The sequence below is a fragment of the Blastomonas ursincola genome (genome assembly GCF_013607875.1).
In the GTDB taxonomy this organism is placed as follows: Bacteria; Pseudomonadota; Alphaproteobacteria; order Sphingomonadales; family Sphingomonadaceae; genus Blastomonas; species Blastomonas ursincola.
Genome location: NZ_VDES01000003.1, coordinates 456,045 through 511,793 on the forward strand (window position 1 = coordinate 456,045; position 55,749 = coordinate 511,793).

At 63.9% G+C, this 55,749-nt stretch carries 56 protein-coding genes (1 of these 56 cut by a window edge); 32 read left to right on the plus strand and 24 right to left on the minus strand.

Going from position 1 to position 55,749, the window contains the following annotated elements; translation table 11 throughout:
* The first annotated feature begins 41 nt into the window (after positions 1-41).
* From bufB to FG486_RS16080, 11 genes are all read left to right on the plus strand, one after another.
* Positions 42-890: an MNIO family bufferin maturase gene (gene bufB, locus FG486_RS16030; RefSeq protein WP_181268262.1), complete on the plus strand. Its 849-nt coding sequence runs from the start codon at positions 42-44 to the stop codon at positions 888-890.
* Between the two features lie 5 nt (positions 891-895).
* Positions 896-1,633, plus strand: coding sequence for an HvfC/BufC family peptide modification chaperone (locus FG486_RS16035; protein ID WP_181268263.1), 738 nt, complete (start codon positions 896-898; stop codon positions 1,631-1,633).
* A 73-nt stretch (positions 1,634-1,706) separates the two neighbouring features.
* Complete coding sequence (locus FG486_RS16040) at positions 1,707-2,183, plus strand: DoxX family protein (RefSeq protein WP_066280827.1); 477 nt, start codon at positions 1,707-1,709, stop codon at positions 2,181-2,183.
* A 127-nt stretch (positions 2,184-2,310) separates the two neighbouring features.
* Entirely contained in the window at positions 2,311-4,182 is a 1,872-nt protein-coding gene (gene sppA / locus FG486_RS16045) for a signal peptide peptidase SppA (RefSeq protein WP_181268264.1), read from the plus strand.
* Between the two features lie 62 nt (positions 4,183-4,244).
* Positions 4,245-4,460 (plus strand): hypothetical protein, encoded by a 216-nt coding sequence (locus tag FG486_RS16050; RefSeq protein WP_060976946.1) that lies wholly within the window; start codon positions 4,245-4,247, stop codon positions 4,458-4,460.
* 62 nt (positions 4,461-4,522) lie between these two features.
* Entirely contained in the window at positions 4,523-4,915 is a 393-nt protein-coding gene (gene crcB, locus FG486_RS16055) for a fluoride efflux transporter CrcB (protein ID WP_181268265.1), read from the plus strand.
* On the plus strand, positions 4,912-6,219 hold the full coding sequence (locus FG486_RS16060) for an RluA family pseudouridine synthase (protein WP_181268266.1): 1,308 nt from the start codon (positions 4,912-4,914) through the stop codon (positions 6,217-6,219). Before crcB ends, FG486_RS16060 begins: the two co-directional genes overlap by 4 nt.
* Complete coding sequence (locus tag FG486_RS16065; RefSeq protein WP_181268267.1) at positions 6,216-6,884, plus strand: HAD-IA family hydrolase; 669 nt, start codon at positions 6,216-6,218, stop codon at positions 6,882-6,884. The genes FG486_RS16060 and FG486_RS16065 overlap by 4 nt, the downstream gene beginning before the upstream one ends.
* Positions 6,881-7,102: a hypothetical protein gene (locus tag FG486_RS16070; RefSeq protein ID WP_066280804.1), complete on the plus strand. Its 222-nt coding sequence runs from the start codon at positions 6,881-6,883 to the stop codon at positions 7,100-7,102. Before FG486_RS16065 ends, FG486_RS16070 begins: the two co-directional genes overlap by 4 nt.
* Positions 7,103-7,112: 10 nt before the next feature.
* The gene (locus FG486_RS16075; RefSeq protein WP_181268268.1) at positions 7,113-7,808 is read left to right on the plus strand and encodes an ATP12 family chaperone protein; all 696 of its coding nucleotides are present in this window, start codon (positions 7,113-7,115) and stop codon (positions 7,806-7,808) included.
* Positions 7,809-7,946: 138 nt separating this feature from the next.
* Complete coding sequence (locus tag FG486_RS16080; RefSeq protein ID WP_181268269.1) at positions 7,947-8,666, plus strand: hypothetical protein; 720 nt, start codon at positions 7,947-7,949, stop codon at positions 8,664-8,666.
* Between the two features lie 83 nt (positions 8,667-8,749).
* On the opposite strand, the gene FG486_RS16085 is transcribed toward FG486_RS16080, so the two are convergent.
* The 8 genes from FG486_RS16085 to FG486_RS16120 all read right to left on the minus strand — a co-directional run bounded on the left by FG486_RS16085 (position 8,750) and on the right by FG486_RS16120 (position 18,769).
* Complete coding sequence (locus FG486_RS16085; RefSeq protein ID WP_181268270.1) at positions 8,750-10,777, minus strand: 3-hydroxyacyl-CoA dehydrogenase NAD-binding domain-containing protein; 2,028 nt, start codon at positions 10,775-10,777, stop codon at positions 8,750-8,752.
* An 18-nt stretch (positions 10,778-10,795) separates the two neighbouring features.
* Complete coding sequence (locus FG486_RS16090) at positions 10,796-12,016, minus strand: serine hydrolase domain-containing protein (protein WP_066276543.1); 1,221 nt, start codon at positions 12,014-12,016, stop codon at positions 10,796-10,798.
* A gap of 33 nt (positions 12,017-12,049) precedes the next feature.
* Entirely contained in the window at positions 12,050-12,841 is a 792-nt protein-coding gene (locus FG486_RS16095) for an SDR family NAD(P)-dependent oxidoreductase (protein ID WP_181268271.1), read from the minus strand.
* A 29-nt stretch (positions 12,842-12,870) separates the two neighbouring features.
* Positions 12,871-13,653: an SDR family NAD(P)-dependent oxidoreductase gene (locus FG486_RS16100; RefSeq protein ID WP_066276534.1), complete on the minus strand. Its 783-nt coding sequence runs from the start codon at positions 13,651-13,653 to the stop codon at positions 12,871-12,873.
* Positions 13,650-14,723 carry a phosphotransferase family protein gene (locus FG486_RS16105; protein ID WP_181268272.1) on the minus strand — a complete coding sequence of 358 codons (1,074 nt, stop codon included), beginning with the start codon at positions 14,721-14,723 and terminating at the stop codon, positions 13,650-13,652. The genes FG486_RS16100 and FG486_RS16105 overlap by 4 nt, the downstream gene beginning before the upstream one ends.
* A 21-nt stretch (positions 14,724-14,744) precedes the next feature.
* Positions 14,745-15,827 carry a Zn-dependent alcohol dehydrogenase gene (locus FG486_RS16110; RefSeq protein WP_181268273.1) on the minus strand — a complete coding sequence of 361 codons (1,083 nt, stop codon included), beginning with the start codon at positions 15,825-15,827 and terminating at the stop codon, positions 14,745-14,747.
* 192 nt (positions 15,828-16,019) lie between these two features.
* Entirely contained in the window at positions 16,020-17,309 is a 1,290-nt protein-coding gene (locus tag FG486_RS16115; protein WP_066276521.1) for an acyl-CoA dehydrogenase family protein, read from the minus strand.
* A gap of 26 nt (positions 17,310-17,335) precedes the next feature.
* Positions 17,336-18,769, minus strand: coding sequence for an MFS transporter (locus FG486_RS16120; protein ID WP_181268274.1), 1,434 nt, complete (start codon positions 18,767-18,769; stop codon positions 17,336-17,338).
* Between the two features lie 312 nt (positions 18,770-19,081).
* Between FG486_RS16120 and FG486_RS16125 the strand changes: the two genes are divergently transcribed.
* The 5 genes from FG486_RS16125 to FG486_RS16145 all read left to right on the plus strand — a co-directional run bounded on the left by FG486_RS16125 (position 19,082) and on the right by FG486_RS16145 (position 24,409).
* Positions 19,082-20,263 carry an acyl-CoA dehydrogenase family protein gene (locus tag FG486_RS16125; RefSeq protein ID WP_181268275.1) on the plus strand — a complete coding sequence of 394 codons (1,182 nt, stop codon included), beginning with the start codon at positions 19,082-19,084 and terminating at the stop codon, positions 20,261-20,263.
* Between the two features lie 142 nt (positions 20,264-20,405).
* The gene (locus tag FG486_RS16130) at positions 20,406-21,542 is read left to right on the plus strand and encodes an acyl-CoA dehydrogenase family protein (RefSeq protein ID WP_066274961.1); all 1,137 of its coding nucleotides are present in this window, start codon (positions 20,406-20,408) and stop codon (positions 21,540-21,542) included.
* A 131-nt stretch (positions 21,543-21,673) separates the two neighbouring features.
* Positions 21,674-22,816: an acyl-CoA dehydrogenase family protein gene (locus tag FG486_RS16135; RefSeq protein WP_181268276.1), complete on the plus strand. Its 1,143-nt coding sequence runs from the start codon at positions 21,674-21,676 to the stop codon at positions 22,814-22,816.
* A gap of 2 nt (positions 22,817-22,818) precedes the next feature.
* Positions 22,819-23,619, plus strand: a complete 801-nt coding sequence (locus FG486_RS16140) for an SDR family oxidoreductase (protein ID WP_066282318.1) — start codon at positions 22,819-22,821, stop codon at positions 23,617-23,619.
* A gap of 94 nt (positions 23,620-23,713) precedes the next feature.
* Complete coding sequence (locus FG486_RS16145) at positions 23,714-24,409, plus strand: DUF4197 domain-containing protein (protein ID WP_241695853.1); 696 nt, start codon at positions 23,714-23,716, stop codon at positions 24,407-24,409.
* A gap of 6 nt (positions 24,410-24,415) precedes the next feature.
* Here the strand turns inward: FG486_RS16145 and gmk are convergent, their stop codons facing one another.
* The 4 genes from gmk to FG486_RS16165 all read right to left on the minus strand — a co-directional run bounded on the left by gmk (position 24,416) and on the right by FG486_RS16165 (position 27,491).
* Positions 24,416-25,072, minus strand: a complete 657-nt coding sequence (gmk, locus tag FG486_RS16150; protein WP_181268277.1) for a guanylate kinase — start codon at positions 25,070-25,072, stop codon at positions 24,416-24,418.
* 61 nt (positions 25,073-25,133) lie between these two features.
* Positions 25,134-25,517, minus strand: coding sequence for a hypothetical protein (locus FG486_RS16155; protein WP_181268278.1), 384 nt, complete (start codon positions 25,515-25,517; stop codon positions 25,134-25,136).
* A gap of 69 nt (positions 25,518-25,586) precedes the next feature.
* Complete coding sequence (fumC, locus tag FG486_RS16160) at positions 25,587-26,984, minus strand: class II fumarate hydratase (RefSeq protein ID WP_181268279.1); 1,398 nt, start codon at positions 26,982-26,984, stop codon at positions 25,587-25,589.
* A gap of 33 nt (positions 26,985-27,017) precedes the next feature.
* Positions 27,018-27,491, minus strand: coding sequence for an SspB family protein (locus tag FG486_RS16165; protein WP_060976966.1), 474 nt, complete (start codon positions 27,489-27,491; stop codon positions 27,018-27,020).
* 119 nt (positions 27,492-27,610) lie between these two features.
* Here FG486_RS16165 and hisB point away from each other — a divergent pair, with 119 nt between their 5' ends.
* The 9 genes from hisB (at position 27,611) to FG486_RS16210 (ending at position 34,786) form a co-directional block, all read left to right on the plus strand.
* Positions 27,611-28,204, plus strand: coding sequence for an imidazoleglycerol-phosphate dehydratase HisB (hisB, locus tag FG486_RS16170; RefSeq protein ID WP_066282326.1), 594 nt, complete (start codon positions 27,611-27,613; stop codon positions 28,202-28,204).
* Positions 28,197-28,817 (plus strand): imidazole glycerol phosphate synthase subunit HisH, encoded by a 621-nt coding sequence (gene hisH / locus FG486_RS16175; RefSeq protein ID WP_181268280.1) that lies wholly within the window; start codon positions 28,197-28,199, stop codon positions 28,815-28,817. Before hisB ends, hisH begins: the two co-directional genes overlap by 8 nt.
* A complete protein-coding gene (gene hisA / locus FG486_RS16180) occupies positions 28,814-29,548 on the plus strand; it encodes a 1-(5-phosphoribosyl)-5-[(5-phosphoribosylamino)methylideneamino]imidazole-4-carboxamide isomerase (protein WP_181268281.1) in 735 nt (244 codons plus the stop codon). Before hisH ends, hisA begins: the two co-directional genes overlap by 4 nt.
* A complete protein-coding gene (hisF, locus tag FG486_RS16185; RefSeq protein WP_137776206.1) occupies positions 29,545-30,312 on the plus strand; it encodes an imidazole glycerol phosphate synthase subunit HisF in 768 nt (255 codons plus the stop codon). Before hisA ends, hisF begins: the two co-directional genes overlap by 4 nt.
* A gap of 151 nt (positions 30,313-30,463) precedes the next feature.
* The gene (locus tag FG486_RS16190; protein WP_181268282.1) at positions 30,464-30,724 is read left to right on the plus strand and encodes a hypothetical protein; all 261 of its coding nucleotides are present in this window, start codon (positions 30,464-30,466) and stop codon (positions 30,722-30,724) included.
* A gap of 43 nt (positions 30,725-30,767) precedes the next feature.
* Entirely contained in the window at positions 30,768-31,091 is a 324-nt protein-coding gene (locus FG486_RS16195) for a phosphoribosyl-ATP diphosphatase (protein ID WP_181268283.1), read from the plus strand.
* Between the two features lie 5 nt (positions 31,092-31,096).
* A complete protein-coding gene (locus FG486_RS16200) occupies positions 31,097-31,477 on the plus strand; it encodes a histidine triad nucleotide-binding protein (protein ID WP_066278417.1) in 381 nt (126 codons plus the stop codon).
* Between the two features lie 67 nt (positions 31,478-31,544).
* Positions 31,545-33,098, plus strand: a complete 1,554-nt coding sequence (locus FG486_RS16205) for a pentapeptide repeat-containing protein (RefSeq protein ID WP_181268284.1) — start codon at positions 31,545-31,547, stop codon at positions 33,096-33,098.
* A 140-nt stretch (positions 33,099-33,238) separates the two neighbouring features.
* Entirely contained in the window at positions 33,239-34,786 is a 1,548-nt protein-coding gene (locus tag FG486_RS16210) for an amino acid permease (protein ID WP_181268285.1), read from the plus strand.
* A 60-nt stretch (positions 34,787-34,846) separates the two neighbouring features.
* On the opposite strand, the gene FG486_RS16215 is transcribed toward FG486_RS16210, so the two are convergent.
* On the minus strand, positions 34,847-36,100 hold the full coding sequence (locus FG486_RS16215) for a multidrug effflux MFS transporter (RefSeq protein ID WP_181268286.1): 1,254 nt from the start codon (positions 36,098-36,100) through the stop codon (positions 34,847-34,849).
* A 91-nt stretch (positions 36,101-36,191) separates the two neighbouring features.
* Between FG486_RS16215 and dinB the strand changes: the two genes are divergently transcribed.
* A complete protein-coding gene (gene dinB / locus FG486_RS16220) occupies positions 36,192-37,292 on the plus strand; it encodes a DNA polymerase IV (protein ID WP_181268287.1) in 1,101 nt (366 codons plus the stop codon).
* Here dinB and FG486_RS16225 read toward each other — a convergent pair whose 3' ends face one another.
* Both FG486_RS16225 and gyrB read right to left on the minus strand, forming a co-directional pair.
* Positions 37,293-37,760 (minus strand): NUDIX domain-containing protein, encoded by a 468-nt coding sequence (locus tag FG486_RS16225; RefSeq protein ID WP_181268288.1) that lies wholly within the window; start codon positions 37,758-37,760, stop codon positions 37,293-37,295. It lies immediately after the preceding gene.
* Between the two features lie 16 nt (positions 37,761-37,776).
* A complete protein-coding gene (gene gyrB / locus FG486_RS16230) occupies positions 37,777-40,290 on the minus strand; it encodes a DNA topoisomerase (ATP-hydrolyzing) subunit B (protein WP_181268289.1) in 2,514 nt (837 codons plus the stop codon).
* Between the two features lie 153 nt (positions 40,291-40,443).
* Here gyrB and FG486_RS16235 point away from each other — a divergent pair, with 153 nt between their 5' ends.
* From FG486_RS16235 to FG486_RS16250, 4 genes are all read left to right on the plus strand, one after another.
* Positions 40,444-40,980 carry a hypothetical protein gene (locus FG486_RS16235; protein ID WP_181268290.1) on the plus strand — a complete coding sequence of 179 codons (537 nt, stop codon included), beginning with the start codon at positions 40,444-40,446 and terminating at the stop codon, positions 40,978-40,980.
* 97 nt (positions 40,981-41,077) lie between these two features.
* Entirely contained in the window at positions 41,078-42,634 is a 1,557-nt protein-coding gene (locus FG486_RS16240; RefSeq protein ID WP_181268291.1) for a class I adenylate-forming enzyme family protein, read from the plus strand.
* An 81-nt stretch (positions 42,635-42,715) separates the two neighbouring features.
* Positions 42,716-44,281, plus strand: coding sequence for a glutamine-hydrolyzing GMP synthase (gene guaA, locus FG486_RS16245; protein ID WP_066284995.1), 1,566 nt, complete (start codon positions 42,716-42,718; stop codon positions 44,279-44,281).
* 318 nt (positions 44,282-44,599) lie between these two features.
* Complete coding sequence (locus FG486_RS16250; RefSeq protein WP_181268292.1) at positions 44,600-45,856, plus strand: tyrosine-type recombinase/integrase; 1,257 nt, start codon at positions 44,600-44,602, stop codon at positions 45,854-45,856.
* Here FG486_RS16250 and FG486_RS16255 read toward each other — a convergent pair.
* A complete protein-coding gene (locus FG486_RS16255; RefSeq protein WP_181268293.1) occupies positions 45,846-46,115 on the minus strand; it encodes a helix-turn-helix transcriptional regulator in 270 nt (89 codons plus the stop codon). The genes FG486_RS16250 and FG486_RS16255 overlap by 11 nt on opposite strands.
* A 686-nt stretch (positions 46,116-46,801) precedes the next feature.
* Between FG486_RS16255 and FG486_RS16260 the strand changes: the two genes are divergently transcribed.
* The gene (locus FG486_RS16260) at positions 46,802-47,206 is read left to right on the plus strand and encodes a nuclear transport factor 2 family protein (protein ID WP_181268294.1); all 405 of its coding nucleotides are present in this window, start codon (positions 46,802-46,804) and stop codon (positions 47,204-47,206) included.
* A 145-nt stretch (positions 47,207-47,351) separates the two neighbouring features.
* Here the strand turns inward: FG486_RS16260 and FG486_RS16265 are convergent, their stop codons facing one another.
* From FG486_RS16265 to FG486_RS16280, 4 genes are all read right to left on the minus strand, one after another.
* Complete coding sequence (locus tag FG486_RS16265; protein WP_181268295.1) at positions 47,352-48,827, minus strand: pyridoxal phosphate-dependent decarboxylase family protein; 1,476 nt, start codon at positions 48,825-48,827, stop codon at positions 47,352-47,354.
* 407 nt (positions 48,828-49,234) lie between these two features.
* On the minus strand, positions 49,235-49,699 hold the full coding sequence (locus FG486_RS16270) for a hypothetical protein (protein WP_181268296.1): 465 nt from the start codon (positions 49,697-49,699) through the stop codon (positions 49,235-49,237).
* Positions 49,696-50,601 (minus strand): haloalkane dehalogenase, encoded by a 906-nt coding sequence (locus FG486_RS16275; RefSeq protein ID WP_181268297.1) that lies wholly within the window; start codon positions 50,599-50,601, stop codon positions 49,696-49,698. Before FG486_RS16275 ends, FG486_RS16270 begins: the two co-directional genes overlap by 4 nt.
* Positions 50,598-51,563 (minus strand): sterol desaturase family protein, encoded by a 966-nt coding sequence (locus FG486_RS16280; protein ID WP_181268298.1) that lies wholly within the window; start codon positions 51,561-51,563, stop codon positions 50,598-50,600. Before FG486_RS16280 ends, FG486_RS16275 begins: the two co-directional genes overlap by 4 nt.
* A 115-nt stretch (positions 51,564-51,678) precedes the next feature.
* Between FG486_RS16280 and FG486_RS16285 the strand changes: the two genes are divergently transcribed.
* On the plus strand, positions 51,679-52,320 hold the full coding sequence (locus FG486_RS16285; protein WP_181268299.1) for a TetR/AcrR family transcriptional regulator: 642 nt from the start codon (positions 51,679-51,681) through the stop codon (positions 52,318-52,320).
* Positions 52,321-52,333: 13 nt separating this feature from the next.
* Here FG486_RS16285 and FG486_RS16290 read toward each other — a convergent pair whose 3' ends face one another.
* The 4 genes from FG486_RS16290 to FG486_RS16305 form a co-directional block, all read right to left on the minus strand.
* A complete protein-coding gene (locus tag FG486_RS16290; protein ID WP_181268300.1) occupies positions 52,334-52,708 on the minus strand; it encodes a hypothetical protein in 375 nt (124 codons plus the stop codon).
* 149 nt (positions 52,709-52,857) lie between these two features.
* Complete coding sequence (locus FG486_RS16295) at positions 52,858-54,078, minus strand: DUF418 domain-containing protein (RefSeq protein ID WP_181268301.1); 1,221 nt, start codon at positions 54,076-54,078, stop codon at positions 52,858-52,860.
* Positions 54,075-54,863, minus strand: a complete 789-nt coding sequence (locus tag FG486_RS16300; RefSeq protein ID WP_181268302.1) for a CPBP family glutamic-type intramembrane protease — start codon at positions 54,861-54,863, stop codon at positions 54,075-54,077. Before FG486_RS16300 ends, FG486_RS16295 begins: the two co-directional genes overlap by 4 nt.
* A gap of 52 nt (positions 54,864-54,915) precedes the next feature.
* Positions 54,916-55,749 carry the 3' portion of a glycosyltransferase gene (locus tag FG486_RS16305; RefSeq protein WP_206678407.1) on the minus strand. Its footprint extends 369 nt past the window's final position, so 834 of the gene's 1,203 nt are visible here — the last part of the coding sequence; its start codon lies beyond the right edge, outside the window — the gene reads right to left on this strand; its stop codon occupies positions 54,916-54,918.

Genomic DNA, 55,749 nt, shown 5'->3' on the forward strand with positions numbered 1-55,749 from the left:
CCCCCCCCCCCGGACCTGCGGATGAGGTAGCCCTTCAGCTCATGCTCCCCCCCCTTGTTGGCATAGGGCTGAAACCGGCCCATTATCGCGACGTTCTGGACCCCCGATCCGATATGCCGCTGCCCGCCTGGGTGGAGGTGCATCCCCAGAACTATTTCGTCGATGGTGGGCCACCTCATCGCTGGCTTTCCGCCGTAGCGGAACGCTTTCCACTCAGCTTCCACAGTGTCGGGCTTTCGATCGGGACCGCCCAGGGCTTGGACGAGGACGAACTCGACCAGCTCACTGCGCTTTGTGCGCGCTACGATCCGGCTTCTATATCCGATCATCTGAGCTGGTCGGGCAATGCCGACGACCGCTATCCCGACCTCCTGCCGATCCCCTATAGCCGCGCCGCGCTCGACCATGTCGCCGCGCAGGTCGCGCGCGTGCAGGACCGGCTGGGCCGAGTGATGCTGATCGAGAACCCCTCGCGTTATCTCGCCTTCGCGCAGGACGAGATGGACGAGGTCGAGTTCATCCATTCGATCTGCCGCCGCACCGGCTGCGGCCTGCTGTTCGACATCAACAATGTCGAGGTCAGCTGCACCAATTTGCAGCTTGACCCCCAGGCCTATGTCGACGCCATCGACCCTGCGCTTGTCGGCGAGATCCATCTCGCCGGCCATGCCACCGAATGGCACGAGGGCAGGCCGCTGCTGATCGACGATCATGGCAGCCCGGTCACCGATCTGACCTGGTCGTTGTTCGAGCGCTTCGTCCGCCGCGCAGGCCCCAGGCCGGTCCTGATCGAATGGGATACCAACGTCCCCGATTACGCGGTGCTGATGGCCGAGGCCGAGCGCGCGGCATTGGTCATGGCGCGGGCCAACGCTGCGGTGGCGGCCTGACGCAGATGGGCGATCTGCTGGACGACCAGGCGCGCTTCATCGCGGTGCTGCAACGGGGGCCTTCGGCATTTCCCGAAGGCCTGTTTGCCGATGCTGCGGACCGCGTGCTGCTGGGCCTCAGGGCGCATGCCAACACGATCAGCCATGCCCGGCTGGTCGCGCTCGAGGAAACCTATCCGCGGACCCGGGAATATCTGGGCGAAGCGGATTTCAACGCCCTGTCGCGCGATTTCATCGAACGAGCCGAGGTGCGCCCGCGCAAGCTTATGCAGCTGGGCGCGGGGCTTGCCGACTTTCTCGCGGACCGGGTTCAAGATATGGCCGCCGTCGATCTCGCGCGGATCGAATGGGCCTGGCTGCAGAGCTATCATTCCGCCGAGGCGCAGGCACTGCAGCTGGCCGACCTGGCCGGCATGGACGAGCAGGGGTTGCTCGACCTTGGCCTTGCGCTCCATCCTTCCATGCGGATTGTCGAGACCCGGACGGCGCTGGGGCCGCTGATGCCCGAGCTGTCCGAAAGTGCCGCGCCCGAAATGCGTCACCTGCTGATCACGCGTCCGGCGCACGAGGTGCTGCTGCACCCGCTCGCCCCGCTATCCGCCAATCTGGTCATGCAGACGCAATTTCCCGCCCCGATGGGTAACCTTCTGGCGCGAGCCATCGAACGCGCTGGAGAGGCAGAGGCACTGCCGGCAATCTTCGCGCTGGTCGGCGCTGGGGCGCTGGTACGATCCCAGGAGTAAGCCGGGCACGGTGTCCAGCGGGGTCGGGGGTGTCTCGATCTCACTCCAGTCCCCACTTGTCGGATAGCCCGTGATGAAAACCCTGATCCAACGCGGCCTCGCGCTGCTCGATAGCCCTGCCGTCAATGGCCTTGCCCTGCTGGTCGTGCGGCTTGCGCTGGCAGCGCAGTTCTGGCGCTCGGCGCGCACCAAGGTGGAGGAGGGGAGCTTCCTCACCATCAACCCGATCACCTATGACCTGTTCCGCGACGAATATCACATGCCTGCGCCCGAGATTACCGGCACGATCGCGACCTATGCCGAACATGCGCTGCCGATCCTGGTGATGCTGGGGCTGGCGACGCGATTCGGGGCGGCGGGGCTGTTCGTGATGACGATGGTGATCCAGCTTTTCGTCTATCCCGAAGCCTTCTGGAACCCGCATGTCATGTGGTTCGGGCTTTCGGCGATCCTGATCGCGCGCGGGGGCGGGCTGTTCGCGCTCGACCGGCTGTTCGATCGCCGCCTTTCGCTCGCAGCGCCGCCGCGCACATCGGGCTTCGCGCATTGACGCCAGGCCGGCGCCAAAGTCGGCAGTCGAACCGCATCACCCGTCTGTCGCGCGAGGCAGTGGCAAATTAACCCGGGCTCGCCTAGATAGGTCGCCTGGGGCATGTCCGCCCGATGCGGAGCAGATAATGGGTTTTGTAAAGGGCGCCTGGAAGGTGCTGGTGGCGATCAAGGACGGTCTGGTCCTGCTCGCGATGCTGTTGTTCTTCGGCCTCATCCTGGCCGCCTTGTCGTGGCGGCCCAATCCGGCAGCGGTCACCGACGGCGCCCTGTTGGTCAAGCTCGACGGTGTCATCGTCGAGGAACCCGAAAATATCGACCCATTCGCCACCGTGCTGGGCGGCCAGGCGCCGCTCAAGCAATATCGGGAGCGCGACCTGATCCGCGCGATCGACACGGCGGCGACCGACGACCGGATCAAGGTGATCGTGCTCGATCTCGCCAGCTTCATGGGCGGCGGCCAGGTTTCGCTCGAACAGGTGGGCGAGGCGATCGGCCGCGCCAAGGCCAAGGGCAAGCCCGTGCTGAGCTTCGCCACCTTCTACAGCGACGCGGCCTATATGCTCGCCTCGCACGGCAGCGAGATCTGGGTCGATCCGATGGGCGGCGCGGCCTTTACCGGCCCCGGCGGCACGCGGCTGTACTACAAGGACGCGCTCGACCGCTTCAAGGTGACCGCGCATGTCTATCGCGTCGGCACGTTCAAGAGCGCGGTCGAACCCTATCTGCGCTCCGACCAGTCGCCTGAGGCCGAGGAAGCACTGCTCGCCGTCTACCGCCCGATCTGGGAAAACTGGCAGGCAGTGGTCAAGAAGGCGCGGCCCCAGGCCGATATTGCCGGACTGATCAACGATCCCGCAGGCGCGGTGACCGCGGCGAGCGGCGACCTGGTCAAGATCGCGACCGACCGCAAGATCGTCGACAAGGTCGGTGATCGCACCATGTTCGGCAAGCGCGTCGCCAAGCTGGCTGGCGCCGACGAGGACGAGGGGCCCGGCGCATTCAAGCATACCAGCCTCAAGGACTGGGTCGCGGCCAATCCGGCCAAGACCGGCGGCGATGAGGTTCAGGTGGTGACCATCGCGGGCACCATCGTCGATGGCGAGGCCGGCCCCGGCACCGCCGGCGGCGATCGCATCGAGAAGCTGCTCCACGACGGCCTCAAGCGCGACAATGTGAAGGCGCTGGTGGTCCGCGTCGACTCGCCCGGGGGATCGGCGTTTGCCTCCGAACAGATCCGCCGCGCGATCGAGGAATATCGCGCGCGCAAGATCCCGGTCATCGTCTCGATGGGCAATGTTGCGGCGAGCGGCGGCTATTGGGTCTCGACCGCAGGCGATGCGATCTTCGCCGAACCTTCGACGATCACCGGATCGATCGGCATCTTCGCGGTACTGCCCAGCTTCGAGCGCGCGCTGGCCGAATATGGCGTAAAGGCCGATGGCGTCGCGACCACACCGCTGTCGGGCCAACCCGATGTGTTTGGCGGCTTCAACAGCACCGTCGACACCTTCATCCAGGGCACGATCGAGCATGACTATCGCCGTTTCCTGGCGCTGGTCGGCAAGGCGCGAGGGATGAGCGTGGAGCAGGTCGACAATATCGCGCAGGGCCGCGTCTGGGATGGCGGCACCGCACGCCAGATCAAGCTGGTCGACCGTTTCGGGTCGATCGAGGACGCTATCGCCGAGGCGGCGAAGCGCGCCAAGCTCGGCAAGGACAGCTATAGCGTGAAATATCTCGAGACCGAGCCCGATCCGTTCGAGCAGTTCGTCTCGGGCATGTTCGCGCCTGCCGAAGAGGAAAAGCAGGCGACCGGCCTCGTCGCCCGGCTTGCCTGGCAGCAGCGCGCGGCTTTGGGCCAGGTGCTCGGCGATCTCAATGTGCTCGGCGGGGCCGAAGGCGTTCAGGCCTGGTGCCTCGAATGCTCGGGCGCATTGCCGCCGCGCCACATCGCCAAGGCCGATGCGGGCTGGTTGGCGACGTTGTTCAGGCGCTGAAGGGAACCGGCCCTGGCGGTTGGCGTATCGGATCGAGAACCCACTCGATCAGGAGCACGCACATGACCGACAAGGCCGAGAACCCGAACGCAGGCAAGGAATTTGGTGAAGGCAATTACAAGGCCGCGCAGAATTATCGCGAAGCCCAGGAAGACTTTGCCGCCGACAAGCAGCAGGTTGAGGAAAAGGCACGCGAAGCCGCTGACGCGCTCGATGGCCCCGAAGCCGCCGAACTCGAACAGGCCGAAGCCGCTGCGCGCGATGGTCACGCCGCCTGACGGTGACCCGAAACACCGAATAACCCTTCCCAATGCGCGTCCAATCCCGCTAAGGCAGCGGAATGGACGCGCATTTGACTTTCAAGGCCACCGGTCTGGTGATGGCGGGCGGCGCAATCGGCGCGGCGCTTCGGTTTCAGGCGACGCAGCTCGCCATCCGGCTGGGGCACACCGCTTATCCCGCCGCCACGCTGTCCGTGAACGTGCTTGGTGGGTTGCTGATGGGCGTGCTCGCGGCGCTCGTGCTCAAGGACCAGATGGCTGAGCCTGTGCGGCTGTTTCTGGGCGTCGGCGTGCTCGGCGGCTTCACCACCTTTTCCGCTTTCTCGCTTGAGCTGTTCCAGATGCTGGAGCGCGGCGCGGCGCTGACGGCGCTGGGCTATGCGCTGGCCTCGGTCCTGCTCTCGCTGGCGGCCGTGGCCGCAGGCTTTGTCGTCACGAGGTCGATCGCATGAAGCCGCCTGCTCGAACCCCCGCGCGTAAGCCCGCCGCCCGGAAACCTTCTGGCCCGCGCCGTCCCGCAACTGGCCGCGCACGGACCGCAGGTGTGGGCGCTTCGATCTCGAAGGAATCTGCCGAAGCCCGGCAGTTCACCGTCGATGCGGACGATGACGGCATCCGGCTCGACCGCTGGTTCCACCGGCATTTGCCCGATGTGAACTTCAACCTCGTATCGCGCTGGGCGCGTACGGGGCAGGTGCGGCTCGACGGCAAGCGCGTCGGCCCCGGCGACCGTATCGTCGCCGGACAGACGATCCGCATCCCGCCTGCCGATGGCGATACCGACCGACCCGCCGCCAAGCCGGCACCGCGCACGCTGAGCGAGGATCAGGTCGCTTTTGCGCAATCGCTCGTCATCCACAAGGATCGCGCGGCACTGGTGATCAATAAGCCGCCGGGCCTCGCCACCCAGGGCGGTACGCGCACCCATGCGCATGTCGATGGCCTGACCGAGGCTTTGATGTACGAAAGCCCGGTGCGGCCCAAGCTGGTCCACCGGCTCGACAAGGACACCTCGGGCGCCTTGCTGCTCGCGCGCACGCCGGGCAGCGCGGCCTATTTCTCGAAGCGTTTTGCCGGGCGCAGCGCCAAGAAGATCTACTGGGCGCTGGTCGTCGGCGTGCCCGATATCTATTCTGGCCTGATCGAACTGCCCATCGCCAAGCAGCCGGGGACCGGCGGCGAGAAGATGCATGTCGACAAGGAGAACGGCCAGCCGTCGCGCACCGCCTATCAGGTGATCGAACGCGCCGGTTCGCGCGCCGCCTGGGTCGCACTGCAGCCGTTCACGGGGCGTACGCACCAGCTGCGCGTCCATCTCGCCGCGATCGGCCATCCGATTGTCGGCGACGGCAAATATGGCGGGCCCGATGCGTTCCTGACCGGCACGATCAGCCGCAAGATGCACCTGCACGCGCGCCGACTGAAGATTGCGCATCCCGATGGTCCGGCGATCGACGTGATTGCTGATCTGCCCGAGCATTTCGCAGACTCGATGGAGCAACTGGGCTTCGACCTGTCGCTGGGCGACGCTGCCTTTGCCGATGACGGCCCGCCGCCCGCGACGCGCGAGGTGAAGAAGCAGCAGGCCAAGGCGCATGCCAAGACACTGCGCAAGGAACGCCGCGGCGAACGACGCAGCCGATCCGCTCCGGCCAAACCAAGCGGTAAGCCCAAGGCGAAATCTGCCGGAACCGCTGGAAAGCCGCGGCCGGCCAAGCCAAGGACAGCCCCGAAGACTGGCCCGCGCAAGCCATGACGACCAGACTCGCGATCTTCGACTGCGACGGCACGCTGGTCGATAGCCAGGCGAATATCTGCAAGGCGATGGAAATGGCCTATGCCGCCGAAGGCTTGGGTCATCCCGACCACCATCTGGTGCGGCGGATCGTCGGGCTTTCGCTCGTCGAGGCGATGCGGGTGATGCTGCCGGAAGCGGACCCGGCCTTTCATGTCGTGCTGGCCGATCATTACAAGAACGCGTTTCACGAGCTGCGCGGCAACGGCACGCTGCAGCACGAGCCGCTTTATGACGGGCTTCCCGAGCTGCTCGACCGGCTCGATGCGGCGGGCTGGCTGCTCGCGGTCGCTACCGGCAAGTCCGATCGTGGGCTCGACCTTTGCCTGACGCACCATGGCATCAAGCAGCGCTTCATATCGCTGCAGACCGCAGACCGGCATCCGTCCAAGCCGCACCCTTCCATGATCTTCGAGGCATTGAGCGACGCCGGAGCCGAACCCCAGGCCGCAGTCATGATCGGCGATACCAGCTACGACATGGCGATGGGCGTTGCGGCCAATGTTCGCCCGATTGGCGTCGACTGGGGCTATCACGAAGCACATGAACTGGAAGCAGCGGGCGCAGCCTCGATCGCCTTCAGCATGGACCAGCTCTACGATCAGATTGTCGGTGGCGGGAAATGACCCCGGAAGACCGGAGCGCGCGCAGTCGTTTTTTCACGATCGGAGCGGTGCGGCTCGCGGGCGCAGTGACGATCGCACTGGCCGTGGCGATCAGCTATGGCCGGATCGACAGCGTTCCGGGCGAACTGGCTTATGTGCTGCTCGCCCTTGGCGTGATCGAATTCCTCGTTCTGCCACAGATGCTGGTCAAGCGCTGGAAAAGCCCGCCTACCGAATGAACGCACTCACATGAAACGCTTCTACAAGACAGTCACCACCCAGCCTGTCGACAATGGCCATGCGCTCCTGCTCGACAACCGCCCGGTGAAAACCCCTCTGCGCGAACCGCTGGTGCTGCCAACCGTTGCCATGGCCGATGCGGTGGCTGGCGAATGGGATGCGCAAGGCGACGAGATCGTCATCGCCTCGATGCCGCTGACCGGCTTTGCCAATGCCGCGATCGATCAGGTCGCCCCGCAGCGGCAGCGCTTTGTCGATGACATCGCCGCTTATGGCGAGACGGACACGCTCTGCTATCGCGCCGATCCGGGCGATCCGCTGGCCGAACGCCAGGATCGCGATTGGGAGCCGATTCTGAAATGGGCGGAAAATCGCTATGATATCAGCATGATCCGCGTCGCCGGGATCATCCATCAGCCGCAATCGACGCACAGCCTGTCCCGGCTCAAAGCACCCGTCATGGCAATGGATCCATTCACCCTGGCCGGATTTTCAACGCTGACCAGCCTGGGTGGTTCGCTCGTCTGTGCGCTGGCACTTCTCGAAAAAGCCTTTGATTCCGAACGAATCTGGCAGGCGATCTGCCTCGAGGAATTGTGGCAGGAAGAACTCTGGGGCGCCGATGGCGAGGCGGTTCAGGCACGTGAGCATCGCCGTGCAGCATTTGACGCTGCCTGGCGGTTTTGCTGTATTGCCCAAGGTTGAGCACGGAACGATCCCCGGGACCGGGCGTTTTTGAAACGTTGCTATCGTTTTTCGTTGCAGACCAGCCTTTCCGTTTCAGCCAGGCGCACGAGCGTCCGACCGGACGGGCGCGCAAACCCCATCAGGAGATGTTCCGAAATGTTGAAATCTGCGATCACCGCCCTGTTTCTTTCCACCTCGATGCTGGCCGCGCCCGCCATGGCACAGAATGGCGCTGCACCTGCCGGTCAGGCCGCAGCACCGGCGCTGACCCCCGAACAGGCTGAGGCGCAGAACAAGGCGATCGCCGATTTCACTGCCGCTCAGCAGGCCCAGGCGGCGGGCAACCATGCCGAGGTGATTGCCAAGCTCGAACCCGCGCTGCCGACCATCCGCGAGATCGTTGCCCGTGATCCGGGCAACGTCCAGAATGCGGGATTCTTGGCAAGCGCTCTGACGATCACCGCGAATTCGCAAGGCGCGCTCGGCAAGATCGACGCGATCCCGCCGCTCTACAAGGAAGCCGCGCCCCAGTGGATGAAGGTTTACGAAGCGGACAAGGCCAATGCGGGCGTGCGCAACACGCTGGTGGCCATTCTGGTCAATCTCGGCAATTTCAGCCTGACGCAGCAGGACAAGGTCGGTGCCAAGCCGCATTTCGAGCAGGCTCTGGCCATCGCCAAGGAAGGCCGCGCGTCTGATCCGGCCAATGCCGATCTCGCCAATGCCGAATTTTCCAGCCTGATCGGTCTCAACCAGGCGACGGGCGAGGCAAGCTTTCTCGAGGCTGCCAAGCCGGTCGGCACCGAGCTTCGCGAAAAGGGCATTGTTAGCGCGGCGAACAAGCCCGCCGTGGATGCCATTCTCGGCGCGGCATAAACAAAGAACGTTATACGCCAAAAGAAAGCCCCGCCGGATCGCTCCGGCGGGGCTTCTCGTATCCGGTCGAAGGAGAAGGGCGCTCAGAACCCTTCGTTCTTCTCCGCCTTTTCCGCGAGCAGCGGCGAGACGGAAAAGCCGTGCTTCTTCAAACCCTCGACGATCTTCGGCGTGCCTTCAAGGCCTGCCCAGAACATCGGGCCGCCGCGGTAAACCGGCCAGCCATAGCCATAGATCCACACGACATCGATATCCGATGCGCGCTGCGCCATGCCCTCTTCGAGGATCATCGCGCCTTCGTTGACCATGGTGTAGAGCGTGCGCTCGATAATTTCCTGATCGCTGATCTCGCGCTTGGGCATGTTCGAGCGTGAACGGAAATCCTCGATGATCTCGGCCACGCGCGCGCTGGGCGTGGGGTTGCGCTTCTCGTCATAGTCATAGAAGCCCGCGCCCTTCTTCTGGCCCCAGCGATCCTCGGCGCACAAGGCGTCGCGGATGCTCTCGATGCGGCTCGGATCGCGGTGCCAGCCGATATCGACGCCCGCAAGGTCGCTCATCTGGAACGGCCCCATCGGCATGCCGAACTCGACATGCACGCGGTCGATCTGCTCGGGCGTTGCGCCTTCCATCAGCAGCTTGTTGGCTTCGACCTGGCGCGGCATCAGCATGCGGTTGCCGATAAAGCCGTGACAGACGCCTGCGACGACCGCGACCTTCTTGATCTTCTTCGACAGGTTCATGACCGTCGCCAGCACGTCATCGGCGGTCTTGGCACCGCGCACGACCTCGAGCAGCTTCATGACATTGGCGGGCGAGAAGAAGTGCATGCCGAGCACGTCCTGCGGACGGCTGGTCGAGGCGGCGATCTCGTCGACATTGAGATAGCTGGTGTTGCTCGCCAGGATCGCGCCGGGCTTGGCAATCGCGTCGAGCTTGCCGAACACCTCCTTCTTGACGTCCATATTCTCGAAGATCGCCTCGATGATCAGGTCGCAATCGGCGAGATCGTCGAGCGAGAGCGAGGGGGTGAGCAGGCCCATCGCCTTTTCCACCTGCTCGGTGGTCAGGCGGCCCTTGGCCGCGCTGGCTTCATAGTTCTTGCGCACCACGCCGACGCCGCGATTGAGCGCCTCTTCGGCCTGTTCGACGATGGTCACCGGAATGCCTGCCGACAGGAAGTTCATGGTGATGCCGCCGCCCATCGTGCCAGCACCGATCACGCCGACCTTGGCGATGGGGCGCAGCGCGATGTCGCTGGCGATGCCGTCAATCTTGCTCGCCTTGCGCTCGGCGAAGAAGATGTGCCGCTGCGCTGCCGATTGCGATCCGAACATCAGCTTCATGAACTCGGTGCGCTCGAACTCCAGACCCTCGGCAAAGGGCAGGCGGGTTGCCGCCTCGACACAGGCGATGTTCGCAGCCGGTGCATCGAAGCCGCGGAACTTGCGCGCGTTTTCCTTCTTGAACGCTTCAATCGCTTCGGGATCGGCCTTGGCCTCGCACTCGCTGATCCGCGGGACGGGGCGTACGCCCTTGATCTTCTCGGCAAAGGCGAGCGCGCCTTCGAGCAGTTTGCCTTCCTCGACGACCTCATCGACCAGACCCCACTGGTTGGCCAGTTTGGCCGGGATCGGATCGCCCTTGGCGGTCATCTCGAGCGCGGCCTTGACGCCGACCACGCGCGGCAGCCGCTGCGTGCCGCCGGCACCGGGCAGCAGGCCGAGCTTCACCTCGGGCACGCCGAGCTTGGCCGAGGGCACGGCGACGCGATAATGCGCGCACAGCGCGGTCTCGAGCCCGCCGCCGAGCGCGGTGCCGTGGATCGCCGCGACCACCGGCTTGTCGAGCGCTTCCATCTTGGCGATGACGGCGGGCAGCATCGGTTCGACTGGGGGCTTGCCGAATTCAGTGATGTCGGCACCGGCGAAGAAGGTCTGGCCGGCGCAGATCAGCACGACCGCCTTGATGCTGTCGTCGCTGGCGGCTTCATCGAATGCCTTGTCGAGGCCGATGCGCACGGCCGCGCCCAGCGCGTTGACCGGCGGGCTGTCCGAGGTGACGACGAGAATGTCGCCATGTTTTGTGGTGGAAATGGGAGAATCGGTCATGGTTCTGGTTCCTTGAGCTTATTCGACCGCGGCGTAGAGCATCGACTTGATCTCGCGCCGGATCGGGTAGGTGCTGGACGGCATCAGCTGCGTCATGAAGATCATGATCACATCCTCTGCCGGGTCGACGAAAAAGGCGGTGGAAAACATGCCGCCCCAGTAGAAATCGCCATTCGAGCCCGCGACGCCGGTCGCGGCATTGTCGATGGTGGTGGCAAAGCCGAGGCCGAAGCCTGCGCCGGCATTTTCCGCCTCGCTGAAAAGCGCCTTGCTGTGCTGCGTCAGATCACCGCCGCCGGGCAGGTGATTGGCGACCATCAGGTCGAGCGTCTTGCGGCCGAGGATGCGCGCGCCTTCCAGACGACCACCATTGAGCAGCATGCGGCAGAAGCGGTGATAGTCGGCAAGTGTCGAAGCCATGCCGCCGCCGCCCGAAAGCTGGCTGGGCTTGCGGCCCCAGGCGGTGGTCGCGCCAGGATCGTAGAGCTTCATCTTTTCGGTCGGGTGGAAGACGTAGCAGTCAGGCACGCGATCGAGCTTGTCTTCAGGGATCTGGAAATGGGTGTCGACCATGCCGAGCGGCTTGGTGATGCGATCCGCGATGACCTGGTCGAGAGGCTTGTCGTCCATCCGCTGGAGGATCGCGCCCAGAATATCGGTCGAGATCGAATAGTTCCACGCGGTGCCGGGGTCGAACTGCAACGGGATCTGCGCCAGGATCTTGATGAATTCCTCGAGATCGGGCCCCGCAAAGGCCTCGAGCTTGCGTGCGCGATAGGCCGCGTCGATCGGCGTGCGCTCTTGAAAACCGTAGGTCAGCCCCGACGTGTGGCGCAGCAGGTCGATCATCCGCATTGGCTGGGTCGTCGGACGGGTGACGAAGGGCTGCGCGCCGCCGCCTGAGACGAACACGCCGAGGTCCTTCCACTCGGGGATGATGCGATGCACCGGATCGGACAGCGCGATCCGGCCTTCCTCGACCAGCTGCATGAACGCGACCGAGGTGATCGGCTTGGTCATGCTGGCGATGCGGAAGATCGCATCCTGTTGCAGCGCCTGCCCCTCGCGCGCATTGCCTTGCAGCGAGAGATGCGCGAGCTCGTGCCCGCGGCCGATCAGCAGGGCGGCGTGCGGCAGGCGACCGGTATCGAGATATTTGGACTGGATATGGGCAGGGATGCGCTCGAGCAGGGCGTGGTTGAAGCCAAGGTCAGCCGGATCGGACACAGAGAGAGTCATCAGGTAACTTTCATTTCTCCAGGGAGGGAAGGTTCAGGTGGCGGTCTGGCCGAAACGCTGGCGCGCATAGGGATGCGAGCTGGTAAGCCCGCCATCGACGACCAGCGCATGGCCGTTGACATAGCTCGAACGGTCCGACGCCAGGAACAGGGCCGCCTCGGCAATCTCGTTCGGCACGCCGCCGCGCTGCATCGGGTTGAGCTGGCCGATCTTGTCCTCGAAGCCCTTCTCGCGCGCCTTGGTATAGATGAACTCGGTCATCCCGGTCTCGATCAGCCCCGGGCAGATCGCGTTGCAGCGCACGTTGCTGCCGGTCAGCTGCTGCGCGCCGATGCGCACCAGGTTGATCACGCCCGCCTTGCTCGCGGTATAGGCAGGGCCGCCCGCGCCCGAACGCAGCCCCGCGACCGAGGCGGTGCAGATGATCGAGCCGCCATTTCCGCTATCGGCCATGACCTTGCCTGCATGCTTGATCGCGAGGAACGGGCCGATCAGGTTGATCTTGAGGATACGCTCCCATTCCTCGACGGTCTGGTCGAAAATGCCCTCGAAACCACCCGAGACGCCGGCATTGGCGAAGAATATATCGAGCCGACCATGCAGCTCGATCGCCTTGGCAACGAGCATCTGCACATCGGCTTCGCTGCTGGCATCGGCCTGAACGGCGGTAATCGCATCAGGGTTCTGCGCGGCGGTCTCGTCCTGCTTGCCGGTAATGTCGGTGGCGATGACCTTCGCGCCGTGCTTGGCGAACAGCAGCGAACTCGCGCGGCCTATGCCGCTGCCCGCGCCGGTAACGATTGCAACCTTGCCCTGCAAATCCATGGAAATCCCTCTCGCTCTGTTTTCGCCGCTTATAGCGCCGCTGCTATGGTTGTGCCGCCATCGATCACGATCGACTGGCCGGTGATATAAGTCGACGCATCCGATGCCAGAAACACAGCTGCGCCTGCAATCTCGTCGGGCTGGCCGATACGTCGCAGCGGAGTGATGCGCCGCACATAGCCCATCACCTTCTCGTCCTCCCACAGCGCGCGCGCCATGTCGGTCTGGATCAGGCCGGGCGCGATGCAATTCACGCGGATCGCGTCGGGTCCCAGCTCATAGGCGAGGTTGCGCGCCAGCTGGAAGTCCGCCGCCTTGCTGATATTGTAGACGCCGATACTGCCCGACCCTTGCATCCCGCCGATCGACGAGATGATGATCACCGATCCCTTGCCCGCCGCCTTCATGTCGGGCAGCGCCATCTGGACCAGCCAGTGGTTGGACAGGATGTTGTTGTCCATGATCTTGCGGAACTGGTCGTCGCTGATGCCCGCCATCGGCCCGTAATAGGGGTTGCTCGCGGCATTGCAGACGAGGATGTCGATCGGCCCCAGCTCGGCCCGGGTGCGGTCGACCAGGTTCTGCAGGTCTTCCTTGCGCGAGATGCTGGCGGCGACGGCGATCGCGGTGCCTGCGCCATGTTGCGCGTTAAGCTCGTCGGCGACGGCATCGCAGGCATCCTGATTGCGGCTCGAAATTGCCACCTTCGCCCCGTGCGCGGCATATTTGCGCGCGATCGCCGCGCCGATGCCGCGCGAGGAGCCAGTGACGATCGCCACGCGTCCGGTCAGATCGAATGTCCCGTCGCTCACTGCGCGCCGGCCTTCTTGGCATATTCCCACGCTGCCTGGGCGAGCGGGATGACGCGCTGCGCCATCTGCGCGGCCTGCGCGCTCGAGGCGGTGCCGTCGATCACGCGCTTCTTGATCCCCTGCAGGATGGCGGCGATGCGGAACTGGTTATAGGCCAGATACCAGTCCATGTCGGGCACCTCGTCCAGCCCGGCCTTCTCGACATAGCGCGCGAGCGCCTCTTCGAGCGTCGGGATGCCCAGCGCCTTCACATCCACACCCAGCAGGCCGTTGCGGCCCTCGGCGGGCTGCACCCAGCTCATCAGGAAATAGCTGAGGTCCGCGATCGGATCGCCCAGCGTCGAGAGCTCCCAGTCGAGCAGCGCGATGACCCTGGGCTCGTCATGCGCGAAGATCATGTTGTCGATGCGGAAATCGCCATGCGCGATGCCGAAGCCGCGCTGCTCGGGCACGGTCTTTTCCAGCCACTCGATCAGCCGGTCCATTTCCGGAATCGTCTCGGTCTCGGACAGGCGATACTGCTTGGTCCAGCGCGAGATTTGGCGCGCGCAGTAATTGCCCGGCTTGCCATAATCCTCCAGGCCGATCGCGGCGGGATCGAAGCTGTGCAGATGCGCCAGCGTGTCGATCATTGCGTTGTAGATCGCGGTGCGCTGTTCGGTCGTCTTGCCGGGCAGCGTGCCGTCCCAATAGCTCGCACCATCGGTGAAGCCCATCACGTAGAACATCGATCCGATGACCGAGTCATCCTCGCACAGCCCGAACTGGCGCGAGACGGGGAAGCCCTGATCGTAGAGCGCGGCCTGGACGCGATATTCACGGTCCACAGCATGCGCAGAGGGCAGCAGCGGGCCGAAGGGCTTGCGCCGCAGCACATAGGCCGCTTTCGGCGTGGTCACCTTGTAGGTCGGGTTCGACTGGCCGCCCTTGAACTTGGAAAGGGTGAGCGGGCCTTCAAAGCCTTCGACATTCGCCTCGAACCAGCGGGTGAGGCTGGCTTCGTCGAGCCGGTCCTGTTCGGGCACGTCCATCGTGCCGGTCATCGTCGCCTGTGCGTCGATCTGTTCCATCAGATTCTATCCCCACCTAATTCAATTATAGACGATCACTGATCGCGCAGAATCGCCGACCCTGAGCGCGTCGAAGGCTTCGTTGATGCGTCCCAGCGGCAAGCGTTCGGCAATGATCGTGTCGAGGTCAAGCATTCCGCGCATGTAGAACTCGACCAGGCGCGGGATTTCAACCGGAAATCGGTTGTCGCCCATCAGCGAGCCCTGCAGCTTCTTGCCCTGCAGCAGTTCCATTGCCGACAGGCCGACCTTCTCGGCGAGCGGCATCATGCCCAGGATCGTTGCCGTGCCGCCACGCCGCAGCACCTTGACTGCCATATTGGCCGAAGCCGGACGACCGACCGCCTCAATGGCATGGTGCACGCCGCCCTTGGTCAGTTCGATCACCTGTTCGGCCGCGCCATCCGCGCTGGCATCGATACAGTCGGTCGCGCCGAGCTTCTCGGCGAGCGCGCGCTTGTCCGCCACCGGATCGATCGCGATGATCCGGCCCGCGCCTGCAATCTTGGCTGCGTTCACTGCCGCCAGGCCGACGCCGCCGCAGCCGACAATCGCGACCGTCTCGCCCGGCGTCACGTCCGCTGCGTTGAACACCGCGCCCGCGCCGGTCGTCACCGCACAGCCGATCACGCAGGCGCGATCGAGCGGCATTTCGGGGTTGATCGCGACACAGGCATGTTCGTGCACCAGCATCTGTTCGGCATAGGCCGACAGGTTGAGCAGCTGGTTGACCGGCGCGCCGTCCATGCTGAGCCGCGGGTGCTGGTGCGGCCCGCGCTTGGTATCCTGCCCGGTGCATAGGGCCATGCGCCCGGTCACGCAGAATTCGCAATGCCCGCAATAGGCGCTGAGGCACGTGACTACCGCATCGCCGGGCTTCACCGTGGTCACGCCATCGCCCACCGCCTCGACAATGCCGGCAGCCTCATGGCCGGGGATGAAGGGCAGGGGAGCGGGATAGCTGCCATCGACGAAATGCAGATCGGATCGGCACACCCCGGTGGCCGCGGTACGGATCAGCACCTCGCGCGGGCCGGGCTTGTCGATGGTGACGTCGCGGATCTCGAGCGGCTTGCCCGGTTCGAAACAGATGGCAGCTTTCATGGGTCTCTCCAGTACTCCTCGCCCTTTCACGGGAGAGGACAGCGAGGCTTGGTCCGGCGCAGCCGGGCCCTAGCCGGACTTGGAGGGAGGCGGCGTGCTCGCGCATAAGTTGCCGCCCTTCTCCAACTGCGCCTGGCGGGCAAGCCCGCCAGGCTTCGTATCCTCTCCCCCGAGGGGGAGAGGAGGCTTGAGTCACCGCGCCACGCCCAGATCACCCGAGGTGAACCCACCCTCGGCATCGTTGGCGCCGTGCTTGCCCATTTCGAGCCGCGCGATGGTGCGGTTGTGGACTTCGTCCGGACCATCGGCGAGGCGTAGCGTACGCATGTGCGCATAGGCCTTGGCGAGGCCGAAATCCTCGCTGACGCCCGCGCCGCCATGCGCCTGGATGGCATCGTCGATGACCTTGAGCGCGATGCGGGGGGCTGCGACCTTGATCATCGCGATCTCGGCCTTGGCGTACTTGTTGCCGACCTTGTCCATCATGTCCGCCGCCTTGAGGCAGAGCAGCCGCGTCATCTCGATGTCGATGCGCGCTTCGGCGATCCGCTGTTCCCAGATCGAATGTTCCGAAATCCGTTTGCCGAAGGCGACGCGCGACTGCAGGCGGCGGACCATCTTGGCCAGCGCCTCTTCCGCCACCCCGATGGTGCGCATGCAGTGATGGATGCGGCCCGGCCCGAGGCGGCCCTGCGCAATCTCGAAGCCGCGGCCTTCACCGAGCAGCATGTTGCTCGCCGGGATGCGCACGTCCTTGAGCTCGATCTCCATATGGCCGTGCGGCGCATCGTCGTAGCCGAACACCGGCAGGTGGCGCAGGATGTTCACGCCGGGCGCGTCGAGCGGCATCAGCACCATCGACTGTTGCGCGTGGCGCTTGGCCTCGAAATCGGTCTTGCCCATCACGATCGCGATCTTGCAGCGCGGATCGCCGGCTCCGGACGACCACCATTTGCGGCCGTTGATCACATATTCGTCGCCCTCGCGGCGGATCGAGGTCTCGATATTGGTCGCATCCGACGAGGCGACCTGCGGCTCGGTCATCAGGAAGGCCGAGCGGATCTCGCCGTTCATCAGCGGCTTCAGCCACTGCTCCTTGTGCGCGGCGGTGCCATAGCGGTGCAGCACTTCCATGTTGCCGGTATCGGGCGCGGAGCAGTTGAAGATCTCGCTCGCCATCTCGACCCGGCCCATTTCCTCGGCGCACAGCGCATATTCGAGGTTGGTAAGGCCGGGGCCGTCGAATTCGAAGCTGTCGTCGACATGCGGCAGATTGGGGTTCGACGGCGGCATGAACAGGTTCCAGATGCCCGCCGCCTTGGCCTTGGCCTTCTCGTCCTCGATGACCTGCAGCACCTTCCAGCGGCCGCCCTCGGCCTGCTGCGCGTAATAGTCCTTCACGCGCGGGCGGACATGCGCCTCGATATGGCTGCGGACGCGGTCGCGCCAATAGGCCTGGCGTTCGGTAAGGTCAAAATCCATGGCTCATCTTCCTTTCGTGAAACTCATCAGGATTGTGCGATCTGGGCCAGCCGCGCCTCGTGATCGGCGCGGCCCAGGGGAAAGCGGGTGAACAGCCACGCGCAAATGAGTCCGATCACGGTGGTGGCGATGGCAAAGGTCAGCGCGAGCCGGTCGATCACGTCCGGCGCGACCTGGCCCGGCTGAGCATTGTCGGGGAAACCGGCAATGGCGAGGATCAGCGCCGAGGCGAGGATGCCGAGCCCGCCGATACATTTCTGCATGAAGAAGAATCCGGCGAAGAAGATGCCTTCGGTCCGCTTGCCGGTCTCGGCCTCGCTGGCATCGGTGACATCGGCGATCATCGAGCTGATCATCATCATTGCGCAGATGCCGAAGGTGATCGACAGCGCGATCAGCGACAGGATCACGATCGTGATCGTGCCGCCGCCGGTTGCCGGAAACAGGCCCGCAAGCCGAAGCCAGTAGGGCGCGGTCGCGAACATCAGCGACAGCAGCGAGGCGATCGCTGCGGTGCGCGGCTTTTCGAGGCGGCGCGACGCCGGCCCGACGATGAAGAAAGCAACCGCGACTCCCAGGAACAGCACGAACGGGTAGATGTTGAACACGCTCTGCTCGAATTCCCAGACGTACAGCATCAGATAGTTCTGCAGCGCGAAGAAAAGCCCCTGATTGGCAAAGGCGCACATTCCGGCGGCGAGCAAAAGCTGGAACGGCTTGAAGCGCAGCGCGGCGACGAAGTCCCTGAGGCCATGCGAATGCGCGGCGGGACCATCGGTATTGGGATGTGCGAGCAGCCGGTGCGTTCCCAGCGCCGAGACCACCACCGAGACGATCATCACGACAGACCCGACCAGCGCATAGCGATGATAGCCATTGGGGTTGAGCACGCCATTGTCATAACCGGGCTCGGGCACCAGCAGCAGCGCATAGGCGGCATAGAGCATGACGAGGCCGCCCATCCAGCCGAACAGGAAGCGATAGCGCAGCACCTCGGTGCGTTCGTGATAGTCGCGCGTCATCTCCGGCAGCATGGCGAGCGCCGGGACCTCATAGGCCGAAAACGAGAAGCGCACCGCCATCGCCACGGCAATGAGGTAGAAGAACAGCGCGCCGTTGCTCCATTCGGGCGGGTTCCAGAGCAGCAGCCAGGAGAGCGCGATGGGCAGCGCTGCGCCATAGAGCCAGGGATGACGACGTCCCCAGCGGCTGCGCGTCGCATCCGACCGGTGGCCGACAAAGGGATCGAAAAAGGCGTCGGCCACCAGCGCCAGCGCGACGGCAAGGCCGACCTGCTCTGCCGGCATGCCAATGACCTGATTGAAATAGATCAGCAGAAAGACGGCAAAGCCGTTGTCCTTGATGCCATAGGCGACCGAACCGAATCCGAAGGCGAGCTTGGTGCCCATCGACACCTTTTGCGCGGATGCGGGCAGGGGAGGGACTCCGGCAACGGTCATGCGATGCAGCTTTGCCCGCCGCCGAGCAGCCCGTTCGCCCGGTGCCGATGCACCTGCGTTGCGATGGCCGGTATGGCCCGCTGCATTGATTCTCTCCCGTTCGTGTCCTTGGGCCGATACCATATGGCAGCTACCGTAAACGTCAACCGCCGTGAGGGTGACGTTACGGCATCCGGCCTAGGATTCAACAGGCTTGCAGCCGCCTTGCGTCCACCATAGACTGGGCCGCGACGGACGGTTTTGGCCGCAGGAAAAGCTTCCCGGCCCCGCCCTTGGGACCCTATTGGGAATACAGGCGCAGAGAGGATGACGATGAGCGATCTCGATCAGTTCAGGACAGAAGTGCGCGCATGGCTGGAGGAGAATTGCCCCGCCGAGATGCGCGAGCCGGTGCGCGGCGATGACGATGTGTGCTGGGGCGGACGCAACTGGCAGTTCAAGAACGAGGCGCAGAAGCTGTGGCTCGAGCGCTGCGTCGCCAAGGGCTATACCGTCCCCGACTGGCCCAAGCCCTATGGCGGTGCCGGTCTGTCGGCTGCCGAAACCAAGATCCTGCGCCAGGAGATGGCGCGCATCAACGCGCGTCCGCCGCTGTCGAGCTTCGGCATCTGGATGCTTGGCCCAGCGCTTCTGCATTTCGGCACCGAAGAGCAGAAGGTGCATTACCTGAACCAGATCGCGCGCGGCGAGATCCGCTGGTGCCAGGGCTATTCGGAACCGGGTTCGGGATCGGACCTCGTGTCCCTGCAGACCTATGGCGAGGACAAGGGCGATCACTGGGTGGTCAACGGCCAGAAGATCTGGACCAGCTATGCCGACAAGTGTGACTGGATCTTCTGCCTGGTCCGCACCGACAAAACGAACAAGTATCAGGGCATCTCGTTCCTGCTGTTCGATATGGAGACGCCCGGCGTCACCACCAAGCCGATCAAGCTGATCAGCGGCAACTCGCCCTTCTGCGAGACCTTTTTCGACAATGTCGTGGTGCCCAAGCACCAGATCGTCGGCGAACTCAACCGCGGCTGGGATGTCGCCAAGTATCTGCTCGGCCATGAGCGCGAGATGATCTCGGGCGGCGGCCTGGGCGACGGCGCACCCTCGCTCGGCGCGCAGCTCAAGAATTCGATCGGCACCAATGGCCTCGGCCAGCTCGACGACGGCATTCTGCGCGCCGAACTCGCGCAGTTCGATGTCGATGCGCTGGCGTTCAAGGCGATGGCCGAGCGCTTCGGCGACGAGATGAAGGCAGGCAAGGGCCATCCCGCGCAGCCCAACATGATGAAATACGCCGGGACCGAGCTCAACAAGCGTCGCCACGAGCTGGTGATGGCGGGCAATGGCTCGGACGCGCTCGAATGGGAGAGCGAAGCCAGCAAGGGCGGCGCCAAGGCGCGCAACTGGCTGCGCACCAAGGCTAACAGCATCGAGGGCGGCACCAGCGAGGTGATGCTCAACGTCATCTCCAAGCGCATCCTCGACCTGCCGGGCGCTTGAGTCACTATGGCCCTCTCCCCTTGAGGGGAGAGGGTTGGGAGAGGGGGCAACCCTCTCGTTTTTCTCATCATTCAAAGGGCCGGGCAGGGCTTCGTTCCCCTCTCCCCGGCCCTCTCCCCTCAAGGGGAGAGGGAGATCTAAAATGCCCATGTTCCTCAACGAAGACCAAACCATGCTGCGCGACAGCGCGCGCGAATTCCTCAAGACCGAGGCCCCGGTCAGCCATATGCGCAAGCTGCGCGACGAGGGCTGCAAGGACGGTTTCCGCCACGCGCTGTGGAAGCAGTTCGGCGAGATGGGCTTTACCGGCATCCTGATCGGTGAAGACGATGGCGGCCTCGGCCTCGGCCATGTCGAGGCGGGCGTGGTGCTCGAAGAAATCGGTCGCAATCTGTCGCCTTCGCCGTTCCTGACCACGGCGGTGGCGGGCGTTTCGGCGCTCAACCATGGCGGGCAGCATCTCAAGGACAAGTTCTTCCCCGGCATCCTCGCAGGCGAGACCGTGCTGGCGCTGGCGATCGACGAGCATGCCAAGCATCGCCCGGCTCAGATCGCGACCAAGGCGGAGAAATCGGGCAACGGATTCAAGCTCTCGGGCAAGAAGCAGTTCGTCGTGCAGGGCGCGAGCGCCGATGCGCTGATCGTCGCCGCACGCACTGCTGGCGCGCCGGGTGAGACCGATGGCATCACGCTGTTCGTCGTAGACAAGGATTCCGCGAACCTTTCGATCGACAATACCCGGCTGGTCGACAGCTCGATGGCCGCGCATGTCACGCTCGACGGCGTCGAGGTCGATGGCGATGCGGTGATCGGCGATGTCGACAATGGCTGGCAGGTGCTGTCCGCATTGCTCAAGGCGGGCCGCGCAGGCTCTGCCGCCGAGCTGGTCGGCGTCGGTTCGGGCGCGATGGACATGACCGTAGATTATCTCAAGCAGCGCAAGCAGTTCGGCCGTCTGATCGGCGAGTTCCAGGCGCTCCAGCACCGCGCAGCGCATCTCTACAGCGAGATGGAAATCGCGCGCGCGGCCGTGCTCAAGGCGCAGCAACTGCTCGACGAGGGCAAGGACAGCGCGGATATCTATGTCTCGGTCGCCAAGGCCAAGGCCGGACGCAGCGCCAATCTCGCGGTGCGCGAGGGCGTGCAGATGCACGGCGGCATCGGCATGACCGACGAGTACGATATCGGCTTCTACATGAAGCGCGACCGAGCGCTCAACGAGTTCATGGGCGATGCGAACTTCCACGCAGGCCGCGTCGCGGAGATTTTTGGGTATTGATCATCCTCTAGCCCCTCCCATTGAGTTGCACTCGTCTGCGGCTCAGGGGAGGGGTTGGGGTGGGGCCTTCACGGGTGGCGCAGCTATGCCCCACCCCCAGCCCCTCCCCTGAAGGAGAGGGGAGTATTTGCATGGCACTCGATCCCGAAATTTTCGACGCGCTCCTCGAAGGCGTGCGCCGCTTCGTTGCCGAACGGTTGCGCCCGCTCGAGGCGCAGGTGTCAGAGACCGACGAGATTCCCGACGATCTCGTCCAGGACATGCGCGATCTGGGCCTGTTCGGCCTGTCGATCAGCGAGGAATATGGCGGTCTCGGCCTCAACATGGAGGAAGAGGTCCGCATCGCCTTCGAACTCGGGCGCACCTCGCCCGCAATGCGATCGACCTTCGGCACCAATGTCGGCATCGGCAGCCAGGGGCTGGTGATGGACGGCAACGAGGCGCAGAAGGCGAAATATCTGCCGCTGATCGCCAGCGGCGCGATCATCACCTCGTTCGCGCTGACCGAGCCCGATGTCGGATCGGACAGCGGATCGGTGAAGACCCGAGCCGAGCTCGACGGCGATGCCTATGTGCTCAACGGCTCGAAGCGCTACATCACCAATGCCGACAAGGCCGATCTGTTCACGGTGATGGCGCGCACCGGCGGTCCCGGCCCCAAGGGCGTGACCGCCTTTCTGGTGCCGCGCGATCTGCCCGGCCTGTCCGTCGGCAAGCCTGAGCGCAAGATGGGCCAGCAGGGCGCGCATGTCTGCGACGTCAATTTCGACAACGTTCGCGTGCCGGTCGAGAACCGGCTGGGCGCGGAAGGTGACGGCTTCAAGGTCGCGATGCGCGTGCTCGATCGCGGGCGGCTGCACATTTCGGCGGTCTGTGTCGGCGCGGCCGAGCGGCTGATTGCCGACAGCATTGCTTATGCCAAGGACCGCCAGCAGTTCGGCAAGCCGATCGCCGAATTCCAGCTGATCCAGGCGATGATCGCCGACTCGGTGGCCGAGTGCAAGGCGGCCAAGGCGCTGGTGCTGCAGACCGCCAAGGCCAAGGACCGCGGCGAGCGCATTACAGAGGACTGCGCCTGCGCCAAGCTGATCGCGTCCGAGATGGTCGGCCGCGTCGCCGACCGCGCGGTGCAGATCTTCGGCGGCGCGGGCTATATCGCCGACTATGGCATCGAACGCTTCTACCGCGACGTCCGCTTGTTCCGCATCTACGAGGGAACCAGCGAGATCCAGCGCACCATCATTGCAAGGGAAGCCTTGCGTTCGGAGGGATGAACATGAGCATTGAAAACCTGTTTTCGGTCAAGGGCAAGGTTGCCCTGGTCACCGGTGGATCGCGCGGCATCGGCAAGATGATCGCGCAGGGGCTGATCGCCGCGGGCGCCAAGGTCTATATCTCGGCGCGCAAGGCCGCCGCCTGTGATGCGACCGCCGAGGAACTGGGGCCGAACTGCATCTCACTGCCCTGCGACGTATCGAGCGTCGAAGGCGCACGCCAGCTCGCCGCGCAGCTGGCCGAGCATGAAAGCCGGCTCGACATCCTCGTCAACAATGCGGGCGCCGCCTGGGGTGCGGAGTTCGAGGATTTCCCGGAAGTGGGCTGGGACAAGGTGATGGACCTCAACGTCAAGTCGCCCTTCTTCCTCACCCAGGCGCTGCATGGCCTGCTGAAAGCGGGCGCGACCGCCGAAACCCCGGCCAAGGTGATCAATATCTCGTCGGTCGACGGGATGCGGGTCAATCCGTGGGAGACGTACAGCTATCAGGCAAGCAAGGCGGCGCTGATCCAGCTGACCAAGCGCATGGCTGTCCGCCTGCTGCGCGACCATATCTATGTCACCGGCATCGGCCCGGGCGCATTCCCCTCGGACATGAACAAGGCCGCGCGCGACTATGGCGACAAGGTGGCCAGCGGCATCCCCAACAAGCGCGTCGGCGACTGGCAGGATATTTCGGGCGCGGTGATCTTCCTTGCCAGCCGCGCGGGCGACTATGTGATCGGCACCACCATCCCGGTCGATGGCGGCATCGTCAATGCCTCGGTGCCGCAGGGCGGCTACGACCCCGAAGGCCATTGATCGATCCGTTCGGACGTAAAATCGCGGCGCGGGCAGGGGTGGCGCGCGCCGCTTTCATGCACACTGCCTGGAAATATTCATGGGGAGATGTGTGATGGCCTTGCGCAACCTGGCGATGGCAATCGGCCTGGGCATCGCAATGGTTGCAACCGGTCCGATCGCCGAGGCGCAATCCCGCAAATCCTCGCCCTCGCTTGGCGGGTCGATGAGGGGCCTGCTCGGCAATGCGTCGGACAGCGCGCTCGATCAGCTCGGACAGCCCGGTGCCTTCTATGCCGACGAGGCCGTGCGCATTCTGTTGCCTGGTCCATTGCAGAAGGCGACCAAGCTGCTGCGGCTCACCGACCGGGCGGGGATCACCAACAACCTGGTCAAGTCCTTGAACGATGCCGCAGGCCTCGCCGCGCAGGAGGCCAAGCCGGTCTTCCGTTCGGCCATCGATTCGATGACGCTCGCCGACGGCGTCGGCATCGTCGCGGGTGGCGATACCGCAGGCACGCAATATCTCCGGCGCACCTCGGGCGAAGTGCTGCGCCAGAAGATGCGCCCGCTGGTGAGCAACGCGCTGGGCCGTACCGGCGCCTTCAAGCAACTGGATAGCCTGGGGACCAGCGGAACCGGCGGCGTGCTCGGCGCGCTCGCTGGCGTGGACCTCAGCCGCGATGGGTTGATCGACAGCGTCACCGATCAGGCGATGTCGGGGATCTTCACCTATATCGGTCGCGAAGAGTCCAACTTCCGGAAGAACCCGCTCAAGTCCGGCAAGAAGCTGCTCGACCGAGTGATGTGAGCGGCATCAGGGCGAAGGCGTGTTCATCAGGTCGCGGACATAATCGATCAGCCCGGTCTGGCGCGCGCGGCGCATACGTTCCGAATTGAGAATCTGTCGGACTTTCTCGAAGCAGTTTTCGACATTGTCGTTGATGACGACGAAATCATAGCCATCCCAGTGGCTGATCTCGTCCTGTGCACGTGCCATGCGCCCGGCGATCACCTCTTCGCTGTCGGTATTACGGCTACGCAGCCGCCGGTGCAACTCTTCCAGCGAGGGTGGAAGGATGAACACGCGCACGACATCGCCCTCGGCGCGCTGGTACAGCTGCTGCGTGCCCTGCCAGTCGATGTCGAAGAGGAAATCCTGCCCTTCGCGCAGGCCCTGTTTCACCTGGGCCTTGGGCGTTCCATAATAATGGCCGAAGACCTTGGCCCATTCGAGCAACGCGTTGTCCTCGACCAGCCGGTGGAACTCGGCCTCGTCGATGAAATGATAGTCCTTGCCGTCAATCTCGCCGGGGCGAGGCGGGCGCGTGGTCACCGACACGGACAATGCGATATGCTTGTCCTGTTCGAGCAGCATCCTCGCGATGGTCGATTTGCCCGCACCCGAGGGCGAAGACAGGATGAACAGCAGCCCACGACGGGCAAGCGGCGCTTGGATGACGGTGTTGATCATGGCGGCTCATGGCCAAAGCCGCCGCCAAAGGTCAACCAGTTTGTGCGTTACAATTGGCGCGTCAAGGCTTGGGCGGCTTGGCCTTCTGCTTGCGCTGGTCATAGACCGCCTTGGCAAGCAGCGCACCGCCGACAAGAAGCGCGCCCGGCACCGAGCGCGTGGCGACGCGCGCCGCAATCGCTCCCATCAGCGTGCCGCCAAAGACGGTCGCTGCGACCTGATTGCGCGCCTTGGCCCCGATCATGTTGCGCAGCATCTCGTCATTGGCCGCCGTCGTGATCAGGCGACTCGCACCGTTCCAGGCGCCGACGGTCCAATGCGGGCGGGCAGCGGGCGGCGCGGCGGTGACGCCGGTCCCGGCCACCGGTGCCGGTGTGTTGACCACCGGCGTCGTGCTGGCGGGCGTTTCGGGGGTGGACGGGCTGTCGTTCACGGGGTTGGTCATGGCACATCCATAGCTGATTTGGGCTCCGACCTCAAACGCCTGCCGCCGCAGGAGCGTTCCCACAACCAGTCACCGACCGATCATGTCCTGCGGGCGGACATGCGCATCGAACGTGGTTTCATCGACCAGCCCCAGCGCCAGCCCCGCCTGCTTGAGCGTCAGCCCGTGTTCGTGCGCGTGCTTGGCGATCTTGGCGGCATGGTCATAGCCGATGACCGGCGCAAGCGCGGTGACGAGCATCAGCGAGCGATCGACCAATTCGGCAATCCGTGTTTCGTTAGCCTTCATCCCGTCGACGCAGCGCTCGGCAAATCCTTCCATGCCCGTTGCGAGAAGATCGACCGAGCGCAGCACGTTGGCGCCGATCAACGGCTTGAACACGTTGAGCTCCATATGCCCCTGCAGCCCGCCGATGGTGATCGCCTGATGGTTGCCCATCACCTGCGCTGCGACCATGGTCAGCATCTCGCACTGGGTGGGGTTGACCTTGCCCGGCATGATCGAGCTGCCCGGCTCGTTGGCGGGAAGCTCGAGCTCGCCCAGGCCCGAGCGCGGGCCCGAACCGAGCAGGCGGATGTCGTTCGCAATCTTGGTCAGCGCCACCGCCAGCGTGTTGAGTGTGCCCGAAAGGTGCACCAGCGGGTCGTTGCTGGCGAGCGCCTCGAAACTGTTCTCCGCCGGATGGAACGGATGGCCGGTGATGCCCGCAATCGCCTCGCACATCTCCTGCGCGAACCCCCTGGGCGCGTTAAGACCGGTACCGACTGCCGTGCCGCCGATGGCGAGGCGATAGGTACCCGCCACCACCGCCGGTTCGATCCGGCGCCCGCAGCGATAGAGCTGGTTAGCATAGCCGGAAAATTCCTGGCCCAGCGTCAGCGGTGTGGCGTCCTGCAGATGCGTGCGACCGATCTTGACGATAGAATCCCAGGCTGCAGCTTTTTCCGCGAGCGCCGAGGTCAGCCGGTCGAGGGCAGGGCGCAGCTGCGTCTGCACAGCGAGGCTCGCCGCGATATGAATCGCCGTGGGGAAGGCGTCGTTCGACGACTGGCTCTTGTTGACATGATCGTTGGGATGGACCGGGGTCTTGCCGCCGCGTTGGCCGGTCAGCAGCTCGTTCGCCCGGCCCGCGATCACCTCGTTGACGTTCATGTTGCTCTGCGTGCCGCTGCCCGTCTGCCAGATAGTGAGCGGGAACTGGTCGTCGAGCGCGCCGGAGACCACCTCCGCCGCCGCGTTCTCGATCGCATCGGCGAGCTCTGCGGGCAAGCCATGGTTGCGGTTCACGCGCGCCGCTGCCTGCTTGACCACCGCGAGGCCGTGCACGATGCCGATCGGCATGCGTTCGTGCGGCGCGAACGGGAAATTCTCGAGGCTGCGCTGCGTCTGCGCGCCCCAATAGCAGCTCGCCGGAACCGCGATCTCGCCGAGCGAGTCGCTTTCGATGCGGGTATCGATGTCTGTCAAAGGCCCAATCCGTGAAAGGCGGCCCTCAAGCCGCTATTTGCGCTTGCCGAAATCCACGCTGACGACGTTGGATCCATCGCCATCGCCGCCGGGATGATCATTCTCCGCCGCTTCGTGCGGCTCGGGCGGAGGCGTATCGCCCGAAACCTGGAACTGCAGGCCAAAATCGACCGCCGGGTCGACAAATGCGGTGATCGCACTGAACGGGATGAACAGGTGCGCAGGCACGCGGTTGAAGCTCAGCCCTACCGAGAAGCCGGTCTTCTCGACCTTCAGATCCCAGAATTTCTGCTGCAGGACGATCGTCATCTCGTCCGGAAATCGCTCGACGAGGTGGCGTGGAATGTCCACGCCGGGCGAGCGGGTCTTGAAGGTGATGTAGAAATGATGGCTGCCGGGCAGACCATTCGATTCGACTTCACCCAGAACGCGGCCGACGACCGCGCGCAGGGCTTCCTGGACGATCTCGTCATAGGGAATCAGGCTGTCGGGCGCATCGTCACTCATGCCCATTTTGTTGGACCGACATTCGATCAGGGTCAAGGCGCTAATGGCTCGCACGACAGGGCGCTGCAACAAGTGGCAAAAATGTTGCGCGTCTCCGCAAGCTGATTATAGGGCGCAGCATGCGCACCGCCCGGATAGAACGCAAGACCCACGAAACCGACATTTTCGTCGAGTTGAACCTCGATGGGACAGGCCAGTTCGACGTGTCGACCGGCATCGGTTTTCTCGATCACATGGTCGAGCAGTTTTCGCGCCATTCGCTGATCGACCTGACCTGCCGGATCAAGGGCGACCTGCATGTCGACCAGCACCACACGACCGAGGATTGCGCGCTCGCGATCGGCCAGGCGCTGACCCAGGCGCTGGGCGACAAGGGCGGCATCGTGCGCTATGGTCATGCCTATTCGCCAATGGACGAGACCTTGAGCCGCGTCGCGGTCGACATCTCGGGCCGCCCGTATTTCGTCTGGAAGGCCGCGTTCACCCAAGCACGGCTGGGCGAGATGGACACCGAGCTGTTCGAGCACTGGTTCCATTCGATCGCGCAGACCGCCGGCCTGACGCTGCATATCGAGCTGCTCTACGGCGCCAACAACCACCATATCTGCGAGAGCATCTACAAGGGTTTTGCCCGCGCGATGCGCGCCGCGGTGGAGATCGACCCGCGCAAGCAGGGCGCCGTGCCTTCGACAAAGGGCATATTGGGTGGCTGATCGCGTCGCGCTGATCGATTATGGCGCGGGCAATCTGCACAGTGTGCACAATGCGCTGAAGGCCTCTGGGGCAGGCAATGTCGCGGTGACCGACGATCCGGCGACCGTGCGCGCGGCCGACCGCATCGTCCTGCCCGGCGTCGGTGCCTTTGCCGCGTGCATGAACGGGCTGTCCGCCATCCCCGGCATGATCGATGCGCTCGAAGCCCGGGTACAAGGCGACAAGGTGCCGTTCCTCGGCATCTGCGTTGGCATGCAGCTGCTCGCCGAGCGCGGGCTGGAGCATGGCACGCATGCAGGTCTGGGCTGGATTGCGGGCGAGGTGCGCGCGATGGACGCGACGCCAGCGATCAAGGTGCCGCACATGGGCTGGAACGACGTAAGGCCTTCCGATCGCGCGCCGCTGATCGTGCCGGGTGAGGCCTATTTCCTGCACAGCTATCATTTCGCCGCCGCCAATGCCGCCGATGTCGCTGCCGTTACCGATCATGGCGGCGCGGTGACCGCCGCCGTCGCGCGCGACAACATCCTGGGCGTGCAGTTTCATCCGGAAAAGAGCCAGGCCTATGGCCTCGATCTGCTCCGCCGCTTTCTCGACTGGACCGTTTCATGAGCATCATCGTCTTTCCCGCGATCGACCTGAAGGGCGGCCAAGTCGTGCGCCTGGCCGAAGGCGACATGGACCGCGCGACGGTCTATGGCGACGATCCCGCAGCCCAGGCGCAGCTCTTTGCCGAAGCCGGTGCCCAGCATCTGCACGTCGTCGATCTGGACGGAGCCTTTGCCGGCGAGGCGGTGAACCGCAGTGCGGTGGAATCGATCATCAAGAGCTTTCCCGGCTATCTCCAGCTCGGCGGCGGCATCCGCACCCGCACCGCTGTCGAAGGCTGGTTCGACCTTGGCGTCGCTCGCGTCGTCATCGGCACGGCGGCGCTGACCGATCCCGAATTCGTGCGCGACATGGCCAAGGCCTATGAGGGCGGCATCGTCGTCGCGGTCGATGCGCGCGATGGCATGGTCGCGACGCACGGCTGGGCTGACGTCTCGGACGTGCCGGTGGCCGACATGGCGCGCCGGTTCGAGGACGCGGGCGTTGCCAGCCTGCTGTTCACCGATGTCGGCCGCGACGGGCTGCTCAAGGGCTGCAATATTGACGCCACCGTTGCGCTCGCGCGCACCACCGAGATTCCGGTCATCGCCAGCGGCGGGGTGAAGGGGCTCGACGATATCCATCTGCTCAGCCTGCATGCCGAAGACGGCATCGAAGGTGTCATCACGGGCCGCGCTCTCTATGACGGGCGGCTCGATCTCGCCACCGCGATCGCCATGGCCTCGCGCGGATGAGCGTCCGGGTTCGCGTCATCCCCTGTCTCGACGTCGCCAATGGCCGCGTGGTCAAGGGCGTGAACTTCGTCGACCTGCGCGATGCGGGCGATCCGGTCGAACAGGCGCGCGCTTATGACGCCGCCGGTGCCGACGAACTGTGCTTTCTCGACATTTCCGCGAGCCATGAGGCGCGCGGCACGATCATCGATGTCGTCCGGCGTACCGCCGAGGTCTGCTTCATGCCGGTCACCGTCGGCGGCGGGGTGCGCAGCGCCGAGGACGCACGCGCGCTGCTGCTCGCAGGGGCTGACAAGGTGGCGGTCAACAGCGCGGCGGTCTCACGGCCCGAGGTCGTCGCCGATATCGCCGAGCGCTTCGGCAGCCAGTGCATCGTTGCCTCGATCGACGCGCGCCGCCGCGCCGACGGCCAGGGCTGGGAAATCTTCACCCATGGCGGGCGCAAGGAAACTGGCATCGACGCGATCGAGCACGCATTGAACCTGACACGGCTCGGGGCAGGCGAGTTGCTCGTCACCTCGATGGACCGCGACGGCACGCGCGACGGCTATGATCTCGAGCTCATCCGCACGATAGCCGACCAGGTCGACATCCCCGTTGTGGCCAGCGGCGGCGTGGGACATATCGGCCATCTGGTCGAAGGCGTGACGAAGGGTCATGCCAGCGCGGTGCTGGCGGCATCGATCTTCCATTTTGGCGAAGCCAGCATCGCCGATGCCCATCGCGCGCTGGCCGAAGCCGGATTGCCTGCGCGATCGCACTGATTTTACAGCTTTTGCAGCCAGCCGGTTGTCGGCGGGCTTGACACTTGCGCCCGTTGCGGGTGGGGCATTAACCAGTGGATGCGCCTGTTTCCGGGCGCTTGCGACATCTGGCAAAGCGCTTGCTTAACCATCAGGCATGAAGTGTCTCGGAATGAAACCCGGCAAAAGCGAAAGGTTGAAGGTCGTGCGCCGCATCGCCGTCATCCTGCCTGGCATGGCCTTGGCCACGCCGCTGGAGGCCAGTCCGCTGAGCCGGATCACGCTCGACGGGCTGACCCGCGCCGAGGGCATCCGCAGCTGGATCGAGATTACCGAGCCGGGCAGCGTCGGGTTGCTGTGCATGGGCATTATCGGCCTGCTGGTCGGGCGCTGGGCGGCCGGTCGCAACCGCAAGGGCCCGCCAAAGCGCTGAGCGCGCTTGACGCACGCCCGCCTCCGTCGCAGAGCGTCGAAATATGGCAGACCCGATCATCGCACGGCTCGAAGCCGTCATCGCAGAGCGCCGCAAGGCCTCGCCCGACAGCAGCTATGTCGCCAAGCTGTCCGCGCGCGGCCGCCCGCGGATCGCTCAGAAGATCGGCGAGGAAGCGGTCGAGGCGGTGATCGCCGCGATCCAGGGCGACGGCAAGGGCGTCGTCAGCGAAAGCGCCGACCTGATCTTCCACTTGCTCGTGCTGCTCGCCGATATGGGTCTGACCTGGGCCGACGTGCTTGCCGAGCTCGATGCGCGCGAAGGCACGTCCGGCATTGCCGAAAAGCTCTCTCGCCCCAAGGAGTGACCATCATGCCGATCGATCCGACCCAGCCTTATGACGACCAGAACATCTTCGCCAAAATCCTGCGCGGCGAAATTCCCTGCACCAAGGTGCACGAGGATGACCACATCCTCGCCTTCAAGGACATCAACCCGCAGGCGCCGACGCATGTGCTGGTGATCCCCAAGGCCCCGTTTGTCAGCTGGGACGATTTTTCTGCGCGCGGCACCGACGAGCAGATCGCGGCGTTCGTCCGCGGCGTCGGCGAGGTGGCGCGGATGCTCGGCCTGGTCGAGCCGGGTTACCGGCTGCTCGCCAATATCGGGCTCGATGCGCATCAGGAGGTGCCGCACCTGCACGTGCACCTGTTCGCCGGAAAGCCGCTCGGTCCGATGCTGATGCGCGGCTGACATCGCCTCTTCTCAAGCCTGTGCCATGGGTCTAATCTGGCTCAAGCGGGCGTGAGGGAGGATCAAGATGCTGCGATCTCTGGCCGTGCTGTGCGCCGCCTGGTGCATGACCGCACCCGCCCTGGCCCAGACGAGTGTTCCATGCGAGACGATGCTCGGCGACCTGTGGGGTGAGACGGAGCCGCAAACCGGTACTGCCACGGTGGACGGCACCACATTGCGCAGCCCGGCGGAGCTGGCCAAGGCAGTCGGCAAGGGCGCGGTCGTTCAGGGCGGCAAGTTCGCCGGTTGGGATTTTCGCCGGCTCTCACTCACCAACGCGTGCTTCGTCGAGGCTGACCTGCAGCGCAGCCAATGGGATGACGCGCGCGCGCCTGGCATTGGCTTCATCAAGTCCAACCTGACAGGTGCCTCGCTCGCCGGCATCAAGGCTCCCGGCATCCTGCTTCGCGACGCCAATCTTTCCGATGTCCAGGCGACCAAGGCCGATTTCAGCGGCGGGAAGCTGGAGGGAGGCTGGTTCGAAGGGAGCATCGATGGCCTGAACCTTGATGGCGCGAACCTTTCCCGCTTCGATTTTTCGTGCGGCATCACGCTGTCTGATGGTTGCCCGCTTTATGGCAGCGACAAGCTGATGTCGGCGCGTGGAGCCAACCTCACGCGGGCGAAGCTCAGCAGCTTTCATCGCTACGGGCTGAGGGATATCGCGCTGGAAGATGCCATGCTCGATCGGACCGAGATATCGCCGGCGCAGCTCGCAAGCCTGAAGGGCCTGGTGATCAGTCACCCTCTCGTGCTCGTAGGAGGTGACAACCGGCTGGAGCTGACAGCTGCAGAGGCACAATCCCTGACGGACGATATCGCCATGGCCGACCCGGCAGTGCGTGATCCGTCCTTTGACTGCAGCAAGGCAACCAGTGTTGCCGAAAGGACGATCTGCCTGCCCGACAATCGCGATCTGGCCGATGCCGACCGGCTGCTCGCGCGCACTTTTGCCGAAGCGCGAAAGGCGAACCCGGGCATTGTCGCAGAACAGCGGCAATGGCTCAAGCAGCGCGACGGCTGCATGAGCGAGGAGTTTCCTTCGGACTGCCTGCGCAATGCCTATGCCAAGCGGCAGGGGCAATTGCTGGGAGCGCTGGGCGAGGGCAACTGGCTCAAGCCCGGCGAGGCAGCGCTGTTCATCGATGACGAACTGCCGGTCAGCGAGGCGATGCGGCGGTCACAGCTGTTCGCGCGGCTGGCACCGCTGCTGGCACAGGCATCGATGGGCTATGCCTATGTCGAGCGGCAGGTCGACGGTCGTTATGACGCGAACGGGGAGTCGATCGGGGCCAATGCGCATACCTGCACCCTGGGCGCGAGCGGGCTGAACCTTGATCCGTTGACCGGCTGGTACAGCGTTCGAGACAGCGAGAGCAACCGCCAGGTTCGGGTGGTACAGATCGACGGCGACTGGCTGCGCGTGTTCGCGGATGGCCATCCCTATGGAGAGGACGCCGAAGGCTCGGCCGATTATGCCAGCTGCGGTGCGCGCGCGGCGTTCGGCCCCATGCGGCGTATCGCGCTGCCTGCGGATATCCTCAAAACCTATGCCGAGCGGGCCGCGAGCGGGCAATGACCGGCCCGCGATGCGACAGATGGGTTACAACCCGGTTGCCACCGCGTGAAAAGCCGCTAATCCTGTGCGCCACAGGGGGATAACCCCGGGACGCAACCGGCTGGCTACAGGCCCGCCAAGGGTGGGAAATCAAGAACATCATGAAATTTGCGCGTGTCAAACCGCTGGACGCCATTCTGGCGACAGCCAAGAAGAAGTCGCTGCATCCGACCCTGGGTTGGTTTCAGCTGACCCTGTTCGGCATCGGCTGCGTGATCGGCACCGGTATTTTCGTGCTGACCTCGGCCGGCGCCCAGAAGGCGGGTCCCGGCCTGATGCTGGCCTTTGCGATTGCGGGCCTGATCTGCATCGTCGCGGCGCTCTGCTATGCCGAAATCGCCGCGATGATCCCCGTCGCAGGTTCCGCCTATACCTATACCTATTCGGTTATGGGCGAACTGCTCGCCTGGACGGTCGGATGGGCCCTTGTCCTCGAATATGCGGTCGCGGCGAGCGCGGTGTCGGTCGGGTGGTCCGGCTATTTCACCGGAACCATATTGAACGAGTTCTTCGGCATAACGCTGCCGACCTATCTCACGGCAGGCCCGCTCTGGCTGGGCGGTGCACCGGGTGGCTTCGTCAACCTGCCCGCGATCGTCATCGCATTGCTGGTGACATGGCTGCTGATGATCGGCACCAGTGAATCGGCCAAGGTCAACGCCGTGCTGGTTGCGATCAAGGTGACCGCGCTGACCGCGTTCATCGTGTTGACCGTTCCCAAGACCGACATGGCGAACTTCAACCCGTTCCTGCCCGCCGGCGTTTTCGGTGGTTTCGGATCGGGCATTGGTGCGGTAGGCGCTGCGGCGACCATCTTCTTCGCCTATGTCGGCTTCGATGCAGTCTCCACCGCAGCCGAGGAAACCAAGAACCCGCAGCGCAACGTTCCGATCGGCCTGATCGGCAGCCTGGGTTTCTGCACCATTTTCTACATTCTCGTCGCCGCCGGTGCCGTCGGCACCATCGGTGGTCAGCCGATCCTCGGACCCAATGGCATTCCGTTCCCCGCAGGTTCGGAAGAGCTCGCACGCCAGTGCGCGCTGCCGCAATATGCCGACATGCTGGTCTGCTCGAACGAGGCGCTGGCGCACGTGCTGCGCAAGATCGGCTTCGGCGCGGTCGGCAACATGCTGGGCATCGCCGCATTCGTGGCGCTGCCTTCGGTGATCCTGATCCTGCTGTTCGGCCAGACGCGCATCTTCTTCGTGATGGCGCGTGACGGCCTGCTGCCCGAAGGCCTTTCGAAGATCCACCCCAAGTGGAAGACGCCCTATGTGGTGACCGCCATTACCGGCGGCATCGTCGCCTTTGCAGCGGCCTTCCTGCCGGTCGGCCAGCTCGCCGATATCGCCAATGCCGGGACGCTCTATGCGTTCATGATGGTGGCGATCGCGGTGATGATGCTGCGCAAGACCGATCCGAACCGCGAGCGCCTGTTCCGCACGCCGATGCTCTGGCTGGTCGGACCTGCTACGATCGCAGGCTGCATCTTCCTGTTCCTCAACCTGCCGTTCGAGGCGATGATCGTGCTGCCCGCATGGGGCGCGATCGGTCTCGTGATCTATTACCTCTATGGCTACAAGGCGAGCCATCTGGGCAAGGGCATCGTCGAGGTGCCCGAGGATGATCCGGGCGTCGTCTCGCATTGATGCAAACGAAAACCCCGGCGTGACCCGCCGGGGTTTTTCTTTGGGCTCGGACGTGCAGCCTTACATCGGCGATTTGGGGCAGGTCCCCGGGCGGCGGAACAGCCTGCCTTTTTCCGCCCACAGGATCACGACCAGCGCCGCGACGCCGCAGCTGAAAAAGCCCAGGGCCATGGGCAGCGTCGTGCCGTCGAAGGCCTGGCCGACAAGCGCGCCGATGCCAGCGCCGAGCACGGTGCGAAATGCCATCTGGAACGACGAGGCCGCTCCCGCCATCGCGCCGAAGGGCTCCATGGCGATGGAGCTGAAATTCGCGCCGATGAAACCGACCATCGCCATGTTGAGCGCGACGATCACCAGAAACAGCGCCATCGGCTCTCCCGGCACCTTGGCGGCGGCAATCTGCAGCAGCGACAGGACGAGAAACGCCATCAGTGCCGAATGCGACACCCGCCGCGCGCCGAAACGCTCGACGATGCGGCTGTTGAAGAAGTTCGATACCGCCATCGCGCCTGCGACTGCGGCAAAGGCATAGGGGAAGATGGCTTCGGCATCGAACACGTCGGCAAAGACCTGTTGCGAGCTGTTGAGAAAGCCGAACATGGCCCCCACCAGCAGACCGGCACCCGCAACATAGCCAAAGCCCTGGCGGTTGAAGATCACCTGGAACCAGGTGCTGCCGATCGTGTCGAGCCGGATGGGGATGACATTTTCGGGACGCAGCGTCTCGGGCAGGCGCAACCAGACCCAGACGCCCACTGCAGTGCCCATCACCGACAGCAGGATGAAGATGAACTGCCATTGCGCGAAATAGAGGATCAGCTGTCCGACGGTCGGCGCGAGCACCGGCACCGCCATGAACACGATGAAGATGATCGACATGAAGCTGGCCATCCGGTCGCCCGAGAAGATGTCGCGGATGACCGATACCACCAGCACGCCCATGGCTGCAGCCGCAAAGCCCTGGGCAAAGCGCAGCAGAAGCAATGTCTGGAAATCGGGCGCAAAGGCACAGGCCCCGCCGAATATGACGTAGAAAACCAGGGAGCCGAGCAGCACCGGCTTGCGGCCGACCTGGTCGCCAATCGGGCCGTAGAACAGCGAACCGATGCCCATGCCCATCAGATAGCTGCTGATCACGAACTGCCGGTCATTGGCGCTCGCGACATCGAAGGCAGCGCCCAGCGCGGGAAAGGCCGGGAGGATCGAGTCGATCGCCAGCGCATTGAGCGCCATCAGCGCCGCCATCATCGCCACCAGTTCGCGCGTTCCCATCGGGAAGGAGCCGGTTTCGGCCGATGGTGCAGAAGTGGCCATGTTCAGGGTCTTTTCATTGTGCATTGCACCATAATGGGCTTCGGGACGGTGATTGCCAACCGCGCGAGCGATTTCTATTTTGCCTCAACCCATGGAAGGCCCCGCCGATCCCCTTTTGCGAAAGATCATCCATATCGACATGGATGCCTTTTTCGCGAGCGTGGAGCAGCGCGACAATCCGGCGCTGCGCGGGCTTCCCGTGGCGGTGGGTGGCTCGTCGCGGCGCGGGGTGGTGGCAGCGGCCAGCTATGAGGCAAGGGCCTTTGGCGTGCGATCGGCCATGCCATCGGTGACCGCACAGCGACGATGCCCAGACCTGGTCTTCGTCAAGCCGCGATTCGATGTCTATCAATCCGTCTCGCGCCAGATCCGCGATATCTTCGCGAAGCACACCGATCAGATCGAGCCGCTCTCGCTCGACGAGGCCTATCTCGACGTCACCGCGAACAAGCAGGCCATCGCTTCCGCCACCCATATTGCCGAGATGATCCGGGCCGATATCCGCCGCGAGACCGGGCTGACGGCCAGCGCGGGCGTGTCGTACAACAAGTTCATCGCCAAGCTCGCGAGTGATCAGAACAAGCCCGACGGCCTGTGCGTCATCCGCCCCGAGCAGGGGCCGTGCTTCGTCGCCGCATTGCCGGTCAAGCGCTTCCACGGGGTCGGCCCCCGCACCGCCGAGAAGATGGCGGCGCTGGGCATCGTCACCGGCGCCGACCTGGCGGCCAAGTCGGAACAATGGCTGCTTCAGCATTTCGGCAGCTGGGGCAGCTATCTGCACGGCGCGGCGCGCGGGATCGACAACCGCCCGGTCCGCCCCGATCGCATCCGCAAGTCGATCGGCGGCGAACGGACCTATGGCGAGGATATCTGGACTGAAGATGGCTTGCGTGCCGCGCTCGAGAATGTCGCCGATATCGTCTGGGAGCGGGTCGAGCGCGCCGAGGGGCAGGGTAGGACGGTCACACTCAAGGCAAGGTTCGCCGATTTCCACACCATCACACGCGCGCGCACCCTGCCGCAGCCGGTCGAGGGCAGGGCGATGTTCGGGCAGATAGGTCAGGCGCTGATCGATCAGATCCTGCCCTTGCACAATGGCGTGCGCCTTCTGGGACTCACCCTATCTGGCCTGTCGCGCGCGGGAGACGAGGATCCGCCGGACGAGCGCCAGCCCGAGCTGCCCTTCGTCTGATCACCACTCGCCCGAGGGGGGCAGCCCATCGCGTATCTCGATGACCCTGCGCCGCGAAGCGTCGGTGAGAGCATCTGGCAGCGCATCGAGCGGGAAGAACCGGGCTTCGAGCAATTCGCCGGCATCGGGCATCGGGTCGTCGCGGGTTTCGCCGACAATGACGGTGATATGATCGGGGAAGCCTTCGCCGTTCGAGATGAAATCGCCGTGCACATACACGTTGTCGAGACGGCATCCGGTCTCCTCAAACGCCTCGCGGATCCCCGCTGCCAGAACCGTCTCCTTCCGCCCGACGCCGCCGCCTGGCAGCATGAACCGATCGGTGGCGAAATAGCTGTGCCGGATCAGCAGAACCTCGCGGCCCCGCAGCACCACCGCCTTGACGCCGCGCGTCTTGATCTGGAACGCACGCCGCAAGAACAGCCGCACCCGGTGCGCGACGATATAGGCGATACGGAGCGGGGTCATGCCGCCGCTCCGAACCTCAGACGTCCAGATTGGCGACGTTCAGTGCATTTTCCTGGATGAAGTCGCGCCGAGGCTCGACGACATCGCCCATCAGCTGGGTGAACACCTCGTCCGTCACGTCGGCATCCTCGACCTTCACCTGCAGCAGCGAACGGTGGTTGGGGTCGAGCGTGGTTTCCCACAGCTGCTCGGCATTCATCTCGCCCAGGCCCTTGTAGCGCTGCACCGCCAGTCCCTTGCGCCCCGCGGCCAGAATGGCGTCGAGCAGTGCGGACGGGCGGTTGATGACGAGGCCGGTGGCGACCACCGCTTCTTCGGCATCGTCCTCGCCCGTCTCGGCGGTCGAAGCTGCAGCCGAGCTGGCCTTCACCAGGCGGCTCGGGTTCAGATAGACATCCGCGAACTCGCCCGCGACGCGGTGCAGCTTGCGCGCTTCGGCGCTGTTGAGGAAGGCGAGGTCGACGACATGATGGTCGGTCACGCCGCGCCAGAAGCGCTGCAGGTGATAGCCGCCCTCGGCCGAAATCTCGCCCTGCCAGCGTGCTTCGGGATCGGCGCCGCCCATCCACTGCGCGGCCTTCTCGACCGCTGCCTGGCGGTCGCCCTGCGGCATGTCGGGGGTCAGCGCGCCGGCCAGCGCCAGCCCCTCGACGATCAGCGGATCGTAGCGCCGCGGGATATAGGTCATCAGGCTCTTCATCCGGCGGGCATGCTCGATCAGCTCGCGCAGGTCCTCGCCGCCGCGCGCCCCGCCAATGGTTTCGAGCACGCGGCCCTGCAGCCCGGCATCGACCAGATACTGGTCGAGCGCGTCATTGTCCTTGAGGTACACCTCGCTCTTGCCCTTGCTCACCTTGTAGAGCGGCGGCTGCGCGATGTACAAATGCCCGGCGCGGATGATCTCCGGAATCTGCCGATGGAAGAAGGTCAGCAGCAGCGTCCGGATATGCGCGCCGTCGACGTCTGCGTCGGTCATGATCACGATCTTGTGATAGCGCAGCTTCTCGAGGTTGAAATCGTCGCGGATGCCGGTGCCCATCGCCTGGATCAGCGTGCCGACCTCCTTGGACGAGATGATCCGGTCGAACCGCGCGCGCTCGACGTTCAGGATCTTGCCGCGCAGCGGAAGGATCGCCTGATAATGGCGGTCGCGGCCCTGCTTGGCCGATCCGCCTGCCGAGTCACCCTCGACGAGGAACAGTTCGGACTTGGCGGGATCGCGCTCCTGACAGTCGGCGAGCTTGCCGGGCAACGAGGCGATGTCCATCGCGCCCTTGCGCCGCGTCAGCTCGCGCGCCTTGCGCGCGGCTTCGCGTGCGGCGGCGGCATCGATGATCTTGGCGACGATCGCCTTGGCGTGCGCCGGGTTTTCCTCGAGCCATTCGGCCATCTTGTCGGCCATCAGGCTCTCGAGCGGCTGGCGCACCTCGGAACTGACCAGCTTGTCCTTGGTCTGCGAGCTGAACTTGGGATCGGGCAGCTTGACCGAGACGATCGCGGTCAGACCCTCGCGCATGTCATCGCCGGTGAGCGAGACCTTTTCCTTCTTCAGCAGCCCCGACTTTTCCGCATAGCCATTGAGCGTACGGGTCAGCGCCGCGCGGAACGCGGCCAAGTGCGTGCCGCCGTCGCGCTGCGGGATGTTGTTGGTAAAGCACAGGACATTTTCGTAATAGCTGTCATTCCATTCGAGCGCGACGTCGATGGTGACATCGTCGCGCGAGCCCGAAATCGCGATCGGATCGGGCATCAGCGGCTGCTTGTTGCGGTCGAGCCATTTCACGAACGCGGCGATGCCACCTTCGTAATAGAGGTCATGCTCCTTGGCCTCGGCATGGCGTTCGTCGCGCAGCACGATGCGCACGCCCGAGTTCAGGAACGCCAGCTCGCGATAGCGATGCTCGAGCTTCTCGAAATCATATTCCTGCACGTTCTTGAACGTGTCCTGCGAGAACAGGAAGGTGACCTGCGTGCCCTTCTTGCCGTCGGGGGCAGGGCCCATCACCGCGAGCGGAGCCTCGGCATCGCCATGGCGGAAGCGCATCCAGTGTTCCTGCCCGTCGCGCCAGATGCGCAGTTCGAGCCATTCGGACAGCGCGTTGACGACGCTGACGCCCACGCCGTGCAGGCCGCCCGAAACCTTGTACGCATTGTCGTCGCTGGTATTCTCGAACTTTCCGCCCGCGTGCAGCTGGGTCATGATGACCTCGGCAGCGGAAATGCCCTCTTCAGGATGGATGCCGGTGGGGATGCCGCGGCCGTTATCCTCGACCGTGACCGAATTATCGGGGTTGAGCGTGATCAGCACGCGGTCGCAATGCCCGGCCAGTGCCTCGTCAATCGCATTGTCCGACACCTCGAACACCATGTGGTGCAGGCCCGAACCATCGTCGGTATCCCCGATATACATGCCGGGGCGCTTGCGTACGGCGTCGAGGCCCTTGAGAACCTTGATCGAGTCTGCGCCATAGCTGTTGGTGTTGGCGGGGTTCTGGTTGTTTTCGGTGGGGGTATTGCTGGTATCTGTCATGAATTTGCCATAGCCGCGCGCCCGCCGAAACCCAAGCATTACCGGTCGGTTTTGCACATATTTTCGATCACGCCCAGGCATGCATCTTTCCCGCATCCATGGGCTCGCCGCAGCTTGCTTGAATGCGGACTGCGAAGGCTTTAGCAAGAGACCATGAAAGCTGCCCTGCTGCCCCTCGCCATCGCCCTGACGCTTGCCGGTTGCGCCGATCCGGAGCCTGCGCAGAAGCGCGCTCCCGGCGGCGTGCAAGCGGGCGAGCGGCTCGATGCAGCCGAGCCCAGCCCGACCGCGCGCGCGGTCAATATCGGTGAGGGCGGAACGCGGTTCGCGGCTTGTCAGGGGCGGGGACGCGTCGGCAACCTGCGCGGCGGCAAGCTGGCAGTGCGCGATGCACCGTTCGACGACGCCAAGCAGATCGGCGAACTGGCGGAGGACGCGCATGTGTTCATCTGCACCCGCAGCCTCGACCAGCAATGGCTGGGCGTGGTGGTGGCGAGCGAGGATGGGATGAAGCCTGTCGCGGCTACTCCGGCGCCTGCCGAGGGCTCCGAACCGAACGACGCTCCGGCCACACCAGCACCTGGCGTCGACTGCGGTGTCACCGCCCCGGTGCGCGGCAAGCGCCCCTATGCCGGGCCCTGCCAGAGCGGGTGGGTCGAGAGCACCTTCGTCGCCGTCGTCGCGCGCTGAGCGCTTGACGCTTCCGATAGCCTCTTTCCTCTCGCGCAGGCTCTGGGCATAGTCCCGGACGACAGACGCCCTACGGCGCGCATGGAGAGGAATTCGCATGGATATTCGCGCGGAGCTTGAACAGGAATTCGGCAACTGGCCCGGCATCATCGCTGCCTGGGGCAGGGAGCGCCCCGATGCCCCCGCGCTCGATGACGGCCAGCGGCAGATCAACTGGGGAGCGCTTTCCGATCAGGTCGACCGCATCGCCGCGCAGCTGCTCGCCGACGGGCTCCAGCGCGGTCAGGCGGTCGCGATACTCGGCACGACCTCGGTCGCCTATGCACTCGCCTATTTGGGTGCGATCCGTGCAGGGGGTTGCGCCGCGCCGCTCACCACCAGTGCGACGCCGCGCCAGCTCGCCAACATGCTGGCGGATTCGGGGGCGATCCATCTGTTCATCGACCGCGAGAAGCGTGCCGAGCTGACCGCCAGTGGCGTCGATCTGGGCAGTGCCCACCACATCATGCTCGACGCGGCGGACGGCGATGCGCCCGCCATGGACAGCTGGATGGCTGCGGCGGGCAGCACTCCCGACATCGCGCCGCCCGAGCCGGGCGATCCGTTCAACATCATCTATTCGAGCGGCACCACCGGCACGCCCAAGGGCATCGTCCATTCGCATGCCATGCGCTGGCGCCAGTCGGTCGCGGGCTTCCAGTCGATCTACAGCGAGGACGCGCGCGCCATCCTCTCGACCCCGCTCTATTCGAACACGACGCTCGCCGTGTTCCTGCCCACCATGGTGCATGGTGGCCTCGCCCGGCTGATGGGCAAGTTCGATGTCGGCCAGTGGCTCAAGGCGGCCGAGGCGATGCGCGCGACGCACACGATGCTGGTGCCGGTGCAATATCAGCGGCTGCTCTCGGACCCCGCCTTCGATGCGCATGATCTCTCCTCGATGCAGATCAAGTTCTGCACCAGCGCCCCGTTCAGTGCCGAGCTGAAGGCCGAGGCGCTGCGCCGCTTCCCCGGCGGGCTGGTCGAGATCTACGGCATGACCGAGGGCGGCGTCGTCTGCATGCTCCAGGCGCACAATTTTCCCGACAAGCTCCATACCGTGGGCCAGCCGGTCAAGGGCCACGAGCTCAAGGTCATCGACGAGAACGGTAACGAGCTTCCCCCCGGCTCCAAGGGCGAGATGGTGGGCCGGTCTCCGACGATGATGAGCGGTTACAAGAACCAGCCCGACAAGACGCGCGAGATGGAATGGCGCGATGCCGACGGGAATCTCTGGTTCAAGATGGGCGATATCGGCATCATGGACGAGGACGGGTTCGTCCAGATCGTCGGCCGCGCCAAGGACATGATCATCTCTGGCGGGTTCAACATCTATCCCAAGGATCTCGAAGAGGTGCTGATGCAGCAGCCGGGCGTGGCCGATGCGGCGGTGGTCGGCATGCCGTCGGAGCGCTGGGGCGAGACGCCAGTCGGCTTCGTCGTCGCCGCGCCGGGATATGAGCTCGACCTCGGCATCCTGCTCTCGGAGGTGAATGCGGAACTCGGCAAGACCCAGCGCTTGAGCGCGCTCTACCCGATCGACGAACTCCCGCGCAGCCATATCGGCAAAATCCTCAAGACCGACCTGCGCGCGATGCTGGCGGAGGGCGTATAGCATTTCACGCGAAGCCGCGAAGGTGCGAAGAAGGGCGCTCGCCACTGGACTCGTCGGCACGTCCCAACTATCGGCTCATCCATGACCATCGCCCATGACGAATCCGTGCTGATTGTCGATTTCGGCAGCCAGGTGACGCAGCTGATCGCCCGCCGGGTGCGCGAGGCGGGGGTGTATAGCGAGATCGCCCCGTTCAGCAGCGCCGAAGCCGCGTTCCACCGGATGAAGCCCAAGGGCATCATCCTCTCGGGTGGCCCCGCATCGGTAACCGAGGAGGGCAGCCCGCGCGCACCGGACGCGATCCTCAATTCGGGCCTGCCGATCCTGGGCATCTGCTATGGCCAGCAGACCCTGACCCAGCAGCTCGGCGGCACGGTCGAGGGCGGCGGTGAGAAGGGCGGCGAATTCGGCCGCGCGTTCATCGAGATTACCGACCGCTGCCGGCTGTTCGATGGCCTGTGGAAGGAAGGCGAGGCGCATCAGGTGTGGATGAGCCATGGCGACAAGGTCACCGCGCTCGCACCCGGCTTCCGCTCCGTGGCATCCTCGCCCGGCGCACCCTATGCGGTCATCGCCGATGACGAGCGATGCTTCTACGCGATGCAGTTCCACCCCGAAGTCGTGCACACGCCCGATGGCGGCAAGCTTATCGCCAATTTCGTGCGCCATGTCTGCGGCTGTCGCGGCGACTGGTCGATGGCCGAGTTCAAGGCCGCCAAGATCGCGGAGATCCGGGCGCAGGTCGGCAGCTCGCGCGTGATCTGCGGGCTTTCGGGCGGCGTCGACAGCGCGGTCGCGGCGGTGCTCATCCACGAGGCGATCGGCGACCAGCTGACCTGCGTGTTCGTCGACCACGGCCTGATGCGCATGGGCGAGGCCGACCAGGTGGTCAGCCTGTTCAAGGGCCATTACAATATCCCGCTGGTGCATGTTCAGGCAGAGGCCCTGTTCCTGGGTGGTCTGGCGGGCGTCACCGATCCCGAGCAGAAGCGCAAGTTCATCGGCAAGACCTTTATCGACGTGTTCGAGAGCGAGGCGCGCAAGATCGGCGGTGCGGAATTCCTGGCACAGGGCACGCTCTATCCCGATGTGATCGAGAGCGTCTCGTTCACCGGCGGGCCTTCGGTCACGATCAAGAGCCATCACAATGTCGGCGGTCTCCCCGAGCGGATGAACATGAAGCTGGTCGAACCCTTGCGCGAACTGTTCAAGGACGAGGTGCGCGCGCTGGGCCGCGAACTCGGGCTGCCGGACGTGTTCGTCGGCCGCCACCCGTTCCCGGGACCAGGCCTTGCGATCCGTATCCCCGGCGAAGTGACGCGCGAGCGCTGCGACATCCTGCGCAAGGCCGATGCGATCTATCTCGACGAGATCCGCAATGCCGGGCTGTACGACGCGATCTGGCAGGCCTTTGCCGTGCTGCTGCCGGTCAAGACCGTGGGCGTGATGGGCGACGGACGCACCTATGACAGCGTCTGCGCGCTGCGTGCGGTCACTAGCACCGACGGCATGACGGCGGATATCTATCCTTTCGACGCCAGCTTCCTGCAGCGCACCGCGACCCGGATCATCAACGAGGTCAAGGGCATCAACCGCGTGGTCTATGACTATACGTCAAAGCCGCCCGGCACGATCGAGTGGGAATGATTTGTACCCCTCCGGCAGTATCCGTCTGCACGCTCTGATACGACATAAAGTGCTGAAGTATAAAGATAATCGTGCCGGCATCTATCGTCGACTATCGCGGGGCAGTGCTCTGCTGTGACGGTATAACAGACGGTATGGACGAACTTGTTCTATCTTGGATTTCTGTATACCGTCACGGGTGAGAGCGCTGATGACGGTATTTTTTTCGGTGTTAACAAGCTGATTAAAGATGGAAATCATGCTTCCAGCACCGCCTGTTTCTGCCTGACGGTATAATCGGCGCCTCTCCCGATTCCTAGGACGGTTGTGGAGGCCCTCATGCTTACTGACACTGCGATTAAGGCGCTGAGATCACAGAAGAAATTGTACAAGGTGAGCGATCGTGACGGCATGTATGTCGTGGTGCAACCGTCGGGGGCGATCGTGTTCCGGTACGACTACCGCCTCAACGGACGTCGCGAGACGATAACGCTCGGCCGATACGGCCCAGATGGCCTCTCGCTTGCCAGGGCTCGCGAGAAGCTGATCGATGCGAAGCGGGCCATTTCAGAGGGCCGGTCGCCTGCTCAGGAGAAGCAGCACGACAAGCGGCGACTGAAGGAGGCGAAGCGGTTCGGCGAGTTCGGCGAAAAGTGGTTCCAAGAGTCGCGCATGGCCGACAGCACGCGCGCCATGCGGCGCTCCATCTACGAGCGAGACATCTTGCCGACGTTCCGAAACAGGCTTCTGCCGGAAATCACGCCTGACGATCTCCGCATGATGTGCGGGAAAGTGAAGGAGCGCGGGGCTCCAGCCACGGCCGTGCATGTGCGGGATATCGTCAAACTGATCTTTGCGTTCGCTATCTTGCATGGCGAGAAGGTCGCCAACCCAGCGGATGAAGTTGGGCCCGCGTCAATCGCGACCTTCGTACCGAAGGATCGTTCGCTATCTCCTGCGGAGATCCGCGTCATGCTCGGTCAGCTCGAGCATGTACCGACCCTGCCGACTATACGGTTGGGAATGAAGCTCTTCCTTCTGACGATGGTCAGGAAAAGCGAGCTGCAGGACGCGACATGGGATGAAGTCGATTTCGAGAACGCCGTCTGGTCGATCCCGAAAGAGCGAATGAAGCGGTCGAAGGCACACAACGTCTACCTCTCGGAGCAGGCGGTGGACATCTTCATCGCGCTGAAAACTTGCGCGGGTAATTCGCGCTATGTCCTTCCTTCCCGATACGACGCTGACGCACCGATGTCGCGGGCGACATTTAATCGGATAACGACGGCAGTCGTGGTCAGAGCGAAAAAAGAGGGGCTGCCGCTCGAACCGTTCACTGTCCATGACCTACGACGCACAGGTTCTACCCTGTTGAATGAGCTAGGCTTCAATAGCGACTGGATCGAGAAGTGCTTGGCGCATGAAGACGGAAGATCCTCGCGTGGCGTCTACAACAAGGCGGAGTACGAGCATCAACGACGCCATATGATGCAGGAGTGGTCCAATATGTTGGACGCCTGGGTTTTGGGTCAGAAGTACCGTCCGACGCTGCTCCCGGCCACGATGGAGTTGCTTGAGTTAGAGCCTAGTGTTTGACGGGCCGAGAACGGCGCAGCCTCACGTCAGGGCTTGGAGCACGTTTGATTGCATTTGCGCGAGAGGCATGACGCCGAGCATCGAGCCAGGCTTCTACCTCTGCCAAGTCCCAGACGACGCAGCGCGAGGTGAGATAGAAGCGCTGCGGGAATTCTCCCCGCTGCTCCATGTCGTAGATTGTGCTGTCGGCAAGCGGTACGATCTCCCGTAACTGCTGCCGGCGAATTGTTCTTCGGGCGACATGTGGGGCAGCGCTCATACCGTATCTCCGCTTCTTTGCTCTTGTGGAGATAGAAGGCGATAGATCTTCCGCTTTGAAGCCCACGCGTGAACGTGTGCGGTAATATCAGGCTATAGCGTGTAAATCGGACGGGTGGTCTCAACGCGCAAGTGTCGTCTGGGAGCGTCAGCCGACCCTTCGGCTCTTGTTCGGACCGGCGCCAACCGAGGAATTTCAATCCGGTGGAACCGGCGGTTCACTTCAAAATCCAATTCCGAGAAGAGTGCCGGTTTGACCCGGCCACCCGCACCATCATTCAATTCGCCCTCCGAAGGTGGGGGCCACACGTTCGAATCGTGTCGGGTGCGCCACTATGTCGTGTCAGGTATAGGCTAGGTGCGCTCCAGGTGCCGAGCGCCGCTCAAAGCGCAAGACGGTTCCGCCTTTCAAGGGGCTGTAGCTGGCGCATAGGTTCCCGTGTCATTGAGAGGGACGCGAGATAATCCTGCTGCAGACGTCCTTTCGGCTACTGCAGCATAGTCGCGTGTGGTTAAAAATCCCATTCCGCAAGGATTGGCGGCTCGGTCCGACAGCCCGAACCAAAGCACTGGTGCCCTAGCCTAGCTTAGCCGCAAGCCGTAGACGCTACGTGGGCGCGCTCGCGTCGGCGGTGTCATCTGACCGTCTTCGACTGCAGCTATGCTGCGAGTCTCGGGAGAACGGCTATGATCACCACCAGCCTACGGGTGAACGAACTCGGCGTGTCCGCGACCGAGTGGTACATTGGCGAGTACCTGGCTGCCATGGATGCGCTTGATGTAGGGCGCTATTCAAACTTCCTCGCCGACGGAGTGAGTGTGCAGTTCAACAACGCGCCCGCAGTTGAGGGAAAGGCGGCGGTCACCGCCATGCTCGCGGAGTATTGGCAAAGCTTCGCCGCGATTGAGCATGAGCCGCTCAACATATACGGGTCGGACGATCACTTCATGCTGGAAGCACTAAACCACTATGTGCGCCACGACGGACGCAAAGTGACGACGCGTGCGGTGGCGCTCACCGACCGTGATGCGCAGGGCAAGGTTACTTCGGTGCGCATATACGCCGATGCGTCTCCTGTGTTCGAGAGCTGAGCGCAGCACGCAACTCGCAGGCTGGTAGACGCGCTCGCTTCAAAATCCAATTCCGATAGGAGTGCCGGTTCGACCCCGGCCACCCGCACCATCTTCGGGAAGGCTCGGCTGTCCGGTTGCTTCACGCTGATCACGAACTCAGGCGCTACGGCTCGGTTGGCAAATTACCCTGGTTCTCATCATTTTCACCCAGGGCAACCGCGAGTTTGTTAAGGGCTGTTGCGACTTCGTCGAACTGGGCGTCGGGGTGGATGGGGCAAAGCCGGAAGACCGTTTCGCCACGCACTTCGGTTGTGGTGATCAACGCATATCCTTCGTCAAGCCCAGCTTGAACAGCTCGCTTGATCACTTGCGGGCGCCGTCGCGAGGCGATCGTGGATCGGAAAGTAAGGATGCCGATCTGCGCCGGAGTAACGATCTGCCATTCGGATGACGCAGAAATGTGAGCCTCCGCGGCTTCGGCGAGCTTGATGCCGCGATCTATCGCCTGCTCAACGTGATCGAGGCCGAAAGTTTTGAGGAACATCCACAGCGTCAGGGCGCGGAATGACCGGGTGAGTTGGGGGCCATAGTCGTAGAAGTTGATTGCGCCTGCCAATCCGTCGGCAGCGCTTGAAGCAGACGCTGCCGCCTCGCGCAGATACTCTGCCTCCACGGCAAACGCCGCCTTCAAACTACGCGCATCGCGTACCAACAGGCAGCCAATCTCGTAGGGCTGGAAGAGCCATTTGTGGGGGTCGAGCACGAGTGAGTCTGCCATACCCAAACCGTCGAGAAGCGTTTTCGCACACGTGCCAATCCGCGCGGCACCGCCATAGGCACCGTCAACGTGCATCCAGAGATTTTCGTCATCGCAGAGGCGACGGATATCTAGGAGCGGGTCCACCGTGCCGGTACTCGTCGTTCCGGCGGTTGCGATAACGGCGAGCGGACGCAGCCCGTTTATCCGGTCAGATCGAACCATCTCAGCAAGCGCCTGAACGTTCATTCGCAAGCTGTCGTCGATAGGCACCAGGCGTAGCTGATCGTTACCAAAACCTAGGGTGCGCAGCGCTTTAGCAAGTGAGGAGTGCGCTTCAGTCGTACCGTAGACGGCAAGCGTAGGGTCGTGCGTAACGCCCGCACCGAGCGCGCGCGTCCTCGCGACGTGTAGTGCCGACAGGCCGGCCATTGACCCGCCTGAAAGGAAGATGCCGCCGGCCGTCGAAGGCATACCCATGAGGTCGCGGAGCCATCCAAGCGTGATCGACTCGATCGCCGCAGCCGAAGAGCCGACAAGGCTGTGACCAGCGAATACATTGAACCCGGCGGCGAGCGCGTCGCCGAGAACGCTCACATAGTTACCCGGGCCGGGTACGTAGCCGTAGAAGCGCGGATGGTCGGTGTGCGCGATGCCAGTCAGGACGTGCTCCGCGACCTCAGAGAGAACAGCCTGCGGGTCTGTCGCCGTACGCGGCGGCGGGGCAGCGAAACGGCGGTCGTAGACCGCCCGCTCGCGCCGGCGCGCAACTGGCTTGCTTCGCATGCCGGTCTGGTGATCGACAATAAGGTCGACGACGCGGTAGCCAAGCTGGCGCATCGCCTGCTGGTCAAAATTGAAACTGCCAGCTTTGTCCGTCATCAATCATCCCCGCTCAAGCTTGGCTACGACCTAGCCCGTTGATTCTAATCTGCCCGACGTAAGCCTCCTTGCGAACCTCCGTTTTCTCAGACTGCTTCTAGGAGGTCGGAAGGAGTTCACTGCGTTAAAGGTATGCGGCCAGTAGGCATCAAACGCTTCGGGACATGCCCGCTGCAAAATCCAGTTCCAAAAGGAGTGCCGGTTCGACCGCGCGGCCCCCCGCACCATCTCTTGAGCAGCCTGACCGCAGCGCTCGGAACGCAGATACTCGCACTCGAGTTCGGCGGCGATGTCCTCGCCTTAATTCGTGCCGCTCCCTAGCAGGACTGGTCGGTGATCTAGGTAGAGGATGACGACTCACCCGCTGCCCACCAGGTCGAAGCAACGCGGTGCAGTCGAACTGCTGGCTACATTTCGTCATCGAAGAAGCCGACGATCTGCGCAAGTTTGGCGTCGGCGGAGACAGTGACGAAATCGACGCCCGCTGCGCCGGCTATCGGCGCGATCGACCCCGCCCGGTCGAGGAAGGCCCATGCAAACGTCACGAAACGGCCGTGGAAGCGCGGGCGATCGATCAGGGTTAGCGTGTAGGCCCCGAGCAACGGGAGTATGGTCTCTTCGATATGGGTCACGAGGGCGGCGGGCGAGAGGCTGTCGGTCATCGAATCGCGATAGTCGCCGTTGACCTCCCAGTTTTCTGCCGAGATGCGTCGCCGCTCGGCCGACGACGTGGTTACATCCCAGAGGCTGCGGTAGCGAGGCAGCAAAGTGGTCAGAGCGGGTCCGATGGCGAGGCGTGCCGCGGCGTCCTGTTCGGCGATCATCGCCGAAACGCGCTCCGCCGCAGCGGCGTCGATCGGCGCGCCAATCATGAACCGGCTCGGTGCAGAGCGAGAATCGCCTCTGCCAGAGCCCGAGGCTGGTCCTCCTGACAGAAATGGCCGGTCTGTTGCAGGATCTCGTGCGGTTGGCTGTGCGCACCTGGCACGCGTTGAATGAAGATTTGCTCGCCTCCTTTGGTTACGGGATCGCTGTCGCCGAATAGCGTGAGGAAGGGGCGGTCAAACTGTTTCAGCCCCTTCCAGGCTTCGCGGTTATCGTCCGCAGCTTGGTCTTCCGGATCGATCGGGACTAGGAGCGGAAAGGCGCGCGCGGCGGCCTTGTGGCGTTCGTCGGGAAACGGCGCGTCATAGGCAGCGACTTCGTCGTCCGACAACTGGCGCACGCTTGCCTGCTGAAGGATAGCGCCGATTGGAAACTCGGCGGTCGCCTGCGCAAAAGTGCGCCATGCAAGAAAAGCAGGCGACGGTGTTGTGCCAATTGGCAAGCCGGTGTTGCTGGCGACGACGAAACGGAAGCGGTGCGGCTGCTGGCCAACCAGACGCAGTCCGAGCAACCCGCCCCAGTCCTGGCAGAACAGGCCAATGTCCTTAAGATCGAGCGCGTCGAGGAAGCGCATGAGCCATGCTGCGTGACCGGCATAGCTGAACACAGCGCGATCGACAGGCTTGTCCGATTTGCCGAACCCGATCAGGTCGGGCGCGATCACCCGCGCACCTGCGGCAGCAAGTACCGGGATCATGTGTCGATAGAGATAGGACCAGCTTGGTTCGCCATGAAGCAGCAGGATGACGTGGCCGCCCGGCGGTCCCTCGTCGACATAATGCTGCCGTACCGTGCCGATGTCGGCGAACTCATGCTCGATATAGCACGGTGCGAACGTATAATCGGGCAGATTGCTAAATCGCTCGTCGGGGGTTCGCAGTACGGTCATACGGGGTGCCTTTGACCGGTGTCGACAGTGCGATCCGGGTGCAGCGAGATGCCGGAAGCATCCCGGATCGTCTCGCTGGTGGCGTGGCGCCCATCGTGCGACCAACCCGGCGGCTTCCATAGATAGCGTAGCCGATCGCGCCAGTTCGGCGCGTTGCGCATGCGTCCGATCAACCACGCCACGCCGCTCGTCTGGATAGCCCAGATGTGATAGCTGCGCAGTGGCTCGACCAAGCCGTAGTGCGGCTCCTCCTCCTCGCGCTGATAGGTGCCGAACATGCGATCCCACAGGATCAGCACCTGGCCATAATTGCGATCGAGATATTTCGCGTCGCTGCCGTGATGGACCCGGTGGTTCGAAGGCGTGGCAAGGACATGCTCGAGCGGCCCCATGCGATCGACGAGCCGGGTATGATTGAAGATGCCCCAGAGATTGCCGAAGAACTTGGCGGTCACGAGCATCGCCAGCGGCAGGCCGAGCAGTGCGAGCACGAGATAGGCCGGTTGCATCAGCCCGCCGAGCGCGAACACGTTGCCGCGCTGCGCCACTAACAAGTTCATCTCGTTGCTCGAATGATGCGTGTGATGGACAGCCCAGAACAGACCGGTGCGATGCGCGATGCGGTGATCGAAGTAGTAGGCGAGGTCGTTGAGCACAAAGGCCAGCACCCAGCCCCACCAGACCAGCGGGATGGTGAACAGCCGCAGGTTCTCGAACAGCAGCAGGTAGACGGTTACGAAAAGCACCGCGCCGATCAACGCATCAAAACCCGCCGATACGACGCCATTCAGGATGTTAGCGCGGGCATCGGCTTCGTTCCACTTATGGCGGTCCTGGAACAGATAGAGCGCGCGTTCGATCAGCATCGCGCTTACGTAGAAAGCCAACATGTAAGTGAAGCCCTGACCGGACATCTGCGCCTCGACCAAGGTCGTCATCGTCTGTGCAATCCGCTCGATCATGCAACTCTCCGACCGGACGGGAAAGCCGCCCGGCGTTGCGCAATCTGCTGTTCACTGACAGACTTGTCAATCAATCTATCTTGCCTTTGCTCGCTCGGCGCACGATGAATTAGCAATGCAAAGCGCTGTTCCCAACAAGCCAGTCGGCACCGTCCGCGAGACCCAGCGGCTCGCGACGAAATCGACGATTCTCGATGTCGCGATCGAGCATTTCGCGGCGCGCGGTTTCGAGGGTTCCAGCCTTCCCGACATTGCGAAGGACTGCGGTTCGCGTGTTTCGCTGATCCTCTACCACTTCGGCTCGAAGCTCGGTTTGTGGGAAGCCTGTATAGCCAGCGTGTACGACGCAGTCGAAAGGAAGATCGACGCCGCCGCTCCGCAGATTGCAGCGGCCAGCGGCATTGAACGTCTGCAAATTGCGATTGCAACTTACATCCGCGCCACCGCCGCCTATCCAGCCTTTCACCGTTTGCTGTTTCAAGAAGCGATGCAGGACTCCGACCGGCTGTCTTGGCTCGTGGAGCATCACCAACGCGCGATTAGTGACCGGATGGTCGCGCTGATCGAGGAGGCGAAGATGGCAAAGTTGTTGCCCGCCGATGCATCGTCGATGCACTTGAAATTCGTGCTCAGCGGCATGTTCGCGCTGCCGATCGCGTTTGCACCAGAGTATCGCCTGCTCGCCCGTGAGGAACCGATCGATGACACCTTCATCGACCGGCACATCGCCCTATGCCTGCGTCTGATCGTGGGCTGAGCGTAGCCGCGCGTCACCGCACGCAGGTGATGTAACGGAACGTGGTCGCCCAAGGATGGGTGACGAGCGCGCCGGTCAACTGGATAGTTGTTCCCTGGCCGCCTTCGTGGGGTGCGTCGGTGGCTTCGGCAAACCCTCGAGCGCGGCAGTAATCGTTCGCCACCGTCATGCCGCATCGGCCCCGGACAAGACCGTCGACGCCGACGTCGCTGGGACAGATGTCGAGCGGGTACCCGTCGAGTTCGGGGGCGTCGAACGTGCGGACCGAACCCCGTCTGCGGCCAAACTCGCGGTGATTCTGGCGCTCGTAACGTTGGACAGGCGTATACGCGATCAGGGGGCCCGGCGAAAGCGAAAGTCCAGCAATTGCGGCAAGCAGAACAGACATCGACTGGTACTCCGTTAACTACTTGTGCTCACCCTTGCAGATCTTGGCTGAACATCGGCCGGCCTGAATATTCACGTGGCGTTGGTCAGAGCTCTCGGGCGTCCTGGCCGGGCGACCGGACAGCGCGCTTCCGGCGGGTTCAGCAGCGTTCATTTCCGGAACGGCTTGAACTTAAGGTCGACCCATGATCGCAGAGCCCATTCGTCGGGCCCGTACCGGAACCACTTCCGCCACAGAATGAAGAACCCGACTAGCGCCGCATAGGTCACCGCACCGATGCCGAGGCATTCGAGCGGTGAAACTTGACCGTAGAGCGCCAAGCCCCATCCGCCGAACACGAAGCTGAGCAAGACCGAGTGAAACAGGTAGCCGGTGAGCGTCATTTGGCCCGCGGTTGCGAGGAGTGTGTTGATAGGATGGTTGGGTGCCTTATCAGCCGCCCGCATGATCAGCAGGCCATAGCCCGCCGCTAGGACAGGGGCACCCAGCGATCGGACCATCGCCGCCAGAAACACACCAACCGGAGCGCCGTCCGCGGGCGGTTGATAGGTAACAGGAAACCAAACGAAGCTCGCAATGCTCGCGAAGAGCCCGGAGGCAAGTAGCGACCATCCGAGGATAGGGCTGGCGCGATGAAGCGGTCGCCCCGGAAAGCGACCGGACTTTGCGAGGCCGAGGCCCGCGAGGAACATGGACAAGGCGGCGGGCCCGTTGAACACGAGAATGAAGGGCTGTCCGATCCAGATATCTTCGTTCAGTCGGAATCTCACGGCGTCCCAGAACCCACCGAGGTAGGCGGCGTTCGCCCGAGACAGCGTATCCCCTTGATCGATCGTCACGGCCGTGAGAGCGGCCGCCTGTGCGAAGGCGGCCAGGGCATAGGCAGCAAGGCTGAGGGCAATCAGCGTGCGCGGGCCAAGATCGCGCGCAAACCACAGCAGAATGCCGAGCGCGGCGTAGAGCATCAGAATGTCGCCGATGAAAAAGAAGACGGCGTGGAGCATCCCAAAGGCCAACAAGCCCAAGAGGCGTCTCGCGAATCTTGGTCCGCTTGCGCGGCCGGCTTTCGAATCGGCCCCGATCGAGGTGGCGAAACCGAAGCCGAACAGGAAAGAGAAGATCAGGAAGAATTTGCCGATGGCGAGCGCCGACAGTGCGGAGAACGCGATCTGATCGGCGAGGCTTGTGATCGCCGGCCCCTCGTAGATTGGGTAGGCGAAGAACGGCACGTTGACGAGGATGATACCGAACAGGGCGAAGCCGCGAAGCGCATCGACGGCGCGATCCCGTTGGGGCGGCGCAGCTGTCGGCGAACTCTGCCGCGTCACCTCCTCGGCGGGGCCAGGTGCCGGATACCCGGACACGATCATGCCAGCCCACCAGAAAGGCTCGCTGCGATCAGGTGCGTCAGCGCATGTGAGAGCATCGCTGCTTCCAAACCGTAACGGGCGAACAGCCAACCGAAACCGAAACCGATGATCGCGTTCAGAGCGAGGACCGTTGCGATCAGCGTCATCGGCGGCGCGTCGAACAGGCTGAACAAGAGCGGCAGGTGGCCGAGCGCAAACAGGAATGCGGCCAGCGCTGCGCCTGACCAGTAAACCCACGTCGCCGGGGCGCCTCTGCGCCGGGCGATACGGGCGATCAGCCAGACGAACAGGGTCATAAGGCCCCAGCGGCTGATGATCTCTTCGACAAGGCCCCCGTACAGGACGCGCGTGACCAATGGCGGCTGAAACGCTTCGAGCGTCGCTCGGCCTTCGCCGCTCAGCCCGGCCGTGAACGTGGCCAAGTTTTGCTCATAGCCGTAGAGCAGTCCGGCGGCGACGATGGCGACGATTAGTGATGCCGTTCCAAGAGCGCGCAGTTGCGGTGCCGATCGTGCCTCCAACCTCAGTCGCCCGGCTAGGATCGGTGCGTCCAGCCCCACCTTGGGGCCGAGCAGCAGGCCGACCAGCAAGGCGCCCGCGGTCAAGATTGCGGGTTGAACTATGGCGAGCACCCGAACCGTCATGGTGGGCAGAGGCAGCGGCATGATGCGCTCGACGGGGGCCGCCAGCAGCGAGGCCAGCCCTATCACCGCCAAGGCACCGAGGCCCAGAAGACGACGGCGCGGACTAGCAGGCGCGCCCGGAGCGGATGAGACTGTGGTCAAAAGGCCTCTCCTTTGCGAGCCTTGATTTGGGGAATGGTGCGGGCGACCGGCGTCATCGGTCGACGCCCTCAAGACGGAAGCGGCAGGCGCCGTCTTCACGCCAGGTCGATCTTGAGCTTCCGGCCAGACGACCCGACGCTGCCAACGCTTCGCGGTAGGTGTCCAAGGCGTCGTCGAGAGAGCGGTCCCAGCCATGAGCTCGGCTCGCCGCCTGCGCCGCGCTTGCCATGTTCTGTCGTCGCGCACGGCTTTCGATCAGCTCGTGGACCGCCGCAACATAGGCGGCCACACGCGTCGGCGGGCAGAGAAGGCCCGTCTCGCCGTCTCGGACCAAATGCCGGGCGCTCGGGGTGTCTGCGCTGACGATGGCGACACCGGCCGCCATCGCCTCGAGCACGACGTTGCCGAACGCCTCGGTCCTGCTCGGCATAATCATGATGTCGGCCGAGGCCACCGCCCGACCAAGCGCCAAACCGGTCAGGTGCCCAGTGAATACCGCGTCTGGGAGCTCGTCTTCCAAGCGCGCGCGCGCCGGTCCCTCGCCGACGATCAACGGTCTGATCGGTCGGCCGCTTGCAACAAGCGCCCGGACTGTCTCGATAAAGATGTCGATGCCCTTTTCGAGCACCAGGCGGCTGAAGAACATGACGACAGGGTCGTCGTGATCGTACCCTTGTTCTCTTCTCCAGACTGGATCGCGCTGGTTTGGATTGAAGACCGTGTGGTCGACCCCGCGGCTCCACAGCCGCACCCGGCCGTCGGATCGGCCGACCGTCATCTCGTCGAGCAAGTGCCGGGTCGGCACGAGAAGATAGTCGCTGAGCGCATAGAAGCGCGCCAGATGCCTGGCTGCGAGCGGCCGCGCCCAGCGCAGTCCGTAGTATTC

What these genes read in the sequence shown, in the direction of transcription:
- hisB (WP_066282326.1), top strand. Translation starts at nt 27,611, where the DNA reads ATGCGCACCGCCCGGATAGAACGCAAGACCCACGAAACCGACATTTTC.
- FG486_RS16195 (WP_181268283.1), top strand. Translation starts at nt 30,768, where the DNA reads ATGGCAGACCCGATCATCGCACGGCTCGAAGCCGTCATCGCAGAGCGC.
- FG486_RS16145 (WP_241695853.1), top strand. Translation starts at nt 23,714, where the DNA reads ATGGCCTTGCGCAACCTGGCGATGGCAATCGGCCTGGGCATCGCAATG.
- FG486_RS16070 (WP_066280804.1), top strand. Translation starts at nt 6,881, where the DNA reads ATGACCCCGGAAGACCGGAGCGCGCGCAGTCGTTTTTTCACGATCGGA.
- guaA (WP_066284995.1), top strand. Translation starts at nt 42,716, where the DNA reads ATGACCATCGCCCATGACGAATCCGTGCTGATTGTCGATTTCGGCAGC.
- gmk (WP_181268277.1), bottom strand. Translation starts at nt 25,072, where the DNA reads ATGATCAACACCGTCATCCAAGCGCCGCTTGCCCGTCGTGGGCTGCTG.
- FG486_RS16050 (WP_060976946.1), top strand. Translation starts at nt 4,245, where the DNA reads ATGACCGACAAGGCCGAGAACCCGAACGCAGGCAAGGAATTTGGTGAA.
- FG486_RS16080 (WP_181268269.1), top strand. Translation starts at nt 7,947, where the DNA reads ATGTTGAAATCTGCGATCACCGCCCTGTTTCTTTCCACCTCGATGCTG.
- FG486_RS16165 (WP_060976966.1), bottom strand. Translation starts at nt 27,491, where the DNA reads ATGAGTGACGATGCGCCCGACAGCCTGATTCCCTATGACGAGATCGTC.
- FG486_RS16105 (WP_181268272.1), bottom strand. Translation starts at nt 14,723, where the DNA reads ATGGAACAGATCGACGCACAGGCGACGATGACCGGCACGATGGACGTG.
- FG486_RS16190 (WP_181268282.1), top strand. Translation starts at nt 30,464, where the DNA reads ATGAAACCCGGCAAAAGCGAAAGGTTGAAGGTCGTGCGCCGCATCGCC.
- FG486_RS16270 (WP_181268296.1), bottom strand. Translation starts at nt 49,699, where the DNA reads ATGATTGGCGCGCCGATCGACGCCGCTGCGGCGGAGCGCGTTTCGGCG.
- FG486_RS16250 (WP_181268292.1), top strand. Translation starts at nt 44,600, where the DNA reads ATGCTTACTGACACTGCGATTAAGGCGCTGAGATCACAGAAGAAATTG.
- FG486_RS16120 (WP_181268274.1), bottom strand. Translation starts at nt 18,769, where the DNA reads ATGACCGTTGCCGGAGTCCCTCCCCTGCCCGCATCCGCGCAAAAGGTG.
- FG486_RS16295 (WP_181268301.1), bottom strand. Translation starts at nt 54,078, where the DNA reads ATGATCGTGTCCGGGTATCCGGCACCTGGCCCCGCCGAGGAGGTGACG.
- dinB (WP_181268287.1), top strand. Translation starts at nt 36,192, where the DNA reads ATGGAAGGCCCCGCCGATCCCCTTTTGCGAAAGATCATCCATATCGAC.
- FG486_RS16090 (WP_066276543.1), bottom strand. Translation starts at nt 12,016, where the DNA reads ATGACTCTCTCTGTGTCCGATCCGGCTGACCTTGGCTTCAACCACGCC.
- FG486_RS16200 (WP_066278417.1), top strand. Translation starts at nt 31,097, where the DNA reads ATGCCGATCGATCCGACCCAGCCTTATGACGACCAGAACATCTTCGCC.
- FG486_RS16255 (WP_181268293.1), bottom strand. Translation starts at nt 46,115, where the DNA reads ATGAGCGCTGCCCCACATGTCGCCCGAAGAACAATTCGCCGGCAGCAG.
- FG486_RS16075 (WP_181268268.1), top strand. Translation starts at nt 7,113, where the DNA reads ATGAAACGCTTCTACAAGACAGTCACCACCCAGCCTGTCGACAATGGC.
- gyrB (WP_181268289.1), bottom strand. Translation starts at nt 40,290, where the DNA reads ATGACAGATACCAGCAATACCCCCACCGAAAACAACCAGAACCCCGCC.
- FG486_RS16280 (WP_181268298.1), bottom strand. Translation starts at nt 51,563, where the DNA reads ATGATCGAGCGGATTGCACAGACGATGACGACCTTGGTCGAGGCGCAG.
- FG486_RS16140 (WP_066282318.1), top strand. Translation starts at nt 22,819, where the DNA reads ATGAGCATTGAAAACCTGTTTTCGGTCAAGGGCAAGGTTGCCCTGGTC.
- FG486_RS16285 (WP_181268299.1), top strand. Translation starts at nt 51,679, where the DNA reads ATGCAAAGCGCTGTTCCCAACAAGCCAGTCGGCACCGTCCGCGAGACC.
- FG486_RS16235 (WP_181268290.1), top strand. Translation starts at nt 40,444, where the DNA reads ATGAAAGCTGCCCTGCTGCCCCTCGCCATCGCCCTGACGCTTGCCGGT.
- FG486_RS16205 (WP_181268284.1), top strand. Translation starts at nt 31,545, where the DNA reads ATGCTGCGATCTCTGGCCGTGCTGTGCGCCGCCTGGTGCATGACCGCA.
- FG486_RS16085 (WP_181268270.1), bottom strand. Translation starts at nt 10,777, where the DNA reads ATGACCGATTCTCCCATTTCCACCACAAAACATGGCGACATTCTCGTC.
- FG486_RS16265 (WP_181268295.1), bottom strand. Translation starts at nt 48,827, where the DNA reads ATGACGGACAAAGCTGGCAGTTTCAATTTTGACCAGCAGGCGATGCGC.
- FG486_RS16035 (WP_181268263.1), top strand. Translation starts at nt 896, where the DNA reads ATGGGCGATCTGCTGGACGACCAGGCGCGCTTCATCGCGGTGCTGCAA.
- FG486_RS16215 (WP_181268286.1), bottom strand. Translation starts at nt 36,100, where the DNA reads ATGGCCACTTCTGCACCATCGGCCGAAACCGGCTCCTTCCCGATGGGA.
- FG486_RS16240 (WP_181268291.1), top strand. Translation starts at nt 41,078, where the DNA reads ATGGATATTCGCGCGGAGCTTGAACAGGAATTCGGCAACTGGCCCGGC.
- FG486_RS16095 (WP_181268271.1), bottom strand. Translation starts at nt 12,841, where the DNA reads ATGGATTTGCAGGGCAAGGTTGCAATCGTTACCGGCGCGGGCAGCGGC.
- FG486_RS16040 (WP_066280827.1), top strand. Translation starts at nt 1,707, where the DNA reads ATGAAAACCCTGATCCAACGCGGCCTCGCGCTGCTCGATAGCCCTGCC.
- FG486_RS16130 (WP_066274961.1), top strand. Translation starts at nt 20,406, where the DNA reads ATGCCCATGTTCCTCAACGAAGACCAAACCATGCTGCGCGACAGCGCG.
- FG486_RS16125 (WP_181268275.1), top strand. Translation starts at nt 19,082, where the DNA reads ATGAGCGATCTCGATCAGTTCAGGACAGAAGTGCGCGCATGGCTGGAG.
- sppA (WP_181268264.1), top strand. Translation starts at nt 2,311, where the DNA reads ATGGGTTTTGTAAAGGGCGCCTGGAAGGTGCTGGTGGCGATCAAGGAC.
- FG486_RS16110 (WP_181268273.1), bottom strand. Translation starts at nt 15,827, where the DNA reads ATGAAAGCTGCCATCTGTTTCGAACCGGGCAAGCCGCTCGAGATCCGC.
- crcB (WP_181268265.1), top strand. Translation starts at nt 4,523, where the DNA reads ATGGACGCGCATTTGACTTTCAAGGCCACCGGTCTGGTGATGGCGGGC.
- FG486_RS16065 (WP_181268267.1), top strand. Translation starts at nt 6,216, where the DNA reads ATGACGACCAGACTCGCGATCTTCGACTGCGACGGCACGCTGGTCGAT.
- FG486_RS16290 (WP_181268300.1), bottom strand. Translation starts at nt 52,708, where the DNA reads ATGTCTGTTCTGCTTGCCGCAATTGCTGGACTTTCGCTTTCGCCGGGC.
- FG486_RS16115 (WP_066276521.1), bottom strand. Translation starts at nt 17,309, where the DNA reads ATGGATTTTGACCTTACCGAACGCCAGGCCTATTGGCGCGACCGCGTC.
- FG486_RS16155 (WP_181268278.1), bottom strand. Translation starts at nt 25,517, where the DNA reads ATGACCAACCCCGTGAACGACAGCCCGTCCACCCCCGAAACGCCCGCC.
- FG486_RS16275 (WP_181268297.1), bottom strand. Translation starts at nt 50,601, where the DNA reads ATGACCGTACTGCGAACCCCCGACGAGCGATTTAGCAATCTGCCCGAT.
- FG486_RS16225 (WP_181268288.1), bottom strand. Translation starts at nt 37,760, where the DNA reads ATGACCCCGCTCCGTATCGCCTATATCGTCGCGCACCGGGTGCGGCTG.
- hisF (WP_137776206.1), top strand. Translation starts at nt 29,545, where the DNA reads ATGAGCGTCCGGGTTCGCGTCATCCCCTGTCTCGACGTCGCCAATGGC.
- FG486_RS16135 (WP_181268276.1), top strand. Translation starts at nt 21,674, where the DNA reads ATGGCACTCGATCCCGAAATTTTCGACGCGCTCCTCGAAGGCGTGCGC.
- hisA (WP_181268281.1), top strand. Translation starts at nt 28,814, where the DNA reads ATGAGCATCATCGTCTTTCCCGCGATCGACCTGAAGGGCGGCCAAGTC.
- FG486_RS16260 (WP_181268294.1), top strand. Translation starts at nt 46,802, where the DNA reads ATGATCACCACCAGCCTACGGGTGAACGAACTCGGCGTGTCCGCGACC.
- bufB (WP_181268262.1), top strand. Translation starts at nt 42, where the DNA reads ATGCTCCCCCCCCTTGTTGGCATAGGGCTGAAACCGGCCCATTATCGC.
- FG486_RS16060 (WP_181268266.1), top strand. Translation starts at nt 4,912, where the DNA reads ATGAAGCCGCCTGCTCGAACCCCCGCGCGTAAGCCCGCCGCCCGGAAA.
- FG486_RS16210 (WP_181268285.1), top strand. Translation starts at nt 33,239, where the DNA reads ATGAAATTTGCGCGTGTCAAACCGCTGGACGCCATTCTGGCGACAGCC.